At 54.8% G+C, this 54,819-nt stretch carries 63 protein-coding genes and 1 pseudogene (1 of these 64 only partly in view); 46 read left to right on the plus strand and 18 right to left on the minus strand.

The features are described from left to right. The first annotated feature begins 155 nt into the window (after positions 1-155). Genes ACTQ34_RS06975 through ACTQ34_RS06985 form a run of 3 tightly spaced genes read left to right on the plus strand, consistent with a single transcriptional unit; the run spans position 156 to position 3,186 of the window. Positions 156-1,028: a carbohydrate ABC transporter permease gene (locus ACTQ34_RS06975; protein WP_441363145.1), complete on the plus strand. Its 873-nt coding sequence runs from the start codon at positions 156-158 to the stop codon at positions 1,026-1,028. Continuing rightward, entirely contained in the window at positions 1,028-1,849 is an 822-nt protein-coding gene (locus ACTQ34_RS06980) for a carbohydrate ABC transporter permease (protein WP_441363146.1), read from the plus strand. The genes ACTQ34_RS06975 and ACTQ34_RS06980 overlap by 1 nt, the downstream gene beginning before the upstream one ends. 14 nt (positions 1,850-1,863) lie before the next feature. Further along, on the plus strand, positions 1,864-3,186 hold the full coding sequence (locus ACTQ34_RS06985) for an alpha-L-fucosidase (protein WP_441363147.1): 1,323 nt from the start codon (positions 1,864-1,866) through the stop codon (positions 3,184-3,186). Between the two features lie 249 nt (positions 3,187-3,435). Here the strand turns inward: ACTQ34_RS06985 and ACTQ34_RS06990 are convergent, their stop codons facing one another. Next, positions 3,436-3,948, minus strand: coding sequence for a cyclophilin-like fold protein (locus ACTQ34_RS06990; RefSeq protein ID WP_441363148.1), 513 nt, complete (start codon positions 3,946-3,948; stop codon positions 3,436-3,438). Positions 3,949-3,988: 40 nt separating this feature from the next. Further along, the gene (locus ACTQ34_RS06995; RefSeq protein ID WP_441363149.1) at positions 3,989-4,960 is read right to left on the minus strand and encodes an alpha/beta hydrolase; all 972 of its coding nucleotides are present in this window, start codon (positions 4,958-4,960) and stop codon (positions 3,989-3,991) included. Positions 4,961-5,071: 111 nt separating this feature from the next. On the opposite strand from ACTQ34_RS06995, the gene ACTQ34_RS07000 reads away from it, so the two are divergent. From ACTQ34_RS07000 to ACTQ34_RS07015, 4 genes are all read left to right on the plus strand, one after another. Then, positions 5,072-5,521: a MerR family transcriptional regulator gene (locus ACTQ34_RS07000; RefSeq protein WP_441363150.1), complete on the plus strand. Its 450-nt coding sequence runs from the start codon at positions 5,072-5,074 to the stop codon at positions 5,519-5,521. Positions 5,522-5,628: 107 nt separating this feature from the next. After that, positions 5,629-6,069, plus strand: a complete 441-nt coding sequence (locus tag ACTQ34_RS07005) for a MarR family winged helix-turn-helix transcriptional regulator (RefSeq protein ID WP_441363151.1) — start codon at positions 5,629-5,631, stop codon at positions 6,067-6,069. A 118-nt stretch (positions 6,070-6,187) separates the two neighbouring features. Continuing rightward, a complete protein-coding gene (locus ACTQ34_RS07010; RefSeq protein ID WP_441363152.1) occupies positions 6,188-7,570 on the plus strand; it encodes an MATE family efflux transporter in 1,383 nt (460 codons plus the stop codon). A 49-nt stretch (positions 7,571-7,619) separates the two neighbouring features. Then, positions 7,620-8,198 carry an AAA family ATPase gene (locus ACTQ34_RS07015; RefSeq protein WP_441363153.1) on the plus strand — a complete coding sequence of 193 codons (579 nt, stop codon included), beginning with the start codon at positions 7,620-7,622 and terminating at the stop codon, positions 8,196-8,198. On the opposite strand, the gene ACTQ34_RS07020 is transcribed toward ACTQ34_RS07015, so the two are convergent. Further along, positions 8,192-9,373: an MFS transporter gene (locus ACTQ34_RS07020; protein WP_441363154.1), complete on the minus strand. Its 1,182-nt coding sequence runs from the start codon at positions 9,371-9,373 to the stop codon at positions 8,192-8,194. The two genes, ACTQ34_RS07015 and ACTQ34_RS07020, sit on opposite strands and share 7 nt — an antisense overlap. 147 nt (positions 9,374-9,520) lie before the next feature. On the opposite strand from ACTQ34_RS07020, the gene ACTQ34_RS07025 reads away from it, so the two are divergent. Further along, positions 9,521-9,955 carry a MarR family winged helix-turn-helix transcriptional regulator gene (locus ACTQ34_RS07025; RefSeq protein ID WP_441363155.1) on the plus strand — a complete coding sequence of 145 codons (435 nt, stop codon included), beginning with the start codon at positions 9,521-9,523 and terminating at the stop codon, positions 9,953-9,955. Between the two features lie 65 nt (positions 9,956-10,020). Here ACTQ34_RS07025 and ACTQ34_RS07030 read toward each other — a convergent pair whose 3' ends face one another. From ACTQ34_RS07030 to ACTQ34_RS07045, 4 genes are all read right to left on the minus strand, one after another. Next, positions 10,021-10,767 (minus strand): amino acid ABC transporter ATP-binding protein, encoded by a 747-nt coding sequence (locus ACTQ34_RS07030; protein WP_441363156.1) that lies wholly within the window; start codon positions 10,765-10,767, stop codon positions 10,021-10,023. After that, positions 10,754-11,431, minus strand: coding sequence for an amino acid ABC transporter permease (locus ACTQ34_RS07035; protein WP_302664953.1), 678 nt, complete (start codon positions 11,429-11,431; stop codon positions 10,754-10,756). Before ACTQ34_RS07035 ends, ACTQ34_RS07030 begins: the two co-directional genes overlap by 14 nt. 80 nt (positions 11,432-11,511) lie before the next feature. Then, the gene (locus ACTQ34_RS07040) at positions 11,512-12,315 is read right to left on the minus strand and encodes a transporter substrate-binding domain-containing protein (protein ID WP_441363157.1); all 804 of its coding nucleotides are present in this window, start codon (positions 12,313-12,315) and stop codon (positions 11,512-11,514) included. Between the two features lie 198 nt (positions 12,316-12,513). Further along, on the minus strand, positions 12,514-13,104 hold the full coding sequence (locus tag ACTQ34_RS07045) for an AAA family ATPase (protein WP_441363158.1): 591 nt from the start codon (positions 13,102-13,104) through the stop codon (positions 12,514-12,516). A gap of 186 nt (positions 13,105-13,290) precedes the next feature. Here ACTQ34_RS07045 and ACTQ34_RS07050 point away from each other — a divergent pair, with 186 nt between their 5' ends. The 4 genes from ACTQ34_RS07050 (at position 13,291) to ACTQ34_RS07065 (ending at position 17,444) form a co-directional block, all read left to right on the plus strand. Continuing rightward, complete coding sequence (locus ACTQ34_RS07050; RefSeq protein ID WP_441363159.1) at positions 13,291-13,965, plus strand: response regulator transcription factor; 675 nt, start codon at positions 13,291-13,293, stop codon at positions 13,963-13,965. Further along, complete coding sequence (locus ACTQ34_RS07055) at positions 13,962-15,338, plus strand: sensor histidine kinase (protein WP_441363160.1); 1,377 nt, start codon at positions 13,962-13,964, stop codon at positions 15,336-15,338. Before ACTQ34_RS07050 ends, ACTQ34_RS07055 begins: the two co-directional genes overlap by 4 nt. 90 nt (positions 15,339-15,428) lie before the next feature. Next, positions 15,429-16,265 (plus strand): PepSY domain-containing protein, encoded by an 837-nt coding sequence (locus ACTQ34_RS07060; RefSeq protein ID WP_441363161.1) that lies wholly within the window; start codon positions 15,429-15,431, stop codon positions 16,263-16,265. Positions 16,266-16,298: 33 nt separating this feature from the next. Continuing rightward, positions 16,299-17,444: a stalk domain-containing protein gene (locus ACTQ34_RS07065; protein WP_441363162.1), complete on the plus strand. Its 1,146-nt coding sequence runs from the start codon at positions 16,299-16,301 to the stop codon at positions 17,442-17,444. Positions 17,445-17,499: 55 nt separating this feature from the next. Here ACTQ34_RS07065 and ACTQ34_RS07070 read toward each other — a convergent pair whose 3' ends face one another. Together ACTQ34_RS07070 and serC are read right to left on the minus strand one after the other, a co-directional pair. Continuing rightward, complete coding sequence (locus ACTQ34_RS07070) at positions 17,500-18,651, minus strand: 3-phosphoglycerate dehydrogenase family protein (protein WP_441363163.1); 1,152 nt, start codon at positions 18,649-18,651, stop codon at positions 17,500-17,502. Positions 18,652-18,848: 197 nt separating this feature from the next. Further along, positions 18,849-19,940, minus strand: coding sequence for a 3-phosphoserine/phosphohydroxythreonine transaminase (gene serC / locus ACTQ34_RS07075; protein WP_297275842.1), 1,092 nt, complete (start codon positions 19,938-19,940; stop codon positions 18,849-18,851). Between the two features lie 289 nt (positions 19,941-20,229). Here serC and ACTQ34_RS07080 point away from each other — a divergent pair, with 289 nt between their 5' ends. From ACTQ34_RS07080 to ACTQ34_RS07105, 6 genes and pseudogenes are all read left to right on the plus strand, one after another. Further along, entirely contained in the window at positions 20,230-21,669 is a 1,440-nt protein-coding gene (locus tag ACTQ34_RS07080) for an aminotransferase class I/II-fold pyridoxal phosphate-dependent enzyme (RefSeq protein WP_441363164.1), read from the plus strand. Between the two features lie 25 nt (positions 21,670-21,694). Then, positions 21,695-22,018, plus strand: coding sequence for a cyclic-di-AMP receptor (locus ACTQ34_RS07085; RefSeq protein ID WP_441363165.1), 324 nt, complete (start codon positions 21,695-21,697; stop codon positions 22,016-22,018). Continuing rightward, a complete protein-coding gene (locus ACTQ34_RS07090) occupies positions 22,015-22,893 on the plus strand; it encodes a hypothetical protein (RefSeq protein WP_441363166.1) in 879 nt (292 codons plus the stop codon). The genes ACTQ34_RS07085 and ACTQ34_RS07090 overlap by 4 nt, the downstream gene beginning before the upstream one ends. Positions 22,894-22,910: 17 nt before the next feature. Continuing rightward, positions 22,911-23,717 (plus strand): annotated as a pseudogene (locus ACTQ34_RS07095) (PSP1 domain-containing protein); the annotation flags it as partial. Positions 23,718-24,216: 499 nt separating this feature from the next. Further along, positions 24,217-26,484, plus strand: a complete 2,268-nt coding sequence (locus ACTQ34_RS07100; RefSeq protein ID WP_441363167.1) for an S-layer homology domain-containing protein — start codon at positions 24,217-24,219, stop codon at positions 26,482-26,484. 156 nt (positions 26,485-26,640) lie between these two features. Then, on the plus strand, positions 26,641-29,220 hold the full coding sequence (locus ACTQ34_RS07105) for a X2-like carbohydrate binding domain-containing protein (protein WP_441363168.1): 2,580 nt from the start codon (positions 26,641-26,643) through the stop codon (positions 29,218-29,220). Positions 29,221-29,286: 66 nt separating this feature from the next. Here ACTQ34_RS07105 and ACTQ34_RS07110 read toward each other — a convergent pair whose 3' ends face one another. Beyond that, entirely contained in the window at positions 29,287-29,685 is a 399-nt protein-coding gene (locus ACTQ34_RS07110) for a CBS domain-containing protein (protein ID WP_441363169.1), read from the minus strand. A gap of 252 nt (positions 29,686-29,937) precedes the next feature. On the opposite strand from ACTQ34_RS07110, the gene ACTQ34_RS07115 reads away from it, so the two are divergent. The 10 genes from ACTQ34_RS07115 to ACTQ34_RS07160 all read left to right on the plus strand — a co-directional run bounded on the left by ACTQ34_RS07115 (position 29,938) and on the right by ACTQ34_RS07160 (position 38,619). Further along, entirely contained in the window at positions 29,938-30,951 is a 1,014-nt protein-coding gene (locus ACTQ34_RS07115) for an ABC transporter substrate-binding protein (protein ID WP_441363170.1), read from the plus strand. 114 nt (positions 30,952-31,065) lie between these two features. Beyond that, on the plus strand, positions 31,066-32,022 hold the full coding sequence (locus tag ACTQ34_RS07120; protein WP_441363171.1) for an ABC transporter permease: 957 nt from the start codon (positions 31,066-31,068) through the stop codon (positions 32,020-32,022). After that, positions 32,015-32,794 (plus strand): ABC transporter ATP-binding protein, encoded by a 780-nt coding sequence (locus ACTQ34_RS07125; protein WP_441363172.1) that lies wholly within the window; start codon positions 32,015-32,017, stop codon positions 32,792-32,794. Before ACTQ34_RS07120 ends, ACTQ34_RS07125 begins: the two co-directional genes overlap by 8 nt. A 354-nt stretch (positions 32,795-33,148) precedes the next feature. Next, positions 33,149-33,712 (plus strand): DUF3793 family protein, encoded by a 564-nt coding sequence (locus ACTQ34_RS07130; RefSeq protein ID WP_441363173.1) that lies wholly within the window; start codon positions 33,149-33,151, stop codon positions 33,710-33,712. A gap of 48 nt (positions 33,713-33,760) precedes the next feature. Then, complete coding sequence (locus ACTQ34_RS07135; protein ID WP_441363174.1) at positions 33,761-34,192, plus strand: flavodoxin; 432 nt, start codon at positions 33,761-33,763, stop codon at positions 34,190-34,192. A gap of 535 nt (positions 34,193-34,727) precedes the next feature. Further along, the gene (locus tag ACTQ34_RS07140; RefSeq protein ID WP_373165342.1) at positions 34,728-34,937 is read left to right on the plus strand and encodes a FeoA family protein; all 210 of its coding nucleotides are present in this window, start codon (positions 34,728-34,730) and stop codon (positions 34,935-34,937) included. 13 nt (positions 34,938-34,950) lie between these two features. Further along, complete coding sequence (locus ACTQ34_RS07145) at positions 34,951-35,172, plus strand: FeoA family protein (protein WP_441363175.1); 222 nt, start codon at positions 34,951-34,953, stop codon at positions 35,170-35,172. A gap of 75 nt (positions 35,173-35,247) precedes the next feature. Further along, positions 35,248-37,437 (plus strand): ferrous iron transport protein B, encoded by a 2,190-nt coding sequence (gene feoB, locus ACTQ34_RS07150; protein ID WP_441363176.1) that lies wholly within the window; start codon positions 35,248-35,250, stop codon positions 37,435-37,437. Positions 37,438-37,496: 59 nt separating this feature from the next. After that, positions 37,497-37,667, plus strand: coding sequence for a FeoB-associated Cys-rich membrane protein (locus ACTQ34_RS07155; protein ID WP_441363177.1), 171 nt, complete (start codon positions 37,497-37,499; stop codon positions 37,665-37,667). Between the two features lie 109 nt (positions 37,668-37,776). Further along, a complete protein-coding gene (locus ACTQ34_RS07160) occupies positions 37,777-38,619 on the plus strand; it encodes a LysM peptidoglycan-binding domain-containing protein (RefSeq protein WP_441363178.1) in 843 nt (280 codons plus the stop codon). Between the two features lie 39 nt (positions 38,620-38,658). On the opposite strand, the gene ACTQ34_RS07165 is transcribed toward ACTQ34_RS07160, so the two are convergent. The 7 genes from ACTQ34_RS07165 to ACTQ34_RS07195 form a co-directional block, all read right to left on the minus strand. Beyond that, positions 38,659-40,209, minus strand: a complete 1,551-nt coding sequence (locus ACTQ34_RS07165) for a recombinase family protein (RefSeq protein WP_441363179.1) — start codon at positions 40,207-40,209, stop codon at positions 38,659-38,661. 125 nt (positions 40,210-40,334) lie between these two features. Further along, positions 40,335-40,565, minus strand: coding sequence for a hypothetical protein (locus tag ACTQ34_RS07170; RefSeq protein WP_441363180.1), 231 nt, complete (start codon positions 40,563-40,565; stop codon positions 40,335-40,337). 29 nt (positions 40,566-40,594) lie between these two features. Next, positions 40,595-40,993 (minus strand): helix-turn-helix domain-containing protein, encoded by a 399-nt coding sequence (locus ACTQ34_RS07175; protein ID WP_441363181.1) that lies wholly within the window; start codon positions 40,991-40,993, stop codon positions 40,595-40,597. Further along, complete coding sequence (locus ACTQ34_RS07180) at positions 40,990-41,391, minus strand: hypothetical protein (RefSeq protein ID WP_441363182.1); 402 nt, start codon at positions 41,389-41,391, stop codon at positions 40,990-40,992. The genes ACTQ34_RS07175 and ACTQ34_RS07180 overlap by 4 nt, the downstream gene beginning before the upstream one ends. A gap of 308 nt (positions 41,392-41,699) precedes the next feature. Then, entirely contained in the window at positions 41,700-42,245 is a 546-nt protein-coding gene (locus ACTQ34_RS07185) for a hypothetical protein (RefSeq protein ID WP_441363183.1), read from the minus strand. 45 nt (positions 42,246-42,290) lie between these two features. Next, entirely contained in the window at positions 42,291-42,929 is a 639-nt protein-coding gene (locus ACTQ34_RS07190; RefSeq protein ID WP_441363184.1) for a hypothetical protein, read from the minus strand. A 203-nt stretch (positions 42,930-43,132) separates the two neighbouring features. Continuing rightward, complete coding sequence (locus ACTQ34_RS07195; protein WP_441363185.1) at positions 43,133-43,489, minus strand: helix-turn-helix domain-containing protein; 357 nt, start codon at positions 43,487-43,489, stop codon at positions 43,133-43,135. A gap of 160 nt (positions 43,490-43,649) precedes the next feature. Here ACTQ34_RS07195 and ACTQ34_RS07200 point away from each other — a divergent pair, with 160 nt between their 5' ends. Continuing rightward, positions 43,650-43,886, plus strand: coding sequence for a helix-turn-helix transcriptional regulator (locus ACTQ34_RS07200; protein ID WP_441363186.1), 237 nt, complete (start codon positions 43,650-43,652; stop codon positions 43,884-43,886). 38 nt (positions 43,887-43,924) lie between these two features. Continuing rightward, positions 43,925-44,140 (plus strand): hypothetical protein, encoded by a 216-nt coding sequence (locus ACTQ34_RS07205; RefSeq protein ID WP_441363187.1) that lies wholly within the window; start codon positions 43,925-43,927, stop codon positions 44,138-44,140. 142 nt (positions 44,141-44,282) lie between these two features. On the opposite strand, the gene ACTQ34_RS07210 is transcribed toward ACTQ34_RS07205, so the two are convergent. Further along, positions 44,283-44,666 carry a DUF2513 domain-containing protein gene (locus ACTQ34_RS07210; RefSeq protein WP_441363188.1) on the minus strand — a complete coding sequence of 128 codons (384 nt, stop codon included), beginning with the start codon at positions 44,664-44,666 and terminating at the stop codon, positions 44,283-44,285. Between the two features lie 68 nt (positions 44,667-44,734). Here ACTQ34_RS07210 and ACTQ34_RS07215 point away from each other — a divergent pair, with 68 nt between their 5' ends. From ACTQ34_RS07215 to ACTQ34_RS07290, 16 genes are all read left to right on the plus strand, one after another. After that, complete coding sequence (locus ACTQ34_RS07215; protein WP_302666184.1) at positions 44,735-44,941, plus strand: helix-turn-helix domain-containing protein; 207 nt, start codon at positions 44,735-44,737, stop codon at positions 44,939-44,941. A 35-nt stretch (positions 44,942-44,976) separates the two neighbouring features. Beyond that, positions 44,977-45,204, plus strand: a complete 228-nt coding sequence (locus ACTQ34_RS07220; protein WP_441363189.1) for a hypothetical protein — start codon at positions 44,977-44,979, stop codon at positions 45,202-45,204. A gap of 46 nt (positions 45,205-45,250) precedes the next feature. After that, complete coding sequence (locus ACTQ34_RS07225) at positions 45,251-45,586, plus strand: hypothetical protein (RefSeq protein ID WP_441363190.1); 336 nt, start codon at positions 45,251-45,253, stop codon at positions 45,584-45,586. Continuing rightward, positions 45,561-45,770 (plus strand): hypothetical protein, encoded by a 210-nt coding sequence (locus tag ACTQ34_RS07230; RefSeq protein WP_441363191.1) that lies wholly within the window; start codon positions 45,561-45,563, stop codon positions 45,768-45,770. Before ACTQ34_RS07225 ends, ACTQ34_RS07230 begins: the two co-directional genes overlap by 26 nt. Before the next feature lie 43 nt (positions 45,771-45,813). Next, complete coding sequence (locus ACTQ34_RS07235) at positions 45,814-46,266, plus strand: helix-turn-helix transcriptional regulator (RefSeq protein WP_441363192.1); 453 nt, start codon at positions 45,814-45,816, stop codon at positions 46,264-46,266. Positions 46,267-46,306: 40 nt separating this feature from the next. After that, positions 46,307-46,537, plus strand: a complete 231-nt coding sequence (locus ACTQ34_RS07240) for a hypothetical protein (RefSeq protein ID WP_441363193.1) — start codon at positions 46,307-46,309, stop codon at positions 46,535-46,537. Between the two features lie 82 nt (positions 46,538-46,619). Beyond that, complete coding sequence (locus tag ACTQ34_RS07245; protein WP_441363194.1) at positions 46,620-46,811, plus strand: hypothetical protein; 192 nt, start codon at positions 46,620-46,622, stop codon at positions 46,809-46,811. A 190-nt stretch (positions 46,812-47,001) separates the two neighbouring features. After that, positions 47,002-47,319 (plus strand): hypothetical protein, encoded by a 318-nt coding sequence (locus ACTQ34_RS07250; protein ID WP_441363195.1) that lies wholly within the window; start codon positions 47,002-47,004, stop codon positions 47,317-47,319. Beyond that, the gene (locus ACTQ34_RS07255) at positions 47,316-48,176 is read left to right on the plus strand and encodes a hypothetical protein (protein ID WP_441363196.1); all 861 of its coding nucleotides are present in this window, start codon (positions 47,316-47,318) and stop codon (positions 48,174-48,176) included. The genes ACTQ34_RS07250 and ACTQ34_RS07255 overlap by 4 nt, the downstream gene beginning before the upstream one ends. Further along, entirely contained in the window at positions 48,170-49,441 is a 1,272-nt protein-coding gene (locus ACTQ34_RS07260; protein WP_441363197.1) for a replicative DNA helicase, read from the plus strand. The genes ACTQ34_RS07255 and ACTQ34_RS07260 overlap by 7 nt, the downstream gene beginning before the upstream one ends. A gap of 18 nt (positions 49,442-49,459) precedes the next feature. Then, positions 49,460-49,678, plus strand: coding sequence for a hypothetical protein (locus tag ACTQ34_RS07265; RefSeq protein WP_441363198.1), 219 nt, complete (start codon positions 49,460-49,462; stop codon positions 49,676-49,678). Next, positions 49,648-50,475 carry a ParA family protein gene (locus tag ACTQ34_RS07270; protein WP_441363199.1) on the plus strand — a complete coding sequence of 276 codons (828 nt, stop codon included), beginning with the start codon at positions 49,648-49,650 and terminating at the stop codon, positions 50,473-50,475. Before ACTQ34_RS07265 ends, ACTQ34_RS07270 begins: the two co-directional genes overlap by 31 nt. Next, positions 50,459-51,883, plus strand: coding sequence for a ParB N-terminal domain-containing protein (locus tag ACTQ34_RS07275; protein ID WP_441363200.1), 1,425 nt, complete (start codon positions 50,459-50,461; stop codon positions 51,881-51,883). Before ACTQ34_RS07270 ends, ACTQ34_RS07275 begins: the two co-directional genes overlap by 17 nt. A gap of 31 nt (positions 51,884-51,914) precedes the next feature. Next, positions 51,915-52,334: a phage portal protein gene (locus ACTQ34_RS07280; RefSeq protein WP_441363212.1), complete on the plus strand. Its 420-nt coding sequence runs from the start codon at positions 51,915-51,917 to the stop codon at positions 52,332-52,334. After that, positions 52,335-52,658 carry a hypothetical protein gene (locus ACTQ34_RS07285; protein ID WP_441363201.1) on the plus strand — a complete coding sequence of 108 codons (324 nt, stop codon included), beginning with the start codon at positions 52,335-52,337 and terminating at the stop codon, positions 52,656-52,658. 65 nt (positions 52,659-52,723) lie between these two features. Continuing rightward, a protein-coding gene (locus ACTQ34_RS07290) for a tape measure protein (protein WP_441363202.1) crosses the window boundary here: on the plus strand, positions 52,724-54,819 show its 5' portion. Its footprint extends 67 nt past the window's final position; 2,096 of the gene's 2,163 nt are visible here — the first part of the coding sequence; it begins with the start codon at positions 52,724-52,726; its stop codon lies off the right edge, out of view.

Raw genomic sequence — 54,819 nt, forward strand, 5'->3', positions numbered from 1 at the left:
TTGGTTGTGGAAGGAGAAGTCTTCTCCATTCATGTTTGTACTTTTTTGGCCTTTATACGCCAGAAACCCGGCTTATGCCTGACGCATAGGCCGGGTTTCTCGACAGACTGATGCGAGGGCTTTTGCCCTCGCATTCTTGAAAGAGGCGAAAAATCATGAATCTCAAAAAGGTATATCCTTCGTATATGCTGATTTTGCCACTGGCGATTTTTTTAGTATTCTTTGTACTGCCATCTACAGTGGGTTACCTGTATGCGTTTACAGACTGGAACCAATATACCACTGATTTGAATTTTGTTGGTATTCAAAACTTTGTTGAAGTGTTTGAAAACCGATCTTTGTCCTTAGCATTTGTCAACACAATGATTTTTGCTGCCGTTAAGACAATCGGCGTTACAATTCTGGGTTTTGTGTTCGCGCTTGCGCTTAACAGAAAGCTGAAAACAACAAACATTCTGCGCACTATATATTTCATTCCTGCAATCTTTTCTGCTTTGGTAGTCGGTCTGATTTTCTCGGCCCTGTTTGATTATCATACGGGCGTTGTGAATCAGGCGCTGATTGCGGTTGGTTTGGAAAACTGGACACAGCAGTGGCTGGGCTTGCGCATTCCGGCATTGGTAACGATCAATCTTGCGGAGATTTGGCGCAATCTGGGGTACGCCATGGTTATTACCTTGGCGGGCCTTCAGTCGATTTCCAGTGACTATATGGAAGCGGCAATGGTAGACGGTGCGACCGGTTGGGTTCGATTCAAATCCATCATTCTGCCGTTGATCATGCCGTCGGTTAATGTTAACATCCTATACTCTTTGATTTACGGCCTGAAAATGTTCGATCTGGTCTATGTTCTGACGCAGGGCGGACCGGGTCATGATACGGAAACCTTTGGCACATTGATTATGAATGAAATGGCAAAAGGACGGTATGGTCAGTCGGTTGCAATTAACTTTGTATTCACCATTTTGCTGGTCATTGCGGCGATTGCGTATCAGAAATTCAGTTCCAGATGGGAGGAGGTTGACTAATGCACGAGAAGAAAAGTGTAAATATCCTGTTGGAGATTTTATTGTGGCTGTTTAGCCTGCTCATCATTTATCCTCTTGGAATGGTGCTGATGACATCGTTTAAGAGCTATGGTGAATCCAACATTCTGTCAATCAGGCCCCCCACGGAATGGCTCATTTCCAACTATGAGGAAGTTTGGACGAAGGGAAAAATCCTGCAGTCGTTTCTAAACAGCACATATATTACGGTGTTTTCCGTTATTTTAATCCTGCTGTGCTCCTCCATGTTGAGCTATATTGTAGTGCGCCGGCGCAATCGGTTCAACCGTTTTGTGTCCAAGTTCCTGACATTCGGTATTATTGCTCCTTTTGCTGCATTGCCGACCATTGAAATGCTCAAAATGATGGGGATATATGGAACGCGGACTTCGCTGGTTTTGATCTATGCGGCAATCTATCTGCCGTTTACTTCGATGCTGTTTTCCAGTTTCATTGTTGGTATCCCCAGAGAACTGGATGAGGCTGCTATCATTGACGGCTGTACCGGCTTTCCGCTGTTCGCACGCATTATCATGCCGCTGCTTAAGCCGGTCACGGCAACAACCGGTATTTTGAACTTTATGTGGGTGTGGAATGACTTCCAATATCCGATGTACTTGCTCAATACCTCGGCAAAATATACGTTGCCCTTGTCGATTTACAGCTTTTTCGGCACATTTAACCGCAGCTGGAATCTGGTTTGCGCCGATATGGTTATGGTTTCGCTGCCGGTCATTCTGTTATATTTGTTCGCTCAGAAATACATTATTGCCGGTATGACGGCAGGTGCAGTTAAAGGTTAATAGGAGGAGACACCATGGAAAAGCAGTATTTTGCCACATGGGAATCAGTTCGAAGCCATACCGTCCCGGATTGGTATGATGATTGCAAACTCGGTATTTTTGTTCATTGGGGCGCATATTCCGTTCCTGCGTGGGCGCCGCCGACTTGCCAGTTGGGCGAAATTGACGGGGACGAAAACTGGTTTTGCAACAATCCGTATGCAGAGTGGTATTATAATTCGATCAATGTGCGCAAGGGACAGACTTGGGAGCATCACAAAAAAGTATGGGGAGAGGACTTCCCATATGAAAACTTTGCCCATATGTGGAAAGCGGAGAAGTGGGATCCTGCGGAATGGGCCGCTTTGTTCCGCGAAGCAGGAGCTGGATATGTGGTGCTGACAACCAAGCATCATGATGGTCTTTGCCTGTTCCCGAGCAAATACACGGATTATTCCACAGTTGCCATTGGACCGCAGCGCGATATCATGGGAGAATTGACGCGAGCGGTTCGGGAGCAGGGAATGAAGATGGGTGCCTACTATTCCGGCATCATTGATTGGCGATTTGCCAATGATCCGATTTTCCATGATTCCCAGAATTTCACCAATGCCTGCCCTACATATGAATATGCAGACTATGCATACAAGCAGGTAATGGAACTGATTGACCGGTATCATCCCAGCGTGCTCTGGAATGACATCGGCTGGCCGAAACGCGGCGAGGAAATGCTGCCCAACTTGCTGGCACACTATTATAATGTAGTGCCGGAGGGCGTGATTGATGACCGCTGGAACGGTTTGATTCGGGATTTTGCATCGCGTGAATATAAATTTGGCGAAGTCACCCGCGAAGAAAAATGGGAAATGAACCGCGGTATTGGCCTTTCGTTTGGCTACAATACCGAAGAGGATGAAAGACATCTGCTGTCCAAGGCGGAATTGGTGAGCCTGTTGGTGAGCACAGTGGCCAATGGCGGCAATCTGCTGATTAACGTCGGCCCGATGGCCAACGGTGTTATCCCGCCCGAACAGGTAGAGCGCCTGCGTGCGCTGGGCGCATGGCTGCGCGTCAACGGTGAAGCAATTTACGGTACGCGATGCGCGGACCGTCTCTCTGAGACCACGGAAAGCGGAATTGACCTCCATTATACGGCAAAGGATGATATGATGTATGTCATGATGGATCATCTGCCGGCAGGCGAAAGCAAGGTCATGCTGAAGGGTCTGCATGGGACGCTGCAAGCCATAGATCCCACCGTGAAGTTTGCTTGCACGGATGAGTCGGATGGTTTATGCGTCACGATTCAGGAGTATCATCCGGATTGCTATGCACTGGCATTTCGTTTGGCGCGGTAAGTCTGTATTGACTGCGCAAACGCAGTAATATGGCCGATTTTACAGCGGCCGGAGCAACTGAACTGGTAGGGGCGGTTGCTTGATACGTATTTTAGATACTCTCTTTTCTTCTTCTCTCTTTTTAATTACAGGAGTGACGGGTCCTTAAGGATTCCGTCACTCTTGTATTTTTTTCTGCAAATTAGCAAGATGATTTGCAAATGAAACGGAAATAAAAAGCCATGGGCAGTTTTGGCTGCCCATGGCTTTTTATTTTGTCAGGGAAAGCGTAACCGTAATGCTATCCGCGCGCAAAAGCGCGTCTGCCGCCGCATCAAAGTCGGTCATATGCCCGAGCTTGGTATAGCTCCATGTATTCGAGCCATAGAAAAGCACGATGGAATTGCTGTTATACAGAACGATATCCCCCGGCTCGGTTGTCATTTGGGCATCGTCCGCTGTGAGGGCCTGGGGCAGTGTGCCGACCTGCTCAAACCCGCCGTAGGCTCGGGTTTGTATGGTCAGTTCCCCGTCCGCCAGCAGCGCTTTTAAATCCTCTACCGCGCGGTTTTCCTCCCACTGGACAGGAATTTCCGTGCCGTTAATGTTGAGGATGATGGTCTGGTCGGACGCACTCTCCCCTTCCGCCGCCTCTTCCGGCGGCTGCACGTCCGATGGGTCGGAAACAGACGGCGCAGCAGGCGTGTCCGAAGCGGCGGGCGGCGTTTCGCATCCGGTCATGCCCATGCAGACGAGCAGGGTCAGCATCAGTTTGGAAAGCATATGGTACGCACCTCCTGTATTATGCGAATGTTTCAAGGGATTACTTGAGGTATTCGTTAAAAAACGCGGCCATTTTGTCAAAAGGAATGACATCCAGATTGTCATACAAATCGGTGTGCACGGCACCGGGAATCAGCATCAGTTCCTTATTGTCGCCGGTCAGCTTGGCATAGGCGTCGCGGCTGAAATAGCAGGAATGTGCCTTATCGCCGTGAATTACCAGCACTGCGCTGCGGATTTCCTGACTGTATTGCAGAATCGGCATGTTGAGGAAGGACAGCGATGAGGTGACGTTCCATCCGTCGTTGGAGTTGAGAGAGCGGGGATGATAGCCGCACTCAGTCTTATAATAAGCGTAGTAGTCCTTGACAAAATCGGGCGCATCCGCGGGCAGCGGGTCAACCACGCCGCCGGCGCGGGCATAGGTACCGTTTTTGTAGTCAGCCGTGCGCTGCGCACAGAGCGCTTTGCGCTTTTCAAAGCGGTCTTGTTCACTGTCCTCCGCATCGAAATATCCCTTTGCCGTGACACGGGTCATGTCGTACATGGTGGAAGCGACCGTCGCTTTGATGCGTGTATCAATTGCCGCCGCGTTGAGCGCCATGCCGCCCCAGCCGCAAATGCCGATGATGCCGATGCGAGCGGGGTCTACATTCTCCTGCACGGAGAGGAAATCGACTGCCGCCTGAAAATCTTCGGTGTTGATATCCGGCGAGGCGACATTGCGCGGGAATCCGCCGCTTTCACCCGTGAAAGACGGGTCAAAGGCGATGGTCAGAAAGCCTTTTTCCGCCATTTTCTGCGCGTACAGACCGGAAGCCTGTTCTTTCACCGCCCCAAACGGGCCGCTGACGGCAAGCGCAGGAAGCAGACCGTCTACGCCGCGCGGCGCGTACAGGTCAGCTGCCAGTGTGACACCGTATCGATTGTGAAAGGTGACTTTCTTGTGATCTACCTGTTCGTTTCGCGGGAAGGTTTTGTCCCATTCCGTACCCAATTGCAGATTTTCCATGTTCGCTGCTCCTTTTCCTTTGACGGGGTTGATATTCTGTGATAGGATAATTGTAATACCTAAACTTAACTTTAGATCAAGATGTTTTTTTGCGAAAGGTGTGGAAAAGGAATGCACACAATCGGCGAGGTATCCAGAATGTTTGATATTCCGGTTTCGACGCTGCGGTATTACGATAAAGAGGGATTATTTCCCGGGATGCGCCGGGATTCCGGCATCCGAAAGTTCAGCGAGCAGGAAATCGATGCGCTGCGCGTGATTGACTGCCTGAAAAAATCCGGTTTGGAAATCAAGGATATCAAACGGTTTATGCAATGGTGTGTGGAGGGCAGCAGCACCTATCCGGAGCGGCTGGCGCTGTTCCGCCGGCAAAAGCAGTGCGTCGAGGAGGAGCTGAGCCGTTTGCAGCAGGTGATGGCGATGCTGCGGTTCAAGTGCTGGTATTATGAACAGGCGATACAGGACGGAAACGAGGAGCGGCTGCGCACATTAACGCCGGAGGAAATGCCGGAGGACATCCGGAAAGCCTATGAGCAATCCCATCCGACCTTGGGCGAGTAATGCGCAGCAGGCAGTCGGATGCCTCGGTCTCTTTAGTGCACCGTCTTGACAAATACGGGAAAACGGCCTATTATGTAATTAGTTACTTATTGAAATGAGGGGAAGCCATGCCGGGTATGATGCCGTTCGGATTGAAAATTGCTATCATCAATCGAGCCTTTCACAAACGGTTGGATGAAAAAGCCGGCGCCATGGGGCTGACATCCGTGCAGCTGCGGGTGTTGGGTTCGGTCAGCCGTCTGGAGGCGGCCGGACAAAGCGAAATCCATCAGAACGATTTGGAGCGCATTGAGCATGTGACGCATCCTGCCATGACCAAGCTGCTGCAGCGGCTGGAAAGCAAGGGGTTTATCCGGTGTGTTCCTAGCGAAATCGACCGGAGGTATAAAAAAATCACCTGTACGGAGCAGTCAAGCGGCATCCATCGGGTGATTTTGGCGCAGGATGAAGAGGTCCTGTCCGAGCTGTGCAAAAACTTTACGCAGGAGCAGAAGCAAACCTTGCAGCAAATGGCGGATATGCTTTTGAAAAATATTGAAGCGGAATAAATCTTCCGGTTGAGGAAAATACAATTCCCCGGGCAGTGTGCCGAGGAAATCGCTCCGGTGCGCTGCCTGCTCTTATGCCCAAATAGGTAACTAGTTACTTAATAAGGAGAGAACAAGAATGGAAAAAATCGTTTCAACAAGCAAAAGTCCTTTTGCAACCGAACCGGTCGGCCGGTTGATTTTGAAATTTGCGATTCCTTGCGTCATTTCCCTGCTGGTCAACTCGCTGTACAACATTGTCGACCAGATTTTTATCGGCTGGGGCGTCGGATATCTGGGCAACGGCGCGACCAACGTCGTATTCCCTATTACAATCATCGCCCTCGCGCTTTCGCTGATGATTGGTGACGGCGGCGCAGCATTTCTCAGCCTGAAGCTGGGTGAAGGCGATATCGACAGCGCCAAAAAAGGCGTGGGCAACGCCATTATTATGGTGGCGGCGGTCAGTATCGTCCTGATGGCTGTTTTTCTCATTTTTATCAATCCGATTTTGAACTTGTTCGGCGCAACCGATGCCCTGCGCACCTATGCGCTGCAATATGGTTATATTATTGGTATCGGCTTGCCGTTTATGATGATTCCGGCCGCACTCAACTCCATGATTCGCGCGGACGGAAGCCCGAAATATGCCATGTTCTCCATGATTCTCGGCGCTGTCATCAATACGGTTTTCGACCCCATTTTTATCTTTGTGTTTCATATGGGCGTTCGTGGCGCTGCTATCGCCACTGTTATGGGACAGGTGGCAACCTTTATCATGTCTGCCATCTATATTTTCCATTTTAAGACCTTCCGCTTCGACTCTTCTGCTTTCCGGCTCAAGCGCAAGATTTGCGGCAAGGTGCTGAGTCTTGGTATCAGCAGTTTTATCACACAGATTGCCATTACATTCGTTATGGCTTTGTCCAACAATCTGCTGGTTGCGTACGGTGCGCAGTCCATTTACGGTTCGGAAATCCCGCTGACGGCGATGGGCATTGTGATGAAGGTCAACCAGATTTTGATTTCCATTCTGGTCGGTATCTCTACCGGCGCGCAGCCAATCATTGGTTACAACTACGGCTCGAAAAATTTCCTGCGCGTGCGCAAAGCGTTTGATATTGCAGTAGTTGCATCCGAAATCGTGGCCATTATTGCCTTTTTGATTTTCCAGTTTGCGCCGATGAGCGTGGTTTCACTGTTTGGTTCGGAGGAAGGGCTGTATAATGAGTTTGCCGTGCTGTCGTTCCGTATTTTCCTGCTGTTCTGCCCGCTGACCGGCTTCCAGACCGTCATGGCGATTTACCTGCAGGCCATCGGCAAGCCGGTAAAATCCGCTATTCTTTCGTTGTCTCGTCAGATCATTTTCTTTGTGCCGACAGCAATCATTCTGCCGATGTTCCTCGGCGTGGTCGGTGTTCTGTGGACCGGTCCGGTGGCAGACGGTCTGGCGTTCCTGTTCTCGTTGATTCTGCTCATCTATGAAAGAAAGCAGTTAAAAGAGAACCGGACAGCGGCATAAATTAGGAGAGCAATCAAACATATAGGTTCAGTGGAAGGAGACATCAGATATGAAAAACCGAGTTATTACCATCAGTCGTGAGTTTGGCAGCGGCGGCCGCACGATTGGCAAAAAGGTAGCGGAGGAGCTGGGGATTCCCTGCTATGATAGCGAGCTGCTCCAGAAAATTGCAGAGCAAAGCGGGTTCAGCGAAAACTACATCAAGGACGCCGGCGAATACTCGCCCGGCGGATACCTGTCCTCCGCGTTTTCTCATCGGTCAACCGGCCTGAATAACGCGGATTATCTTTGGACGATTCAGTATAACATCATCACTGAGCTGGCGGAAAAAGGGCCGTGCGTCATCGTCGGCCGCTGTGCGGACTATATTCTGCGGGATAAAGCGGATTGCCTGCGGGTGTTCATCCATGCAGATATGAAATTCCGTGCCGAGCGCATCGTCAAGGTATACGGTGAGCGCGAAGCCTCTCCGGAGCAGCGCCTCAAGGACAAGGATAAGCGCCGCGCGATTTATCATCGGTTTTATACCAATATGAAATGGGGACACGCGCAAAATTATGATATTACCCTCAACAGCGGAACGCTGGGGATTGATGCCTGCGTGTCCATCATCAAAGGGCTTTACTGATGATGGTGCAGATGGTGTCGCAGTCTGTGATAATATCCATCCACATGGATGATATAGATGATGCCGCCAATGACATAGGCGATAGCAGTCAGGGCAAAGCCGGTCGGCAGGCCGATGGTTTCCTGCAAGCAGCCCATCAGCAGTGAGCCGATGCCGATGCCGACGTCATAGGACAGCATGTAGGTGGCGTTGGCAACGCCGCGCTTGGGGGCGGGGGTGGTTCCGGTTACAAAGGACTGGAACAGTGGCTGCAAAATACCGTAGCCAAGTCCGAAGAAATAGCCCGCGACCAGCATATGCACGCCGGTGGACAAAAACAGATAACTCGCCATCGTGCAAATCAGAATTACCAGGCTGATATAGACCAAAACGCGGTGCTTGGCGGCGTCAATCATCTTTTGCGTGGATAATTTAGAGGTCAGCATACCGGCAACAAGGCAAATATAGAAGTAAGGGAGAAAGGGCGTTAAGCCCTTTTCCTGTGCCAAAATGGAGGAATAGGCAATCACTGCACCGTAGGGAATCATCAAAAACATCATGTTGAACATGAACGGAAGTGCAGAAATGTGGATGGTATCCTTAAACGCAAACTTTTTTCGTTCTACCTTGGGATAGCGGATGCGGCAGCAGGCAACGCAAATCAGAGCGACTACGGTGATGCCGAAAATCGTCAGGAAGGAGGCTTTGCTGCTCATGTTGTTCTGTACCTGAATGCCGACATAGGGGCCGACCGCCATGCCGATGGATACCGTAAAAGCAAAGCGGCTGATGCCCTCGGTGATTTTGGTGACGGGCAGCACATCGCTTGCCAGCGTCATGGTGGCCGAGCCGCAGACCGAGTATACCGCGCCCATGTACAGGCGAATGACAATCAGTGCGCCGAATAGCGGGAACGCGATAAAGCTGGGGAAGGACAGACAGAATAGCGCCAGAAACAGCAGATAGACGTGATAACGGTTAAAGTTGTCCAGCAAATAGCCCGCAACCGGACGAAACAGAATGGTCGCCACGGACATGGCGGTCAGCACGATACCGATTTTCGAGCCGGTAATGCCGATTTCCTGACAATAGATGGGGATAATGGGGATAGATGCATAAAACGCTGCCAGTACCAGCAGGTTGGTGATAAAAAGAAGGATAAATTTTCGGTTCCAGATTTTTTCTGTTTGTTCCATGTGTGTAAAGCTCCTTTATGGGTGTCAATATATAGTGGCAATTGCCACTATATTAGCATAGCACGAGGAAAACACCGCGTCAATATCTGGTTGCAATTGCCACTAAAATGGCTTATAATAGCAACCAGCAGAAGGGAGGCTTGTGCTATGCCTTACATCATGGACAGCCCGTTCAAAGCCATATCTATTTTATACCGAAAATCGCATATTTGGCTCAATAATGGCTGTGTCCCCCACCATTTGACGGCGGCGCAGGCTGTAGTCATTCTGATTGTCTGCGATTTTGACGGCTTGACGCAGGATGAAATCACCAAGCGGCTGTCATTGGACAAAAGTGTGATTGCCAAAACGGTTACAAAGCTGGAGGAAACCGGCTTTCTCATCCGTTCCACCAACGCAAAGGACAAACGCACCTATGATATCCACCCCACGGAAAAAGCGTGGGAGGTGTATCCGTTCATCAAAGAGCAGATTGAAGCGTGCTTCGGGCAAATTACGCAGCACATGACAGACGACGAACGCAAGGAATTCCAGCGGTTGCTGCTCATGGCCGCGGAAGCGTCCCTCGCGCTGGAGGATTGAGCGCATATGAACCAAAAATAAAAGCGGAAGCCGTCGGGCTTCCGCTTTTTATTTTCAAGTACCGTTTATAGAACCTTGCTCAGGAAATCAATCGTGCGGGGCTCTTTCGGATGGTTGATGACCTCATCCGGCGTGCCTTCCTCGACGATGTAGCCGCCCTCCATGAAGATGACGCGGCTGGCGACCTCGCGTGCAAAGCCAATCTCGTGCGTGACGACGACCATCGTCATGCCCTCCTTGGCCAGATTTTGCATAACCTGCAGCACTTCGCCAACCATTTCCGGGTCGAGCGCGGAGGTCGGCTCGTCAAACAGCATGATGTCCGGATTCATTGCCAACGCACGGGCGATGGCAACGCGCTGCTTCTGGCCGCCGGACAGCTGCGCGGGATAGGCTTCCGCCTTATCCGCCAGACCGACGCGCTTGAGCAGCCGCATAGCGGTTTCACGCGCCTCTTCCTTGGTGGCCTTTTTCAGCTCGGTCGGCGCGAGCATCATGTTGCCCATGACGTCCAGATTGTTGAACAGATTGAACAGCTGGAACACCATGCCGACGTTTTCGCGCACCTTGTTGATGTCGGTATGCTTGTCGGTGATATCGTAGCCATCGACAATGACTGTGCCGCCGGTGATCTCCTCTAGGCGGTTGAGGCAGCGCAGGAAAGTGGACTTGCCGCTGCCGGACGGCCCGAGGATGACGACAACCTCGCCCTCGTGAATATCAATGGAGACATCCTTGAGCACTTCCAGATCCCCAAAGTTCTTTTTCAGATGGGAAACGTGAATTTTAGCCTGCTTGTTATTCTCTGCCACGGTTGATCCTCCTTTCCATGACCTTTGCGAAACGGGACAGGATGGTGATGACAACCAGATACATAATGCCGACAATGAACCATACTTCAAACGGACGCATGGTGTTTGCCTGCACGTTTTTTGCCGTGTTGACCAGCTCCGGGAAACCGATAACCGAAAGAATCGAGGTATCCTTGAGCGTGATAATGAACTGGTTGATGATCGACGGAATCATCGTGCGGATAGCCTGCGGCAGCACAACCTTGCGCATGGATTTCCAATATGGCAGGCCAAGGCTGCGGGCAGCCTCCATCTGGCCCTTATCCACGCTCTGGATACCGGCGCGGATGATTTCCGACATATATGCGCCGCAGTTGAGCGCCAGCGCGATGGTACCGGCCTGCAAAGCCGACAGGGTGAAACGAGTGCCCACCATAAAGGTATTGATAAGCTGCGGTATGCCGAAGTAGATAAAAAAGGCAAGCACGATCATGGGCAAGCCGCGAATCACATCGACAAAAATTGTGGAGATGATATTGCACACGCGGCTTCTGAGCACGCTCAACAGACCGAAAATCAAGCCCAAAATACAGGCAAAAAACAGGCCGCATAAAGCCAGCAGCAGCGTCTGCCCCATTGCTTCCAGCAGCAGCGACCCATAGGTGGAAATAATTTTGGCAAGCATGGGTCAGAACTCCTTTCAATCAAGCAGGGGGCGCCGGAACCAACCAGTGCCCCCTGAAAATTCAGGTTAATCCGCTATGATCAGCCCAGATACTTGGCGATGATCTCGTCGTACTTGCCGTTTTCCTTGATGTTGGCAAGACCGGCGTTGAACATGTCGATCAGTTCCTGATTGTCCGGATTGAAGATTGCGAAGCCGTAAGGCTGGCCTTCGTTTGCGGTATCCTCGAGGATCTTGAGCGCCAGATCGCCGTCCTTGATGGAAGCCGTCATAACCGGGGTGTCCTCAAAGCAAGCCACCGTCTGACCGCCGAGAACCGCCTGATACATCGTGGGCGAATCCTCAAAGTAGGTGATGTTGAAGCCGTACTGATCCTTCAGGCTCTCGGCGTAAGCCGCGCCCTGCGTGCCGGTCTTAACGGCAACCGTCTTGCCGGACAGGTCTTCAAAGCCGGTGATGTCGGAATCTGCTGCAACGGTCATGGTCTGGGTGGTCTGATAGTAGCCGTCCGAAAAGATCCAGCCGCTTTCCTTACGCTCATCGGTGATGGAAGCACCAGCGATCAGGCCGTCCGCCTGACCTGCCTGACAAGCAGCCAGCGCCGCATCCCAGCCGAGGCTCTGGATTTCATACTGGAAGCCCTGATCTTCTGCGATCGCCTTGACCAGATCGACGTCGATGCCGACGAAGTTGCCGGAGGCGTCGGTGTATTCAAAGGGCTTGAACACGGTGTCGGATGCAATGACCCAAACCTTTTCATCGCCCGAAGCGCCGTTAGACGAGTCGTTTGCCGCGTTGCTGTCGCCACCGGACGAATTGCCGCCGCAAGCCGCCAGACCCAGCGCCAGAGTGGCCGCCATCAGCAGAGAAAGTACTTTTTTCACTTGTGATTCTCCTTTTCTTTTTTCTTGCCCTCCGCATCCGCATGGCGTTTCTCCCCGCGCATGCAGTGCATCAGTCATAGTGAAAGAATAGGCGATGGAAGTATGCACATAACCACCATCGCCTATTATGCCAAAGCTATTATAGCGTAAAATAACGCTATAGTCAAGCACAGAGCCTGTTTTTGACAAAAAGGCCGGTTAAACCCGTTCCGCCGCCCGCAAAATCTCCTCCAGTGCAAAGTCGATGCCCAGCAGGCTGGTGCACAGGGTCAAATCGTAGTTTGTCGCGTCGGCATAGTGGCGGCCGGTATAATGCGTGCAGTATGCACTGCGCGCCTTGTCCACCGCCTTGATGTTGGCGCGGAGTTTTTCCGGTTCGGTATCCTCCATCATGCCGCGCATGCGTTCAAAGCGCCATTCAAAATCCGCATGGACGAATACCCGCAGACAGTGGTCAAATTCCCGCAGAATGAAGTCCGCGTTGCGGCCGACGATGACACAGCTCTCGTGGTCTGCGATTTCTCGGATGGCCTTGACCTGCGCCTCCCACAGCTTGTCGCTTAAGGGACGGTTGTAGAAGTCGAACAGGCTTTGCGTCAGGCCAAAGCTGGTCGGCACGCGCTCATCCCACTTGCGTACCTGTGCAGGGGTCAGACCTGCGGATGCCTTAGCGGTGCAAAGGATCAGATCCTTATTGTATAGCGGGATGCCCAGTGCGTCAGCCGTGCGCCGACCCAGCTCGCCGCCGCCCGCGCCGAACTGCCGGCTGATGGTAATGATCTTTCTCATGGGGTTTCCTCCTGATTGCCCTATCGGCAGAGCCGGATGGCATATTGTCGGTTGCATCCTGCGTCTGCCCTGTCGGTATTATCCTTATTATAGCCGACCGGCCGAACAAACGCAAGCGTCAGGCGCAATACTCCCCTTGCCGAATGGTATGATATGGGACTATAATAAAAAAGAGGAGGGGGTTTTATGCGAATTCTGGTAGCGGAAGACGAGCGCGATCTCAACCGGCTGATCTGCCGGACGCTCGAGCGCGCGGGATACAGTGTGGACGCCTGCTTTGACGGAGATGCCGCACTGGATTATCTGCTGGGAGCGGAATACGACTGTTTGCTTTTGGATATTATGATGCCCAAAAAGGACGGACGAGAGGTGCTGCGCACGGTACGCGCGCAGGGCAGCGCTGTGCCGGTGATTTTCCTGACTGCGCGCGACAGTGTGCAGGACCGCATTGAGGGACTGGATCTCGGTGCGGACGATTATCTGGTCAAGCCCTTTGATTTCGACGAGCTGCTCGCCCGCATCCGCGCGGCGACGCGCAAATACGGCACGCAAAAGACCAGCGTGCTCACGCTGGCCGATCTAACCGTGGATACCGGCAGCCATACGGTCACGCGCGGCGGCAAGGAGATCCGCCTGTCTGCCAAGGAATATGCCATTCTGCAATATATGATGCAGCATCAGGGCACGGTCATTTCCCGCGCCCGACTGGAAGATCATATTTGGAATTATGATTATACGGGCGGATCGAATGTAGTTGACGTGTATATCACTTATCTGCGCAAAAAGATCGACAACGGCTTTGACAAAAAGCTGCTGCATACGGTCCGCGGCGCGGGCTGGATTTTAAAGGAGGAGCCGTGAAGCGATTTTCCGTCAAGCAGAAGCTGACCCTGTGGATTACGCTGCTTATGCTGCTGCTCACCACGTCGGTGCTGGTGTTCATGGTTGTGGTAAGCAGCTCGGTCGTCACCGAGAACGCTTATGAACAACTGACCAGCACCGTGCGCGGGAATCTGAGCGGTATTTCCAAGGAAAACGGCAGTCTGACATTCAGCGAGGATTTTTCTTTCACAAAAAACGGCGTGTATACCGTGGTTTACAGCAGCAGCGGCGCACTGCTGGCTGGACAGCTGCCGCTGTCTTTCCCGGATACGCTGCCGTTTGAAAACGGCGCAATCCGCGCGGCGGAAGGGAACAACGGGAATTATTATGTGCTGGATTTCTGGCTGCCGTTCAGCTGGGAGGATGGCGCGTGGGTGCGCGGCATGATCCAGACGCCGGACGTAGCCGACGTGTTGGACGATATGACCGGTATTGCGCTGCTGATTCTGCCCCTGATGGTGGTGGTCAGCGGTCTGGGCGCTTATCTGCTGGCGCGTTCGACCTTCCGCCCCATCGACAGCATCATCCGTGCGGCGGAAAACATCGGAGAGGGCCGCGATTTGTCCCGCCGCATCGGTCTGCCCCCGGGACGAGACGAGATCAGCCGGCTGGGACAGGCCTTTGACAACATGTTTGTTCGTCTGGAGGCGTCTTTCGAGTCGGAAAAGCAGTTCACTTCGGATGCCTCCCACGAGCTGCGCACGCCGACCGCGGTCATTCTCGCCCAATGTGAGGACGCACGGCGGCATGCCGAAACGCCCGAGCAATATGCGCAGGCCATCGAGGTAATTGAACGGCAGGCGGGCAAAATGTCCGACCTTATCGCGCAGCTGTTGCAGATGACCCGTCTGGAGCAGGGCACACAGCGCGCGTCCTTTGAATGGGCCGACCTGAGCGGCTTGGTGGAGGTCGTTTGCACGGAGCAGCCCTCCTTCCCCAAGAATATCACGCTGCAAACCGATATTCAGCCGGAGGTGGAGGCCCGATTTGACGTGACCTTGATGAGCCGTTTGCTGCAGAACCTGATTGGCAATGCCGTGCGGTACGGCAGGCAGGACGGGCATGTCTGGGTTTCTCTGCGGCAGGAGCAGGCGGATGTCGTGCTCGCGGTGCGGGATGACGGCATCGGCATCGCCCGGGAGCAGCAGGAGAAAATCTGGCAGCGGTTCTATCAGGTGGAGCCGTCGCGCAGCGGACAGGCCGGCACCGGGCTGGGCCTGACCATGGTGCGTCAGATTGCCGCGCTGCACGGCGGTGCCGTAACGCTGGACAGCGCGCCTGGAGTGGGCAGCTGCTTTACCCTCCGCTTCCCTGCCGGTCAGCAGGAAGAAAGCGGCGGAAACGAGGCGTAAAAAAATTTTTCGAAAAATTTACTCTTTTAATATTTTTTTAATGTTGGGCTGGTATTCTGTATATGAACTCAAACGAAAGGTGTGAGCAGGATGAAAAAACAGTTTCTGATGTTTACCGCCGCGGCAATGCTGACCGTCGCGTTGGCAGGCTGCAGCCAGCCCACCCACAAAAGCAGTGCACAGATGGGATATATCGGTGAGGACGCGGCCAAGACCATGGCAGTCACCGCCGCGCAGGTAGATACCAATCAGGCAACCTTTTCCGGTGTTTCACTGGGTACAAAGGACGGCATTGCATATTATGAGGTGGATTTCACGGCGGGCAACACGGATTACCGCTATGCGATTGACGCCATGACCGGTGCGGTGATTGAATCGAACAGTGCCGCATCGCAGACGACCGGTACGAATGGTACCGCTGCCGCAGGTGCTTCGAATGGCACAACCGCTGCGGCGCAGACGGGTGAGGTCGACGAGGCCCGCGCTAAGCAGATTGCGCTGGACCATGCGGGCGTGAGCGAGAGCGACACGTCGTTCCTGATGGCCAAGCAGGATTATGAGAATGGCGTGCTGGTTTACGAAGTCGAGTTTTATGTTGCTGCAACCGGTTCGGAATATGATTATGAAATCGACGCCACAACCGGTGAGATTCGCAGTTTCGACTATGATGCGGAAAACTACAACGCAGCAAAGCAGAACACGGCTTCCGCTTCGGGTGAAACCCTGAGCGAGGCGGATATTCGTAAGATTGCACTGGCCAAGGTGCCGGGCGCGACCGAGAACGACATCCGCATGAATCTGGACCGCGACGACGGCAAGCTAAGATACGAGGGCAAGATTATTTACGAGGGTATGGAGTACGATTTTGAAATCGACGCATACAGCGGCGCCATTCAAGAATGGGACGCGGAATCTGTATTCGATTAACCATAAAATGAGGACAATAAGGAGGAAAATGACATGAAAAAACTGGTTTGTACAATGGCACTGGCCGCACTGCTGTGCGGCGCGGCAGGCGCGGCGAATGGCTCTTACTCGGTAACGGCGGAGCTGAGCCCGGATATCACGGTCAAGATTGACGGCGTGGAGCGCGTTTTCTATAACGTGCAGGGTCAGGAAGTGCATCCGATTAGCTACGCGGGCACGACCTATGTGCCGATTCGTTCGATTGGCGAACTGATGGACAAAAACGTCAACTGGGACGGCACAACCAACACCGCTACCATCGCTGGCGCGCGCGTCACGGCGGATGCAACCGGCACGCCGGACCGTAATGCGGTGACGCAGGACATTACGATGGACATTGAGCCGGGCATCACGATCGTGATCGACGGCACGGCACGCACGTTCTATAATGTAAACGGCCAGAAGGTTGATCCTGCGCTGTATAACGGCTCGATCTACCTGCCGATCCGCGCGATTGGCGAGATTATGGGCAAGACCGTATCGTGGGACGGCGCAACCCAGACCGTATCGATTTCCGGCAGCACGGCAGGCGGTCAGGTGACCGATTTTGATACGAACAACTCTTCGGGCGGCAACACGGGGAATACCGGTAATGTCGGCGGCAATACGGGCAACACCGGCAACGTTGGCGGCAACACCGGCACGACCACCGGTTCGGTAACGCTGGAGCAGGCCAAGCAGACCGCGCTCAATCATGCGGGCAAGACTGCATCTCAGGTGACCTTTGTTAAGGCACGGTCCGACTGGGAGAACGGCAGAACGGTCTATGAAATCGAGTTTATCTATCGCTCCGGCACGGGCTACCTGGAATATGACTACGAAATCGACGCTTCTACGGGCAAAATCCTGAGCTACGACTATGACGCAGAAGGATATGCTCCTTCGACCGGCGGCACGACCGGCACGGGCAGCATTGGCGGCCAGACGGCATCCATCTCCGCAGATCGCGCCAAGCAGATTGCGCTGGCGAAGGTTCCGGGCGCAAGCACGGCCAATATCTATGAATTTAAGCTGGACTATGATGACGGACGCCTCGAGTACGAAGGCAAAATCATCTACAACACCATGGAGTATGAATTCAGCGTCGATGCTACGACCGGCAATATTATCGGTTGGGATGTAGAATCCATCTATGACTGAGTGCAATAAAAAAGCCTTCCGCTGCGGCGGAAGGCTTTTTTCTTATAAAGAGGAATCAGATTGCACGAACCGAAATCATACCGCCGATTGCGCGCAGCGCGTCGAGGTTGGCTTCGGTGGGCTGCTCGGCAAGGTCGACGATGGTGTATGCATAGTCGCCCTTGGAGCGGTTGCCCATGTTTTCAATGTTGCACTTGACCGCGGCGGTGATGGATGCGATCATATTCGGGATGTTCTTGTGGATCATGCAGACGCGGTAGCCGCCCTCATAGGGAACCTTAAGGTTCGGGAAGTTAACCGAGTTGCGGATGGTGCCGGTTTCGAGGTAATCCGAAATCTCCTTGACCGCCATCTTCGCGCAGTTGTCTTCGCTCTCGGGCGTGGATGCGCCGAGGTGCGGCAGCGTGACCGCGTTTTCCTGTGCGAGAATTTCATCGGATGCAAAGTCGGATACATACGCCGCAACCTTGCCGCTCTCGAGTGCCTTTGCCATGGCAGCCACATCGACCAGCTCGCCGCGGGCGAGGTTGATGATGCGCACGCCGTCCTTCATCTTGGCAATGGACTCCTCGCAGATGGTGTTCTTGGTGTCCGGCGTCAGCGGTACATGGATGGTGATGTAATCGCAGTTGGCGAAAATCTGATCCAGTTCGGTGACGTGCTTGACAGAACGGGACAGCGCCAGCGCGCCGTCAACCGACAAATACGGGTCGTAGCCCCAGACTTCCATGTCCAGACCAACCGCCGCGTTGGCAACCTTGACGCCGATGGCGCCCAGACCGATGACGCCCAGACGCTTGCCGGAGATTTCCGGGCCGGCATAGGTGGCCTTGCCCTTTTCCGCAGCCGGACCGATGTCCGGCGTGCCGGCGAGGCTCTTTACCCAGTTTGCGCCCTGTACAATCTTACGGGAAGCGAGCATCAGCGCGCAGACAACCAGCTCTTTGACGGCGTTGGCGTTTGCACCCGGGGTGTTGAATACGACGATGCCTTCCTGTGCGCAGCGGTCGAGCGGGATGTTGTTCACGCCCGCGCCCGCGCGCGCGATGCACTTGAGGTTCTTGGGGAATTCGACGTCGTGCAGCTTGGCCGAACGGACGAGGACGGCATCATAATCCGTAAAGTCCTCCGAGCAGGTGTACTTGGTGGCGTCGAGGTTTTCCAGACCCACCTTGGAAATCTTGTTATACAGTTTTACCTGATACATGGGAATACACTCCTCTTATCTTCTTATGTTGCGCTCTTTGGAAGCGAAGCGATATAAAATAACAAATTTCCAAGGACAGGTGCCTTGGAAATTTGACCCCGACTCAGCGGTCTTGGGCTGCGGCCGGGGGTATCAAAAATCAGTTTTCCGGAACTGATTTTTGGATATAGGGGGTACTGGGTACCTCCTATAGGCGTTTACGCGTTTTCTGCTGCGAACTTCTTCATAAAGTCGATTAAGTACTCTACGCCTTCAATCGGCATCGCGTTGTAGATAGAAGCGCGCATACCGCCGACCGAACGGTGGCCCTTGAGGTTGGACATGCCGGCCGCTGCGGATTCCTTGGCAAACTTCGCGTCCAGCTCGTCGTTTCCGGTGCGGAAGGTGACGTTCATGTGGCTGCGGGATGCCTTTTCGGCAACCGCCTTGTAGAAGTTCTGGCTGTCGAGGTAGTCGTACAGCATGCTTGCGCGCTTCTCGGCGCGCTCCTGCATGACCTTCACGCCGCCCATCTGCTCAACCCACTCGAGCACGAGGCCCAGCACATAGATGCCGTACGTGGGGGGCGTGTTGTACATGGAGTCCTTGTCGGCCATGGTTTTCCAGTCCAGCATGACCGGATACTTCTCAAGCGGATAGTTGCCCAGCAGGTCCTCGCGCACGATAACAACCGTCACGCCTGCGGGGCCCATGTTCTTCTGTGCGCCCGCATAGATGACGCCGTACTTGGAAACGTCAACCGGCTTGGACAGGATGTTCGAGGACATATCGGCCACCAGCGGCACACCCGCCGGGGTCTCGGGGTCGTACTGATACTCGGTGCCGTAAATGGTGTTGTTGGCGCAGATGTAGAAGTAATCCGCGTCCGGACGGATATCCAGCTCTGCCTGCGTGGGCACGCGGTCAAAGTTGCCCTCCTTGGAGGAGAACGCCACATGGATGTCGCCGAACTTCACAGCTTCCTTGTAGGCGTTGTTGGCAAAGTTGCCGGTGATGGCGTAGTCCGCCTTGCCGGTTTTCATCAGGTTCATCGGGATCGCTGCGAACTGGGTCGTCGCGCCGCCCTGCAGAAACAGGACCTTGTAGTTCTCCGGAATGGAGAGCACACGGCGCAGCGCCGCCTCGGTCTCCTTGATGATGCCGTCATATACCTTAGATCGGTGACTCATCTCCATGACGGACATGCCTGAGCCCTTGTAGTTCAGCATTTCGGATGCACAGCGCTCGAGCACGGGAACCGGAAGCATAGAGGGACCAGCGGAGAAATTGTAGATACGATTGTCAGCCATAGTGATAGTAACCTGCCTTTCAATAAATCAGCGTGCTGTTCCGTATAGGAATGCAATATCCATTATAATATAAGGAATAGGGATTTACTACGGGAAATTAAACCAAAATTCCGCCGGAAAAAGACGAATGTCTGCACATTATGGACAGATGCTGCAGTATTACCGAAAACGGTATCCGATTGCAAGGACTTGGACGGATATGGTATACTAAGGCAGAAATCAGAAAGGAATGCCGCAGGTTTTTGCACAGGCCTGTGCAAAAATTTGCGATGCGAAAGGAGAGGTCGCCATGTTCCGGCGCCGCCAGCCCAGCCAGCGCACCCAGCTCAGCCACCGACAGATAAACCGCCTGCTGCCATTTACCAACGCGCCGCTGTTTCACGCTTTGCAGCTGCTCGCAACCGGTGATTCCGCGCGTTTTCACATGCCCGGCCACAAGGGAGAGCCGCTGTTCAACAGCTATGCCGAGGTGTTTGCCATCGATTTTACCGAAACCTACGGCACGGGCAATCTGTATCTGGGCGACGGCCCGATTCGTGATGCGGAGGTAGCCGCGGCGCGGTATTTCGGCGCGTCCGACTGTTTTTTCCTGACCGGAGGCTCGACGCAGGGCATTTTGTCCGTGCTGGCTACTGCGGTCGGGCGCGGCGGCGCGGTGCTGCTCGACCGCGAATGTCACAAATCGGTGTGCCATGCCTGCGCGCTGCTCGACATCACGCCCTATTTTATCTCTGCACCGGTTGTGGAGCCGTTTGGGATTTCGGGCGCACTCGCGCCCGCGGATGCGGAGCAGCAGCTGATTGCCCATCCCGACATTCGCGCCGTGCTTCTCACCTCCCCCACGTATTACGGTGTGTGCCGCGCGATCCCGGCGTTTGTCGATCTGTGCCGCGCCTACGAAAAAATGCTGTTGGTGGATGCGGCGCACGGCGCGCACTTTCCTGCCGTCGGTCTGCCGACGCCGGTCGCCGAGGGCGCGGATTTGGCGGTGCTGTCCATTCACAAGACGCTGCCCTGTCTGGGACAGGGTGCGGTGGTTCTGAGCGGTCCGAGTGTGGATAAGCGCGCTTTGCGCGAAAATACCGCCCTGTTCGGCACGTCTAGCCCCTCCTACCCCATCATGGCGTCCATCGACCTTGCCCGCGCCTATACCGAGGGGCCGGGCCGCGCCGCCTACCGCCGCGCCGCCGAAACCTGCGGCGAGCTGCGCGAGTACGTGCTGCGGCGCACAGGATTTACGGCGCTGACCATGGAGGACTATCCCGTGCTCGACCCCTGCCGCCTGACCGTGTGCACCGCGGGCACGGATGTGACCGGGCATCAGCTGGCCGATATGCTGTGGAGCGAGTACGGCGTGGCCTGTGAGATGGCGGATGACCGCAACGTGGTGTGTATTCTGACCTGTGCGGATTCGGGTACGGCGGTGTACCGGCTGCGGCGCGGCCTGCGCCATATTTCGCGCCGCCGCCATGAGACGCTGCTGCCCGCGCCTGCCGCGCCCTTCCCGCCTGCCGAGCGGGTGATGTCCGTGCGGGACGCATGGTTTGCCAAGACCGGACGCGTCGAACTTGCCGCCGCCGAGGGACTGGTGTGTGCCCGGCCGGTCACGCCCTATCCGCCCGGCGTGCCGCTGCTGTGGCCGGGAGAGAAAATTACCCGTGCGCACATTGAACTTATCCGCGAAAGATGGTACAATGAAATCAGCGAGATCACGGTTGTGATCAGCTGATTTACCTCAAAGGAGGAGTTTTTCTATGAAAATGGTACTTGCGATCATCAATTATGATGATGCTCAGGACGTAATCAATAATCTGATGAAAGCCGGCTTCCAGATTACCAAGCTGGCGACCACCGGCGGCTTCCTCAAGGCCGGAAATGTCACCATTCTGATCGGTCTGGATGAGTCCAAGCTGGACGAATGCTTCGACATCATTCGCGAGCATTCCTCCTCGCGCAAGCAGATCATCCCCACCACCGCCGAGCTGGGCATGGGCTTTTTCCCGTCCACACCGGTGCAGGTCGAGGTCGGCGGCGCGACCGTGTTCGTTTTGAACATCGAGCGCTTTGAAAAGCTGTGATTTCGTTTGACGCGCTGCCGGGCAACGCGGCCTTGAAAAGCGCGCTGAAACATGCGCTGGCCGACCGTTTTCCGCAGGCCGTGCTGCTCTCGGGGGACGATTCTGCGGCGCTGGCGGCCTGGTCGGACGTGCTGGCGGCAGGTATCCTGTGCGAAAGCGAGGGACCGCGCCCGTGCGGGACGTGTTTGTCCTGCCGCAAGGTCAGCGAGGGCGTGCATCCCGACCTGACTGTTATCGACGAGGGCGAAAGCGAACTGAAAGTCGACCTTGCGCGCCGGCTGAAGGCGGAAGACGCCATCATTCCCAACGACGGCGCGCGCCGCGTGACCGTCATCCGTCACGCGCAGAATTTAAACCCCATGGCGCAGAACGCGCTGCTCAAGGAGCTGGAAGAGCCACCGGCTTACGCCTTTTTCGTGCTGACCGCCGAGCAGCCCGACACGCTGTTGCAGACCGTGCGTTCGCGCTGCACCAAGTTTACGCTGGTCCCGCAGGAGGAAGCGACTGGGGACGGCGAAGCCGCCGCGCTCCTTGCTCCCTATCTGGAGGCGCTGGCCCAACGCCGCGAGGATCGTATGATGCTGGCGGCGCTTGCACTGGAAAAGACACCGCGCCGTGCGCTGCTGGGCATTATCGGCGTGCTGCAAAGCGCGCTGCGGGACGCGATTTTTGCCGGAAAAGGGCTGCCGCAGCCGCCGGTTGCAGCGGCGCTGCGCGGACAGACGCAGGCGCTGGCAAGCGCGGCAAGCGCGGCGCGCCTGCTCGAGCTATACGATTTTCTGAGCGTGCTGACCGACCGCGTCTCCCGCAATGCAGCGGCGGCGGCGGTGACAAACGCGCTGACAAGCGATGCATACCGCATCTGCTTTTTATAATGTAGGAGGATCAGTTTTTGACAACGATTATTGGAGTCCGTTTCAAAGCGGGCGGAAAAATGTATTATTTTGACCCGCAGGACACACCGGTGACCGCGGGCGAGGACGTGATCGTGGAAACGACGCGCGGGCTGGAATACGGTCAGTGCGTACAGGGCAACACAGAGATGCCCGACCAGACGGTTGTCCAGCCGCTCAAGCGCATGGTGCGCGTGGCGACTGACGCGGATAAAAAGACGCTTGCGCGCAACAAAAAGCGCGCGGATGAGGCGTTTATTATCTGCAAGCGCAAAATCGAAGAGCGCGGGCTGGAAATGAATCTGGTCACGGCGGAATGCACGTTCGACATGAATAAAATGCTGTTTTACTTCACCGCGGACGGCCGCGTGGATTTCCGTGAGCTGGTCAAGGATTTGGCCAGTGTGTTCCGCACGCGCATCGAGCTGCGCCAGATTGGCGTGCGCGATGAGGCGAAGATGATAGGCGGTCTGGGCACCTGCGGACGTGAGTTGTGCTGCTGCTCGTACCTGGAGGACTTCCATCCGGTTTCGATCAACATGGCGAAGGACCAGAACCTGTCGCTCAACCCGGCGAAGATTTCGGGCGTGTGCGGCCGTTTGATGTGCTGTCTGAAATACGAGCATGAGGCCTATGCCGAGCTGCAAAAGGTGACCCCCAAGCAGGGCAGCGTTGTCGATACGCCCGAAGGACGCGGCAAGGTCATCACGACCCAGATGCTGCGCGGCACCTGCAAGGTACAGCTCGATGACAGCCCTGAGCATTCGCTGACCGAATTCCAGTGCACGGACTGCTGCGTGGTCAAGGGCGCGTGCCGCAACCGGCAGAACGCCGCCGCCATGGCGGAGGAGCGCCGCCGCATGGAGCAGGAGGCTGCCAAGCAGCAAAAGCAGCAGAACGCCGCCGAGGATTTGTCGGATGAGGTGCAGGGAGAGCAGTCCGATGAAGGCATGGCGCCTGCAGAAGGAGCGCCGCGCCGTCGCCGTCGCCGCGGAGGACGCCGCCGTCATAAGCCGCAGAATGCGGAAAATGCCGGAAATGCGGAGAACACCCCTGGGCAGGAGCATGCGCCGGGCGCACAGGAATAATCCCAAATTTTGTGCGACAGGGAAAATATGAAAAACGACCGTCCCCTTTTGTCAGGGGACGGTTTTTTGCGCGTGCGACAGAGCGGACGGCGCTGCAATAAAAATGTAATATTGCACGCGCTTATGTCACAAATGTTACACTTTTTCGCCTGCTATTGAGCGGCATGCAGGAAAAGGCTATAATTTATATATCAATCACCCAAGGATGGAAAAAATTATGCTCAAGAAAACCATTTCCGCCCTGTTTGCGGCGTTTCTTATGATAATAGGTGCTTCGGCAGCCGGCACAATCTTCCCGGCACAGCGTACGGATATCGACGGTGTAACCCGATACGGTTATCTGGATGAAGAGGGACGTACCATGCTGTCGTTTTCTTATACGCAGGCCGGGGAATTTGACGCATGCGGTCTGGCGGCGGTTGAGGATGACAAGTGGCGGACCGCGGTAATTGACCGCGAGGGTCACTTGGTCGTGGATTATACCGACGCGCCGGTATCGGTCGAATTTTCGGATGACGCGATTGCCTATCGCTATGCCGACCACAGTGTGTACTATACGCTGGAAGGAGAAAAAATCGGTTCTTATGCGGGAGCGGTGGGCTTTTTTGAGGATGGACTGTTGCTTTGCAAAAGTCCGGCGTCCGATCTGTATACCTATGTGACGCAGGACGGAAGCGCCGCGTTTGCGGGTGAATTTAAGGATGCGGGCGCCTTTTCCGGTGGCCGCGCACTGGTTTGCACAACGGATGGGCAGTATCTGGCCATCGACACCGAGGGACAGACGCTATACACGTTGGAAAGTGGCATTGAGCCGCGCTATATGACCATCTTCGGCGAGGATACTATCGTTTTGTCCAACGGCATGGCCAAGGCGTTGTATTCGCTTTCCCAGAGCGATTATCTGACCGTGTTCAAATACAGTGAGATCAGCGAATTTGATGATGGCGTGGCAATGGTCCGCGAGGGCAACCGGTGGGGGATGATCAATACATCCGGCAAGCTGTTGACCGAGCCGACTTATTATTACCTTTCTTATATGGGCGAGGGGTTGTATGCCGCCCGCAGCGCGGACGGATCGGCTGCTGCGGTGGATGCTAACGGTAACGTGGCCTATCGCGTGAGCAGTTATGTCGGCGGCTTCAGCCAGCTGCGCTACGGCCTGTCCTGGCACGGTACGGCGGACGGCAGCCTGATTTTCTTTAAAAAGAACGGCGGCTACTTCACCAGCCTGAAAAACGCCGAAAATCCGACGCTTTTGAGCGAAAATGTTGTGCGTGTGACGCAGGACGGTACGCTTAAATACATCAATCTATCTACCGGAAACACACTGCTGGAGCAGCCGAAATCGTTCGAACTGGGCAGCGGCCTCACGGTAAAGACCGTGCACTACGAAAAATTCATGGGCTATCAGGCGGATGGAACCGAGCACGGCTGGAATGTGGATTTTCCGGAGCTGAGCGGCCTATCCGACACAAAGGTGCAGAAAACCATCAACGAAGCAATTCGCGCGTTTTTCCTCAAGGGGCCATCGGTCACTGCGGAGTATGAAGCGCTGGAGGGCAGCTACGGCGCATCGGTCGAAGGCTCGGTGCTGGTGGTTTGGGCCAATTGTATCAGCGGAAAGGGCGCGGGTGCATCGGTATGGAACGAGAGCTTAGCTTTTGATTTGCGCACGGGAGAACAGTATCAAATCAGCGATTTGCTCGTCAGCGGCTATCTGGATACCGTCCAGCAGCTGCTGCCCGAGGAGCATGAGATGTATCTGTACAGCTTTCCGCGCATGAGCACGGAGGGCGTGACCTACTTTTATAATGAATATGCAAGCGAGACATGCCGCGCCTATACCGAAAGCTACCTGCTGACCTTCGCGGAGCTGGGCGACGCAGTGGATACCAAGAGCGCGTGCTATCTGGCGCTCAATACGCCGCTGGTCAAACCGGCAACCACTGTGGCGGGCTTTTCTGACGTAAAGACCAATCATTGGGCGGCGGAGTATATCCGTCAGGTTGCCCAAGAGAAGCTGATGCAGGGAGCGGATGGCAAATTCCGTCCGGACGAGCAAATCACGCAGGCAGAGGTCTGCGCCACGATTGCGCGCAGTCTGTCGCTGGAAACGGACGGCGAAAGTATGGATGGCATTGACGAAAATGCGTGGTATGCCGAAGAGGTCAGCGCAGTCTGGTCCGCGGGTCTGCTCGAGGGGCTGGAGGAGGATTTTCAGCCAACCAGCATGATGACGCGCGCGGATGCAGCGCAGCTGTTTGCTAACGTGCTGGTGCAGCAAGGAAGCATGCTGCCGAACGACCAGACAGTCGATGAGACGCTTGCCTCGTTCAAGGACGCGGCAGAGATTCCGGAAAATCGCCGTGCCGCGGTTGTGCTGTGCATGCAGAAGGGGCTTATCAAGGGCTATACCGACGGTACTTTTCAGCCGTCGCGCGGCTTTACCCGCGCAGAGTTTGCCAAGCTCCTGACCATGATTTAAGCGGATTCATCGGTATGAGAAACGGGGGGCGGATGTCGTCCGAAAGCAAAGACGTGTCAGATGATGGCAAATCTGGCTGTTTCCCGTAAAATAACAGTACACAAATGACGAAAATGATGGTAAAATAGGAATAATGAAACCAAAGAGGTGATAGCTGTGAAAAGATTTTTATCCGCCGTGCTGGCGGTTGCCCTGCTTTTGTGCACGCTGCCGGCGGCGTTTGCTGCTTCCGACATCGAAAACCATTGGGCAAAACCGTACCTGCTGGAGATGAATGAAATTGGGGTTATTAACCCGTCTTCAGAAGGCGAATACACGCCCGATCAGGCGATTCGGCGCTGGGAGTTCATGCGCTATATCAACCGCGCTTTCGGATTTACGGAAAAAGCCTCGATAAATTTTTCCGACGTCAGCAGCAACTCTCTCTATTATGAGACGGTGCAGATTGCGGTCAAGTATGGCTACATCAACGGCGTCGGCAATGATAAGATGGACCCGGACGGCACGCTGACTCGTGAGCAGGCGGCGACCATTCTCGGCCGTCTGCACAAGTATACGCCGAGCGCCGACCTGTCCAAGCTCAACAGCTTTTCGGACAAGGAGAAGCTGAGCAATTACAGCAAGTCCTATGTGGCTGAGGCGGTTGCGCTGGGCTATATCAACGGATATACCGACGGCACCTTTAAGCCGCAGGGCAATATCACCCGCGGCGAAATTGCCAAGATTCTGTATTATTTCGTCGGTTCTTCGCTCAACACCTCGGGAAAAGCCTATACCGGGGAGAATCTGAACACCGATACCAAGAATGTGACCATTTCCGCGCCTTGTTCGCTGTCCGATGCAACGATTGAAGGCAACCTGTTCATCACGGAGGGCGTGCTCTCCGGCAGCGTCAACCTGACCAATGTCACGGTCAATGGCGATATTATTGTCAGCAGCGGCAATGTGACGCTGGACGGTACTTCCGCGCTGCATATGACGGTGTCCAATTCGCTCGGACTGACGCCGCAGATTACCTGCACGGGAAACAGCAACGTCGGTGAGACCGATGTGCAGACCTCCGCGGCGCTGACCGAATCCAATCTTGCGGCATCGGCCGGCGGCTTTGCCGACCTTGCAATCACCGGCAGCAACCTGTCGCTGACGTTGGACGCCACCGTGTGGGATGTGACCACCTCGGGTAAGACCTCGATTCTGACCACGGGCAGCACGTCTATCGGTGAGCTGACGGCAAACGGTGAAACAACTGTCACCGGCGGCGGTTCGATTCAGTCTGCGGTGATTACCGCATCCGGCTGCGAATTGATTATGAAGCCCGATACCTATTCTCTGGGCGGCGGCGTGACCGCAGTTATCGCCGGTCAGTCGGTTTCCGCATCGACGGGTGTTTCTATCTCCCCGTCCAACCTGTCGATTGATATCAACAATCCGAATGGGATTGCGTTTTCCTATGATTTCACCTTCAATGCGGACAAAAATGACCTGATCCGTATGTCCGTGGACGGTCAGGCGCTGGTACTGGGCACAGACTATAACTTGCAGACCGATAAAAACGGCATCCGCATATATAAGACCTATTTGAAAACGCTCAGCGCCGGTGTACATACCGCCGAGTTGGTGTTTGCGGATAGTTCCCGGGCTTCGCTTGGTATTCTGGTCGGCGATTCCGCTCTCAGCGCGGTAAGCCCGTCCCAGATTACCTTTGACAAGTATAAAGAGTCTCCCAATTATTCCAATGTAACGGCAACGGTTGTCCTGCCTGCGGGTACGCTGTTGGATTCCATTAAACTTGGCAGCACGATGCTGGAGCGCGGTGTGGATTATCTCTATGATTCCGCTACCGGCGTCGTTACCTTCCTGCGGGAAGAGTTGGAGAAAAAGAGCACGGGTACCTATACCATTACCTTTGTACCCAATAAAGGAACGACATTCTCCTGCACGCTGAATGTAGTGGATACCGCGCCGGTCAACGGCATCTCTCCGGTGGAGTTGGATTTTGATTCCAACGTCAATTCGGCAGGATATCAGGATTTGACGGTAACGCTCAGTCCTGCGGATGGCGCAAAACTGCAGAAAATTACGGCAAACGGAAAAACGCTGGAAGAGGATTGGCAGTATAAGCTCGACGGCAACCAGGTTACGATCAGCAAGTCTGCAATAGCCGACCTGGGGGCCAATGGTGCGTCTTATGCCAGCTTGACCTTTGTGATGTCCAACGGACGGAATCCGATGCTGCGGGTCAACTATGTGACAACCTATGCATTGACGGCAATGGTAGTGGATGACCTCGGTCTGCCGATTGAGGGTGCGACCGTTGCATTTGTGCCGGAAAGCAATTCGGAAGGCAGCGCGACACAAAACGCTTCCACTGACGCATACGGCAGAGCGACGGTTTATGTCAAGAGCGGCACCTATAAGATTACCGCAACCCACGCACGCTTTACGGAGGCAGTTTCTACGACCACAACCGTCTCCGGTGGCACCCGCTCAGTCAGACTGACGGGTGAAATTCTGGAAACGGCGCAGATTGTTGTGACCAATGTATACGGTGCGCCGCTTCCCGGCGCGGTGGTTACCATCGGCGGCCAGAGCATCACCACCGGTGCGGACGGCACGGCTTCGTTCAGCCTCAAGCGCGGCAGCTATATGGCGCAGATTGCTTGCACGGGGTATACCACACAGACGATTGCCCTGTCAGTCAACGGAACAGTGCGCGAGCGCGTACAGCTGAAATAACGTCTTTTTCGCAAAAACAAGCCGTCCGGCATATGCCGGACGGCTTTTGCTATACCATAAAGCAGTTTACTTCTTTTTGCAGGAATCGCGCAGGAACTGGATGACGTCGCGCCGCGTAATAATGCCGCAGAACATCCCGCGTCCATCGGTTACGGGGACGAAATTCTGTGCGGAGACCAGCTCAATCATGTTCTCCATGCGCGCGTCAATGCCGACCGAGCTGTGCCGGATGCGCCGTGGCACCTCCCCGACGGTCATGTGGTCGAGCTGCTCGGAGGTGTGGCTCAGCACCAGACGCAAAAAATCACCCTCGGTGATGGTGCCGGTGTAGCGTCCCTTGGGGTCGATAACTGGAATAGCGGTAAAACCGCTCTGCATCATATCGTCGAGTGCCTGCCGCACGGGGCAATCCGCGGATAAGTATGAAACCTCTGCCTTGGGCTTGAGGAAAAAAGAGATGTTCATCGTATGTCCTCCTTGTGGATTCTGTCTCTATTTTACGATGCCGGTACGGAATGGTCAACTGATTCTGGTTAATGCTAACAATTTGTTAACAATTTAAAATGCGTTTCTTGTTTGTTTTGACGGCAAAAGGAGTATTCTACGAAAAAAGTAAGCAATGGACTTGACGAAAACTCTTTTAACTGCTAAACTGTAAAAGCGGAAAGGGTTTCACCTTTCCTTCACACGTATTTTACGCAGAAAAGGGGTTTTCACATGAAGAAGAGATTACTCGCCGCGTTGATGGCCGGCGCAATGGCCCTGACCATGACCGCTTGCGGCGGCACCAACAACGATACCGCAAACACGGATACGAACGACACAGCCGAAGGCGGCACTGCCGGCAGCTACAAGGTTGGTATTGTACAGCTGGTACAGCACGAGGCGCTCGATGCCGCGACGCAGGGCTTCCAGGATAAGCTGAAGGAGATGGTGGAGGCGGACGGCGGCTCGGTTGAGTTCGACCTGCAAAACGCTTCCGGTGACTCGGCCAACTGCGCAACCATTGTCAACGGCTTTGTTTCTTCCGGTGTGGACCTGATTATGGCGAATGCTACGGCTGCTTTGCAGGCGGCTCAGGCGGCAACAGCGGATATCCCGATTCTTGGCACCTCGGTTTCGGACTACGGCACTGCGCTGGGTGTGACCGACTGGACGGGCAAGACCGGCACCAATATCTCGGGCACGACCGACCTTGCGCCGCTTGACGGTCAGGCGGAGATGCTGCAGGAGCTGTTCCCGGATGCGAAGAATGTTGGCCTGCTGTACTGCTCGGGCGAGCCGAACTCTGCGTACCAGATTAACACCATCAAGCCGATTCTGGAAGGCATGGGCTACACCTGCACCGAGTACGCATTCACCGACTCTAACGACGTTGCCTCGGTTGCGCAGAACGCTGCGTCTGCCAGCGATGTAATCTACATCCCGACCGACAACACCGCTGCTTCCTGCACGGAAGCGATTGCAAATGTCGTTCTGCCGGCCAAGGTTCCGGTTGTTGCGGGCGAGCAGGGCATCTGCTCAGGCTGCGGCGTGGCAACCCTGTCGATCGATTACTATGAGCTGGGCCAGATTACCGGCGAAATGGCGTACGACATTCTGGTGAACGGCACCAATCCGGGCGATATGGAAGTCCAGCCCGCGCCGAACTTCACCAAGATGTACAATGCAGCCAACTGCGAGGCGCTTGGCATCACCGTGCCGGATGATTACACCGCTATCGAAGGCTAAGCAACATCAAACAGACAAAAAAAGCGGAAAGGGCTTTCCTTTTCCGCTTTTTTTTGCTATACTAATGAATGTGCTTTCGCACTTTATCAGATGATATTATTGGGGGCATTGAAAGTGGATTTTTTCTCCAACCTGCTGGCCGCGCTGCCCGGCGCGGTGGCACAGGGCCTGATTTGGGGCCTGATGGCGATCGGTGTGTACATCACCTTCAAGGTGCTCGACCTGGCTGATTTGACCGTAGACGGCACGATGGCCACGGGCGGCGCGGTATGCATCGTGCTGATGACGAACGGTGTCAACGTCTGGGTGGCGCTGCTGTGCGCGTTCCTGGCGGGCATGCTTGCGGGCTTGATTACCGGTGTGCTGCATACCTTCATGGGGATTCCGGCCATCCTCGCCGGTATTTTGACGCAGCTTGCGCTGTTTTCTATCAATCTGCGCATCATGGGCAAAAAGGCAAATATGGCCATCAATCCGGATAATTTTGACCTGCTGGTATCGCTGCGCAACGTCAAAAAGGTGACGCTCGAAAACCCGATTTTTGTCGCAGCAGTGTTCGGTATTGTCGTCATTGCGGTGCTGTACTGGTTCTTTGGTACCTCGCTCGGCTGCTCGATTCGTGCAACCGGCGCAAACCCGAACATGAGCCGCGCACAGGGCATCAATGTTGACTTTAACAAGGTGCTCGGCCTGATGATTTCCAACGGCATCGTCGCGCTGTCGAGCGCGCTGTACTGCCAGTATCAGGGCTTCGCCGACGTAAACGCGGGCCGCGGCGCCATTGTTATCGGTCTGGCGGCGGTCATCATCGGTGAAGTGCTGTTCAGCCGTATTTTCCGCAACTTTGCGCTCAAGCTGCTGTCGGTCGCACTGGGCGCAGTCATTTACTACATTGTTATCCAGCTCGTGCTCACGCTCGGTCTGGACACCAACGACCTCAAGCTGATTACCGCGGCGGTCGTGGCCATCTTCCTTGCCATCCCCTACTGGAAAGGCAAGTATTTCAAGGGCGCAGGCAAAGCAATCGCCAAGGCAAGCGCTGATGCAAAGGGAGGCGAGGATAATGCTTGAACTGAAGGGCATTTATAAGACGTTTAACGCAGGTACAGTCAACGAAAAGCGTGCGATTGACGGCCTCGACCTGACGCTGGAAAACGGCGATTTCGTCACGGTTATTGGCGGCAACGGTGCGGGCAAGTCCACCACGCTCAACCTGATTGCGGGCGTGTATCCGGTGGACGCCGGACTGATTCGACTCAACGGCTTCAATTTAACCGGTCTGCCCGAACACAAGCGCGCGCGCTTTCTCGGCCGTGTGTTTCAAGACCCGATGATGGGCACGGCGGCTACCATGGGTATTGAGGAAAATCTCGCGCTCGCTTATCGCCGCGGCAAGCGGCGCGGCCTGAGCTACGGCATCACCAACGAGGAGCGCAAGATTTACCGGGAAAAGCTCGCAACGCTCGGCCTTGGTCTGGAGGACCGCATGACCAGCAAGGTCGGTCTGCTGTCCGGCGGTCAGCGACAGGCGCTGACACTGCTGATGGCGACGCTGCAAAAGCCCGACCTGCTGCTGCTGGACGAGCATACCGCCGCGCTCGACCCCAAGACGGCCGACAAGGTGTTGCAGTTGACCGAGGAGATTGTTGCGCGCGATAACCTGACCACACTCATGGTCACACACAATATGAAAAACGCCATCCAGTACGGCAATCGCCTGATTATGATGGACGCGGGCCGCGTGGTGGTGGATATCCGCGGCGAGGAGAAGAAAAACCTCACCGTGCGCGAGCTGCTCGAGAAGTTCAACATCGAAAACGATCGCATGCTGCTCAGCGAATAACGGCACGTACAGGCGAGTTATCTTAACAGCAAAAGGCTGCTGAAAAACACGGTTTTTCAGCAGCCTTTTTCATTTGGCAACGGCGCAGAAAAAATTTCAAAAAAACGCTTGACATACCGGTTAGCATATGCTAACTTATATACAGGTTAGCCAAGGCTTACTGATAGGCAGACCGACTGGAACCATCCACGCGGAACGGGACGGATCCGGTAACACATACAAAACTTCCTCTGCATTTTGCGCATGATTCGAACAGAGATGACCGGTAGATAGGCGCGGCCGTATGGCTAACCGCAGCTGCGCCTGCCGGTCAGGAAACAGGCGGAGCGAAGGACACGGGAGGAGCATTTGCGCATGAATCATCAGCTCGATTACCTGCTGGCGGCCTATTGTTCGCCGACACTCGCCGGAATCAAGCCCGCGAGTCTGGTCTCCTTCGACCGCATGCAGTATCCCAATCTGCCGCAGCAGCTACTTATCTATCAGGCGGCATTTGCCCGGCGCGGCATTCGATTTGAGGTCCTGTGTGCCTGCCGCGGACGTTTTCTGCTGCTGGTGTATCACAAAAAGCAGTTGGAACAGCGCATGGCGGAGGCGCGGGTGCAACGGGTGCTGACAAAGTTCGGCTATCCAGCCGGTGCGCCGCTGGAAACTCTGCTGGACGGCCTGCGGCGGCGGATTGCCGCACAGCCGGGATTTCCGCACGAAATCGGGCTGTTTCTGGGCTATCCGATTGAGGATGTCATGGGTTTTATCCGCAACGAAGGCCGTGGCTGCAAGCTGTGCGGCTATTGGAAGGTATACGGCGACGCAGAGGCCGCAACCCGTTTGTTTGACCGCTTATCGCGGGTGTGCCATGCAGTGAAAACACGTGTGGAACAGGGAGAAACCCTGCTCGAAGTGTTCGCTGCGGCATAAAGCGTTATTTTTTTATCAGTATTATCTACATTAGGAGGTTTGAACCATATGAGCAAGGCAGCAGTAATTTTCTGGAGCCAGACCGGCAACACCGAGCAGATGGCAGGCGCTATTGCGGAAGGCATCCGCGCGGGAGGTCTGGAGTGCGATTTGATGAACGTAGCGGAGGTGAGCGCTGCTGACGCTGCGAAGTACGATAAGCTGGCGCTCGGCTGCCCGGCAATGGGCGCTGAGGTGCTGGAAGAGGCGGAATTCGACCCGTTTTTCACCGAGCTGGAGAGCAAGCTGGGCGGTCGCAAGGTGGCGCTGTTTGGCTCGTACGGCTGGGGTGACGGTCAGTGGATGCGCGACTGGGTACAGCGCGCAAACGATGCGAATGCCAACGTCTATACCGACGAAGGCCTGATGGCGCATGAGACGCCGGACGAGGCGATGCTCGACCAGTGCCGTGAGTTCGGCAAGGGCTTTGCCGCCTATTAAACTCGACCTTATCCTGCGCGCATCGCGCGCCATTCGATAGATTTTCTGCAAATTATGCAGAAAATTATAAAAAGTGTGCGCTTCGCCACACTTTTTAGACAAGTGCGGAGAAAAGTTTCGCGTGTCGGAACTTTTCGAAGCGGTGAACGCATCCGCGTGCAACGCGGTGCGTTCTCTCGATGGAAACCGTTGGTTTCCATCGAAGAAATAGGTCATACCCGCCGCGACGGCGACGGTTATGATACAAATATCCTTTCTTGTCCCGGGGGAAACCCCAAGGGGATACCGCACGGTATCCTGCAACATGAGCCCGCGGCTGTCCGGAACAACAGCCGTGGGCTTCCTCCTTGTCTGACAGAAATGGAGAAATTAGCAGTTGCTAACTGTAGGGTGTTGGTTAGTTTTGACAAACTTCAAAGTCACTGCTTGACAATTGCAGTTAGCAGTGGTAAACTGCAAATGAAATGAGAGTTAGAAGTTGCTAACTCGCGTCTTTAGAAGTATGAACCGCGTTCGAAAGGAGAGGAGCGTTATCATGCCGCTGACTTTGGCAGATACCGGCGTACCGACCACCATCAAGGCGATACGGGGAAAGGACCAGACCAGACGGTTCCTGCAAAACCTCGGCTTTGTCGAGGGAGCGTCGGTTTCGGTCGTTTCTTCGCTTGCGGGTAATCTTATCGTATCAGTGAAAGATACGCGCGTTGCAATCTCGCAGCAGATGGCCTCGCGCATTATGGTGTAAAGGGGGAAAAGCAATGGGCAATCTGAAAAACACACCCTGTGGCAAAACCGTGACCGTGCGCCGGGTTGAAGGCGAAGGCGCAACCCGTCGCCGTATCATGGATATGGGCATCACGCGTGGGGCGGAAGTATTTGTGCGCAAGGTCGCACCGCTGGGCGACCCGATTGAAGTCACCGTGTGCGGATATGAGCTTTCGCTGCGCAAGGCGGACGCGGAAAAAGTTCTGGTGGAGTAAACCGATTCGCGTGGAGCGAACCAAATTTTTTTACATATGAGTTAGCGAAGGCTAATTCAAGAAAGGGGCAACAACATGTCGATTCGTTTGGCGCTTGCCGGCAACCCGAACTGCGGCAAGACCACGATGTTCAACGACCTGACCGGTTCGACGCAATATGTCGGCAACTGGCCGGGCGTTACCGTGGAAAAAAAAGAGGGCCGCTACAAGGCGGATAAGCAAGTTTCCATCACCGACCTGCCGGGCATTTACTCGCTTTCCCCGTATACGCTCGAGGAGGTTATCACCCGCGATTATCTGGTGAATGAAAAGCCGGACGTTATCCTCAATCTGGTGGATGCGGCTAACATCGAGCGCAATCTGTATCTGACCACACAGCTGCTGGAAATGGGTATTCCGGTGGTTGTGGCGCTCAATATGATGGATATTGTAGAAAAGCGCGGCGATGTGATTGACACGGCAAAGCTGTCCGCGAAGCTGGGCGTGCCCGTGGTCGAAACGACCGCGCTCAAGGGCAAGGGCACCAAGGAGATGGTCGAGGCGGCAAAGCATGCCGTGACAGACGGCGTAAAGCCGGCTGCACCTGCGTTTTCCGATACCATCGAGCAGGCAATCGGCCGGATTTCAGCGCTCATCGCGGACGTGACCGAGGAGGACCAGCGCCGCTGGTTCGCGGTCAAGCTGTTTGAGCGCGACGAAAAGGTGCTTTCGCGTTTCCGTTTCGGAAAAGATACGCTGGAAAAGCTGGAGGCCATCATCACCGCGGTTGAGGACGAGCTGGACGACGATGCAGAATCCATCATCACGGACGCGCGTTATCAGTACATCGCGGAAGTTGTGAAGCCCTGCGTAAAAAAGCAGAAAAGCGGCATGACGGTATCCGACAAGATTGACCGCATCGTGACCAACCGCATTCTGGCGCTGCCGATTTTCGCGCTGGTGATGTTCGTTGTGTACTATGTTTCGGTCACCACGGTCGGCAAAGCGCTGACCGACTGGGCCAACAAAGGCGTGTTCGGCGAGGGCTGGGAGCTGTTCGGCGCATGGATTCCGGGCATCCCGACCATTCTGGGCGGCGCGCTGAGCGGTCTTGGTATCGCGGACTGGCTGTACAGCCTGATTATGGACGGCATTGTGGCCGGTGTCGGCGCGGTGCTGGGCTTTGTGCCGCAGATTCTGGTGCTGTTCCTGTTCCTCGCCATTCTGGAGGACTGCGGCTATATGGCGCGCGTGGCCTTCATCATGGACCGCATTTTCCGCAAGTTCGGTCTGTCGGGCAAGAGCTTTATCCCGATGCTGATTGGAACGGGCTGCGGCGTACCGGGCATCATGGCCTCGCGCACGATTGAGCAGGAGCGCGACCGCCGTATGACCATCATGACCACGACCTTTATTCCGTGCAGCGCCAAGCTGCCGATTATCGCGCTGATTGCGGGCGCGATTTTCGACAACGCGGGGTGGGTGGCCTTCTCGGCCTATTTCATCGGCGTGATGGCGATTATTCTGTCCGGTATTATGCTTAAGAAGTTTCAGATGTTCGCGGGCGAGCCGGCGCCGTTTGTGATGGAGCTGCCGAGCTATCACACCCCAACCGCGCGCAACGTACTCCGGTCGATGGGAGAACGCGGCTGGTCGTTCATTAAGAAGGCCGGCACCGTCATTCTGCTCAGCACGGTGGTACTGTGGTTTTTGCAGACGTATGGTTGGGAAAACGGCGCGTTCGGTGCGGTTTCCGACATCAACAACAGTGCGCTTGCCGTCATCGGCAGTGCGATTGCGCCGCTGTTTGCGCCGCTCGGCTGGGGCAGCTGGCAGAATGCGGTCGCGTCAGTCACCGGCCTGATTGCCAAGGAAAATGTAGTCGCCACCTTCGGTCAGATTTATGGCTTTGCTGAGGTGGCGGAGGACGGCGCGGAGATTTGGGGCCTGCTTGCGGCTTCCTTCACCACGGTCAGCGCGTTCTCGTTCATGTGCTTTAACTTGCTGTGCGCGCCGTGCTTCGCGGCGATGGGCGCCATCAAGCGCGAGATGAACAACGCCAAGTGGACGGCGTTTGCCATCGGCTATATGTGTGCGTTTGCGTACTGCGTGGCGCTGATGGTTTATCAGTTTGGCGGTCTGCTCACCGGTGAGGTCACATTCGGCCTCGGTACGGTCGCGGCGATTCTGGTGCTTGCGCTGATGCTTTATCTGCTGTTCCGCAAGCCGGCAAAGACAGCCGACACAGCGGACCTGCGCCGCATGAGCGTGCAGGCAAACAGCTGATTTGGGGCTTGCCCGCAGAGAAATTCTGTTTTACAATGAATACAAAGGAGGCGAAACAGATGTCAACCTTGATAGTGGGCCTGTTGGTGGCGCTGCTGGTATTTTTCGCCGCGCGGTCGGTGGTACGTCAGTCTAAGACGGGCGGCTGCAGTGGCTGCGGCGGAGGCTGTGCAGGATGCAGCGGCAGCTGCGGCTGTCATGTCGCTACGTCTCCCAAAGAGCACGACTAACAGTGATAAGCCGTCCGGCGTTTGATGCGTCGGGCGGCTTTTTGCATGCCTGTGGGCGGTCACGGAAGGATGGCGCGCGGCATAGACTGGGGGGAAAGGTGGTTTTTCTATGGTGATTCATGTTGTTCAGCCGGGGGATTCTCTGTACCGTATCGCCCAGACGTATCAGGCGCCGCTGCAGCTGCTGATTCAGCAGAACGAGCTGCATGAGCCGTACCGGTTGACGCCCGGACAGACGATTGTCGTGCCGCAGCCCGTGCAGATGCATACCGTTCGACAGGGGGAGACGCTTTCCGGCATTGCCGCGCAGCACAACACGACCGTGCTCAAACTGCTGCAAAACAACCCGCAGCTGGGCGGCGGCGACCGCATCTGGCTGGGGCAGACGCTGGTGGTTTCCTATGGGCCGAAGCTGGGGACCTTTGCCGTCAACGGTTATGCATACCCAAACATAGACCAGCGGATTTTACGTAAAACGCTGCCCTATTTGACGTACTTATCGGTGTTTTCCTATGGATTCGACAGTCTGGGGCGTATTCTGCCGCAAAATGCGGAAGTAATCACGCGCATGGCGCGGCAATACGGGGTGCTGCCGCTGCTGGTGCTGACAACGCTCGGCGAGGATGGACAGTTTTCGGGCGAGCGGGCGCAGCAGCTGCTGCGCGACCCGGTCGCGCGCGGCGCGCTGATTGAGAATCTGGCGCAGACCATTGCGGCGCAGGGTTTTGCGGGCGTGGACATCGACTTTGAATACATCCCGCCCGAGGATGCGGCTGCCTACGCTGACTTTGTCCGCGCGGTGCGCACGCGGCTGGAGCCGTCCGGGTTGACGGTCATGGTGGCACTTGCGCCCAAGACCTCGGCCGACCAGCCGGGACTGCTGTATGAGTCGCACGATTATGCCGCGCTTGGCGCAGCGGCAGACGATGTGCTACTCATGACTTATGAATAAGTTATTTTATGATACATATAATTGATCGGCTAAGGTTTGCTATTCAAACCGCCGTTCAATCTGGATATAGATGGTTGCGTCGCCAGCACTGCGCTCGGCGGCGTTTTTTTCGTATGTGATGCGGCTGACCACGCTTTTCAGCAGGTCGTTTCGCTCCCGCGCGGTCGCGGCGTTGGGATAGGCTTCGATCACATGCTCCAGACGCGGCCGCATGGCAGGCGCGCCGCGGCGCTCTTGGTCGATCGTCAGCGCCCGGGCGCTGGCCTTGGCAAGTGAGCGATCCAGCTCAGCGAGTTGGCTGTCCAGCTGACGGCGGCGGGAAACGAAATACTCAGGCGTGTAGACTTCCTGCTCGACCAGCTCGGCGGCACGGTCAAGCTGTGCGCGCAGCTTACGCTGGGCGGCGTGGATCGCGCGGATCTCTTCGTGCGCCTGCGCGGCGCGTGCGTCCAGTTCGCGTTCGACTGTATTCTGATGGTCGATGTCCACCTCGTACTCGGCCAGCCACAGCCGCAGCGCGTGCAGCACCGCGTCCTCCACGTCGGCGCAAAATGAGCTGACATTGTTGCAGTCTGCCCAGCGGCAGTCCAGCCGACCGGTGCAGGGTAGGGCAGCGGCCGGTGCGCCGTAGGTCATCACATGACCGCATTTGGCGCAGTACAGCAGGCCGACAAACGGGTTTTTGAGTTCGTGGTTTTTCTTGAGCGGCAAGCCGGGTGTATTGTCCAGCAGGCGCTGCACGGTATCGAAGGTTTCGTCACTGACGAGCGCTTCGTGTAGGCCGCGTGCCTTGACATAGTCATCCACATACCGGCGCGGCTTGGTTAGCACGCCGTCGCGCACGGTGGGCTGCGCGGCCTTGCGTCCCCATGTCACATAGCCCGCGTACAGGCAGTTGCGCAGCACGTTACGCACCGACTGGGCGCTCCACGCGACACCGGCAGAGGTGCGCTCACCGCGTGCATTGAGACGGCAGGCAATGACATAGCAGCCGACGCCTTGCAGGCGCAAATCGAAGATCTCACGCACGATTGCGGCCTGCGGTGGGTTTGGCTCAAGCGTGTAGCCTTTGCCGTCCCGTACCTTGACACGGAAATAGCCATAGGGGTCAGTCTTGCCCATGTATTTGCCCTCTTTGACCGAGGCGATGCGCCCCGCGATCATGCGGCGCTTGATGGTCTTATACTCGCGGCGCGACATGAACAGGCCGAACTCGAAGTATTCCTCGTCGAACTCGTTGGCTGGGTCGTAGGTTTTGGCCGGGGTGATGATGCGTGTGCCCGAGTATTTGAACGCCTGCGCGACGATGCCCTGATCGATGCTGTCGCCGCGGGCGAGACGCTCGATCTCCATGACCAGCACGCCGTCCCACAGACCGGCCTCGACCTCGGTCAGCAACCGCTGCATCTGCGGCCGGGCGGCGATGGTTTCGCCCGAGACAATCTCCTCATAGATCCCGCCGATCTCCAGCCCCATGCGGCGCGCAAGTGCGAGCAGCGCGGCACGATGCCGGGCAAGGGTTTCGCCCTCGCCGCGGGCTTCGGCTTCGGCGTCCGCGCGCGATTTTCGGAGGTATATCAGATATGCCATAAAATCACCTTTTTTCAGTATATGGGGCTGGAAAATGGATAAAAACAGAACGTTTGTTCGGTTTATGCGGGTATAAAAATGCAGACCACAACAAAACAGTGTTCGGTTGTGGTCTGCGGGGTGGATCATTTTGACTCAATCTGCTCGGGAAGTTCTGAATCAAGCATTTCAAGTAACTTTTCAGCAAATTCGCGAGCAGAACGACTGCTCATCACCAAGTCTGCTACTGAAGTTACATTTGATTCAGGAAGTTGCTCAACTTCCGTGAAAATAGGTGCTTCCTGTAAAAAAGATAGAACGACTTCATCGCGGTAATTGTTCATAGTAAGAAAGAAACGGTTTACATAGGTATTCATATAGAGAGATCCTTTCTATAGAGAAGTAATTAATTACTTCGAACAAAGGGAAGAAAATCAATTACATTCGTGTTTGAGACAGGGGAAGAATACGAACCATTTATCACAGAAAGATATGGTTTTGAATATTCTTGTTCCAGTACTGGTTCTTTTCCAAATAAAATTTTTAGTGGAATAGAGAGTTTATGCGCAATTTTAATTAGATGTCGCACGGAGAAGTTGCATTCACCACTTTCCATTTTGGAAACTCGTCCCTGACTGATACCAAGTAGTTTGGCAAAATCCTTTTGGGACATACCTTTTTTGATACGTTCAGCGGATAGTTTGCCAGCAATGTCTGCAAGAACGATGTCGGCTTCCAATTCGTCTGCAGGAATGTCTACGGTTAGTTCAGATAGAATATCAGCCCAATCATTTGACGCTTTCATTGTGACTCCTCCTTTTCAAGCTCATATAAACGTTCATATGCAATCAGTACAGCCTTTTTGTAATCGGATGCATCGCGCTCCCAGAAAGCATGTAAAAAAGTAAGGCGCTCATCAGCGCCAGTATATGCATATAGAATACGGATGTTAAAGTCTTTTCCATTCACGTGGAGACTAAACAAAGTCTCATCAAATGGTTCAAATTTAGATTTAGGACGTCGTTCTGCTTGTGCGCGACCAAGTGCTTTATATTCAGCCATCAACTGCACAAATGTTTTTATAAATTGGTTTTCAAAGCCGCTTTTGGCAATAAGACCAACAATATCATCTTTTAGGTTTGGATGATATAGATAATTGAAAAATAATTTTTGCAATGCTTCGAGCAGAGCATTTTTGTTCATAAGCATTCCCATCCTGCTAATATTATATGCAAAATAAATAATAATTTCAACCGCGAAATATAGTACAGTCAATTGCTGAACACTATATATAGAAAAAATATTATATATATATAATATTTAAAGTGGAAATGGATTTGCAAAATTAGCCAATCAAGTATAATGTTGTTGGAGGACTGTGTGAAACACTCCATTTTGCCCGTTCCGGTGTGCCACCACTGGGGCGGGCGCTTTTTTTGTGTCCAAATTGAACACCGATAATTTGTGAAAAACTGCTGCAAAACAGTGTTTGGTTGTGGTCCGCGGTACAATTATTTGGCTATGACATTCAGCATCGTAAACTTATTCTGTGTTGTATAAGAATAGGAAGCTGTGTCGCTTTCAGCGGTCATATTGGTATCCGCATAAGCATCACCCATGGAGAGCAGACCGAGTTGAGAGGCAATGTCTTCAGCTTTTGCGTTGTCTTGCTCTGCTGTGAGAATTAGGATTGCCATATATCCGCTGATTAAATCAATGCTGTTATCCCATGTATTTACTTCACTCCAGTTAACTGAAAGTGAAAGTTGGTAGCATAGCTCAGTGTTTTTGTTTTCATAGAGTAGAGCATAAACACCGTCGCAAACAGGATAACTGTAGCATAAGATTGTTCCAAAGGTTTCGCTTTCCTCTTCAGATACTGTAGGCTCGACTGCAAAAGCGTTGTATGTGCCGCCGCCTTCAAGCGAGGTTCCCATTGCATCTGCACAACGTTCAGCACTTGCTCCAAATGTAGGATAATCGGAAGTTTTCGAAGAGGTGCAGGCGCATAGTGTGAACGAAAGAAGTAGAATGGATAAAATGATGGATTTTTTCATTTCTATCCCCCGTTTTTTGGTGTCCAAATTGATCACCGGTTAGAATTATGAATTAACGTATTCCATATAATCGGTGGACATGATATTGAACATGATCTGCCCGCTGTATACCGAATAAGACCAACTGGATGCAGTTCCGCTTGAAACATTGTTTGTCCCGTCTGCAAGGTTTAGCACGTCCAAATCACTATCGAGCTTTTGGCGAATGGCCTCACTTGGTTCATAAGCATTTATCAATGCCCCCAATAAAGCACCGTGTTGTTTCGCAAGTTCAGTTGTATCTAACGAGTCAAGGGTAACGGAATAGCAAATTTGATATACTTCGTCTGTCTCGGGAATACAGAAATACATAATATATCCTTTGCCGGGGCCAGCATAGCCATATGTGACATTAGCAGGCATAATTTCAGTAGCTTCCTGATCCATTTTAGTATATTCATCAGTTAGCAGCCCTTCTGCCGATGTGCCTGCAATGCTTTGTTGAAGTGCTGCTACAGCTTCGTCAAGCGTATAGCCAAATGCGATGGAAGTACCACTATTCTCGTTTGTATCTTCCGTAACAGCATTGTCAGGAGTGGTTGCAATTGAATCATCGGATGCAGATGTATCATTCGTACCACTGTTACTACAGCCACAAAGGAGAATTGCAAGCACGCAAGTGAAGGCTAAAACCCTTTTTACCATTTTTGTTCCCCCATTTACGGTGTCCAAATTGAACACCGGTATTTTGTACATGATATGCAATATATTGATTTTCTCTTGCCAAAATTCAAGATGTGGTGTATCATGAAAAATGCAAACACTTGTTCGGTTTTTGGGAGGGCGACAGATGAAAGAATATGACGAACTCATGGTATTGGCTGCGCAGTCCGAACTGCCGTCCGCCTTTATTTCTTCTCTTCTGGCGTTTGCGCAGTCGCTGCAAGGCCGCGGCCAAACGCAAGCACCCGCTGTCGATCTTCGGGTGATAGGCTCTCCATAACGGCACGCAGTTCTTGTGCTTCTGGTGATGCGCTCACTTCTTCGGGAGTGGGCGCTTTTCTAATGTTTGTTCTCCCCATGAGATAGTCTAAAGAGACATCAAAATATGAGGCAAACTTGAATTTTAAATCATCACTTACGGTACGTGCTCCTGATTCATATTGAGAAAGCGCACTATTACTGATATGCAATGCTTGTGCCAATTCAAGTTGGGTTAATCCGTGTTCACTTCGCAGCGAGGAAATACGCTCTCCAGTGGTCAAAGCACACACCTCCAATTCTCAATATGTAAAAAGTATAGCATCAGATTTGCATATTGAAAATAAAGATTTGCAAAATGTGAAAATACATATTGACTTTTGCGGAATGTGAAATTATAATATGAGCATGAACTGTTTTGCAAATCGTGAAAGGAGGTGCAAAATGCAATCGCTGGATAAATTGCGGATAGAAAAAGGATATACACAAGAAAGTCTTGCTAAATTGCTTGATATTGCTACACCAACTTACTGCCAGTATGAAAAGGGTCAGCGGTTAGTACCTAAAAATATCGCGGATGCAATTTCTAAGATTCTTGAATTCCCACGTGATGAAATTTTTTTGCCTGTAAAATTTGCAATTCGTGAAAATATCGACGAGCCGGAAAAGGAGGCGGGGTAGCCACCAGCGTGAAGTAAACGAAATGGAGGTGAGCGCGGATGCAAGACTTTAGAAAAATCATCGTCGAGGATGGAAAGATCGTCAACATTGACGATAAGCTGTTTCAAGATTATGAAATGGAACGGGCTGCCGCGATTCTCAAAGCGTTGGATGGCCTGAAAATTGTAACAGCTCAGTTGCTGCTCGATCACGTTAAAGAGGCATTGCTGCAAATGGAGGTGAGAGGGGATGAGCAAATCGGTGAAATACCATGATGAAATCGTTTTGAGATTTGACCAAGGGCATCTGCGCGAAGTTCTGATTGATGGAATGCCTCAAAAGGATGTGAAGTCCTTTTCAATAGAGGCATCTATTAAGAAAGTCGCTTCCTACGTCGTGGAGCATTCAACTGTGTATTTAGATCCCCAGAAAGTCGCTGACGATTTTGGTAGCGAGATTGGCGAGGACTTGCATTGAAACCGTACCCAATGGCTTGATCTTTTCTTTCACACTTGCCCAGACCTGATCTGAGCGAAGGTTGTTGAGCAATTCATATCCCGGCCATGTAATAGCTTCGACGATAATATCAGAGCCGCCGCAAAAATCTATCTTGTCGCCTTCGATGTAGTCGGCTTGATAGAGTGTGTATAGCGCATTATATACTTCCTTTTCATCGAAATTAGGAACTTCTTTGCAAACATGTTCTGTTGTGATGCGTCGGTGCAAATGGTTTTCATTGATGTCAGTCAACTTTTCAAGAGCCAAAAGTACATCTCTTACGCAATCCATATCCAGTCGCATAATAGTCACATCCTTTCCCCTAAATTCTACCATAAGGGAAAGAAAAATACCAGAAAGGGGTGAAAACGATGAAATCTATCCAGACCAAACGCGAAGCAATCGGTGCGACCCAGCAGGCCATGGCCGATGCGCTGGGCGTAGATCGCAGCACAGTTACCAAATGGGAAGCAGAGGGCACATATCCGCGGCCGCGCTTCTTTCCGAAGATCGCGGCCTTCCTCGGCTGCACCATCGATGAGCTGTACGCGGACGAGCCGGAGAAGGAGGCGGGGTAGCCGCCAGCGTGAAGTAAACGAAAGGAGAATCATAAATGCGCAGAATTGCGAGGCTGGAAGATCGTGTTCGTTTTTTGGAAGAGAGAAATCTCTGGACGCCTTCAGGCAAGCTTTCGTATTATATCAAACCTCGGTTATCGTATGACAAGAAGCAACAACTTATCGATGACTTACACCAATTTGCCACCGATGCGATAAAGAATCGCGAGCCGCAGTCTCTGGCGGTATTGCCTGATATTCTCAAATATCTGCTGGATGCATAATCAAAAGTGTAAATTTATCTCTACCGAAAAGAAAGGACAATGAATCATGGGAGCAATGAAAAATTATATGATTGGCGTTTGCGATGCGCACCCGAAGGAAATGTACGATCTGTATGATCTGCTGTGCGACGGTGAACACACAGAGGAAGCCGTTGCGATGGAATTGGTCGAAAGAAATGGTGGGGACACTTATCCCTCGCAAGATGTGTTTGAGATTATGCAGGGGATAGCTGATATTCTTGAGGATGTACCTGATGAAGAAGCTCTTGTTATGTTGGAAGTGGTTTCTTGGATCTCGGATAACCCAGCCTTTATGGAAGAAGAGCTGTCTTACTGGAGAGGAAGGTTGATGCGGCATGAAGCTCGAGCTGTCGCATGCTGAGCGAAACGCGCTGCTGGATACGGCAGGCCGTGACCGTGTCGCGCTAATCGCGCAGTCGTTGCTGGAGCAGGCGAAAAGCGCAGGATTTACCCACCTTCAAACGATTGCTGTGGTGGACTATATCCGGCGGCTTTTGGAGTCCGGGCCGTCATTCGGCGGGTTTGAGCCGCAAAGCAAGAATTGATCTGCTATGCCCGCATTATACCACCATGAAAGGAGGGGACACCATGAACACAGAGTATCAAAATGCGTGGAAAACTGCCCGCGAAAGGGCAGGTCTGACGCAGGAAGCGGCCGCGGAGCTGGTAGATGTGTCGGCAAAGTCGATCGGCTACTATGAATCCGGTGCGCGGCACATGACGCCGCAGGTCGCCGCACAGCTGGCCGACGCCTATCATGCGCCGTGGCTGCGCAACCTGTACTGCACGGAATGTCCGATCGGCTGTCACCGCAGTCTACCCACCGAGCCGACCGATTTGAGGGAGGCCGCGATCGGCGCGCAGTGTGATTTCCGAGCAGCGGAAATCGGGAAACGCTTGGATCGGATGATGGAGATTGTAAGAGATGGACGGGTGGACGAAATAGAAATGCCGGAATTTATGGCAATCTGCGACCGGTTCCGCGAGATGCAATATACGCTGGCGAAGTTTGAACTGCTCGTCGAAATGCTGTGTAAGTGACCAAGCCCGACCGAATACAATACCCAGAGGAGGTGCGCTTATGGCAAACAAAACACGCAGGCTGGTCATGGAGCAGGAATTCACGCTGAAAAGCGGCCGCAAAGCCGTCTGTCAGATCTACGATACCGAGGATACCGTGCCGAAGTCCAACGTCGAAGAGCACAAGAAGTGCGTCAATCACATGAAGGAGGTCGCCGCGAATATCTTCATGCGCGCGGAAATGGCAAAACAGCAAAAGGAAAGCGCCCAGTGCGGCGGCAACCGCGACTGAGCGCATACAAAAATAGACTACTTACAGGATACCGGAAAAGCCCGGCGCTGTCAAGAGGCCGCGCCGGGGGAAGGAGAGAAAGATGAGACAGGTAAGCGTGAAAATCACAATCCCGGACGATCTGTATCCGGGCGTGCAGGCTGTGGCGAAGAAATTGGGTATTCCGTTTGATACGACGGTACAGTTGCTCATGAGCGGCTGCTCTGTTCCGTTGCGGGAACAGATCGCGGAGGCGTTGATAATCCTGGCGGAGAGCAAGGAGGATCAGGAATGATCTATGTCGTGATCGCCTTGCTCGGGGTGGGCTGCGCTTACCTCGGCCTCGGTATGCTGGTGGACAGGCTCACCCAGCCGATGGAACGGAGGGGGCGGCGGTGAGTATCGAAAATATGCCGCGTACTGTCCATATTCCAACACCACCGAAACCAAGCAGAAAAAGGGCTGAGCGCTGGGAGCCAGCGCAGTTGGCAAAGTTGCTTGAGCTATATGCTGCTGGTGTGCGTGATTATGCTGTGCTCGCGGATGCGGTTGGTACGACCGAGAAGCGGGTTCGGAACAAAATCGAGAATTTGATACGAACTGGAGATTTGCCGCACCGTAGGAGAAGTAATGCTGCCCCATTGGTGCTTACTGCGTCCACGTCTAAAACACCTCGGAATGCTCAATCACCCGCGCTGGATATCAGTGCGGCGCTGGCTGAGCTGGAGCATTTGCTTACCTGCGGCGCGGAAATAGCCCATGCGCTGCGCGTGCTGGCAGAGAAGGGAGGCGGCAATGCGTGAACTTTATCCTGAACACCGAACTGAGCCGCTGGCTAAGGGATGAGAAAATCGGCGGCGACCGTGAGGCGATCTTCCTCTATGCGCTCTGGACGTGGTGCGAGAAAAACGCAGCCAACGAGCACAACTATCACGAGGGACGGTACTGGTCGTACAACAGCCTGCGCGGCCTGACGCGCATTTTTCCATGGACGAAGCGGGAACTCGAAAACACGGTCAATCGACTGCGCGACGCCGGTCTGATCCTGACCGCCAAGCTCTCCAAAGACCCCAAGGACACAACGCTGTCTTACACGGTTATCTCGGAAAAAATAGGCGTTTCCCCGTTCAGGGAAACGGTGTCCCCCACGGGGGAAACGGTGTCCCCCACCGGGGACGCATCCCCATCCCCCAGCGGTGAAACGGTGTCCCCGCACGGGGACAACCTGTCCCCCACGGGGGAAACATTAGATGAACAATATAAGACACATATAGTAATACAGGCAAATAAGAATAAGCAAGACGCAAATAAGGACGGGCAGCAGGAAAATAAGCTGACGCCGCGGCAGGCCATGGAGCTGTACAACCAGCTCTGCGTTGATCTGCCGCCTTGCATCCGGCTGACCGACAAGCGGCAGCGCAGTGTGCGCGCGCTGTTCAAGAAGGGCATCACGCCTGAGCAGCTGGAAAGCTCATTCCGCATCGCGCAGTCGAGCGAGTTCTGCCGGGGCAAAAACAAGACAGGCTGGCGGGCCGACTTCGACTGGCTGCTGGACGAGAACAACATTGTCAAGGTGCTCGAGGGCAAGTACAGCGGCAGCGCCACGCCGCCCAAACCGTCTGCACCGACCAAAGAGGAACGGAGGTATGAGCATTGGTAAAAGCGACACTCGATGCAGAATACAGCGTGATCGGCTGTCTGCTGGTTGACCCGTCGATTGCGGGCGAATTGCTGTACCGCACGCGGCCGGAGGACTTCACCGTTCCCGAGCTGCGCACGGTGTACAATGCCGCGGTCAAGCTGTTTGGCGCGGGGCGGCCGGTGGACGCGGTCACGATCCGCGGCCTGTGCGGTGCGGAGTATAACGACCTGCTGATGCAGTGCATGGACATCACACCGACTTCGTTTGGCTGGCGCACTTACATATCCGCCATGCAGGAGCAGACGCGCGTCACCCGGCTGCGGACGCTCGCCGGTGCGCTTGCCGAGGTGCGCACAAGCGACAAGGCGCGCGATCTGCTCGGACAGGCAGGCGAGATTTTAAGTGAAAAGAACCGCACACAGGTCGTGACCATGCAGCAGGCACTTATGCAGTTTTTCAGCGAGCAGGGCGAAAAGCGCCGGTTCATCAGCTGGGGCTTTAATAAACTCGACCATCGGCTGTTTTCCGACTACGGCGATTTCATCATCGTTGCCGGACGTCCATCCGCAGGCAAGACCGCGCTCGCGCTGCAAATGGCAATGCACATGGGGCGGCAGGACAAGGTTGGCTTTTACAGCCTTGAGACCAGTACCGCCAAGCTGACCAACCGATTGGTTGCGAACCGCTGTATCATTGACTTCGGCCATATCAACCGCCGCGAAATGACGCCTGAGGAGTGGGAGCGCGCGGCCAAGTGGAAAAAGGATGTCACGGAAAGCCAGCTAGAGCTGATTCCCGCGTCCGGCTGGGGCGTACAGGATATTCTGGCGACCGCGCTGGCGCGGCAGCACCGGGTGGTGTTTATCGACTATCTGCAGCTCATTCGCGCCGCCGGTCGAAACCGCACCGAACAGGTGACCAACATTTCGCTTGCGCTGCACGAGATGGCGCAGGCACACGGCATTCTGGTCGTGGCGCTCAGTCAGCTCAACCGCGCCAGCACGGATCGCGCGGACGCGACGCCTACGCTGGCCGATCTGCGCGAGTCCGGCCAAATCGAGCAGGATGCGGACGCGGTGCTTGCACTGTACATCGACCCGGACGAGGACGCGCCCATGGACGACCGCAAGCTGCGAGTGCTCAAGAACAAAGAGGGACGGCTGGGCGATTTCTCACTCGCGTTCGACGGCTCGACACAGAGCTTTGCGGAATATATGGACGGGCAGCTTGCCGCCGCCCGGCAGATTAAGAAAATGGAGAAGAAAACCGACGCATCCGCGTGATGAAATGGAGGAAGTGCAATGTTAAAAGCAGAAGTAAACGGAACACATGTTACCGTGGAGATGCACGGTTCTGGCCTGACGCCGTATGCAGATGTTATGCGCCTGCTGCTATCCGTGTATGACGGTTTGGAAAAAACGATGATTGGTGCAGGAGATGCCCTGCTGGCTTATATTTCTGACTCTATGGCAAATGGTGAATTTCTGAAATGCGCCAGAAAAGGAGATGCGAAAATATGAAAACCATCTCTATCGTCAACCTTAAAGGCGGTGTCGGCAAAACGGTGACTGCGGTCAACCTTGCGGCGATTCTCGCCACCGAGTACAATGCGCGCGTGTTGCTGATCGACGCTGACCATCAGGGCAACGCCTCGCGGTTTTACCGCATCCCGGCCGAGCCGGGTACGCTGGCCGATCTGTTTGAGGGCATGTGCCTGTGTTATTCCGACCTTGTCCAGCACACGATCTACCGCGGACTGGACGTCATCCCGGCGGACATGTCGCTCGCGGCGCTCGACCTTGACGGCAGCCTGCCGGACGATGTGCAAGGGGGCACGCCGCGCGACCGTGCGCTGCGCGTGCTCACCGACCTGCGTGACGCGGTCATCGAGGACGACGCCTATGATTATCTCATCATCGATTGTCCGCCCGCGTTTTCGGTCGCGTCCATCAGCGCGGTGGCGGCGTCGAGCGATATCGTCATTCCGGTCAAGCCCGGTGCGTTCGAGATCGACGGCATGGCCGAGCTGCTGCGCCAGATCGATGGCATTCGGCGCGTCAACGGCGCGGTGCAGGTGGGCGTGCTGCTGACCATGTGGCACAACGCGGATGTGGTCCGCCAGGGCGAGGACTGGCTGCGGGCAAACTGCCCTGTGCCGGTGTTCCAGACCCGCATCCGCCGCACGGACAAGGTGGACGAAAGTACCTTTGCGCGCGAGCCGGTCTGCCAGTGGTCGCCGACCTCGGCCGCTGCACGCGACTACCGCGCGTGGGTGCGCGAGTATCTGGGAGGTGGCACAGATGGCGCGCAAGGTTAATGTCGGCGCGATGGTCGCGCACGATGTGTTCAAATTGGACACATCGCCGATGCAGGTTGTTCAGATTCCGCTGGAGCAGCTAATTGTCAACGAACACAACTTTTTCACGGTCGAGGACGTGCAAGAGCTTGCAGACGATATTACGCTGAACGGGTTGTACAGCCCGCTGACCGTGTGCGCAGCAGGGGAGGGCAAGTATCGCATCGTCGCCGGACACCGCCGCCGCAAGGCGCTCGAGCTGCTGGGACGCAAGGACGCGCCCTGCATCGTCAAGACCTATGACGGCGAGGACAGCGAGATGGTCGCGCTGATTCAGTCCAACCTGACCAGCCGCGAGCTGACCTACTACGAGAAAATGCAGGCGGTAGTGCTGCTGGAGAAGGCGCTGCGCAGCATGAAGGAGCGGGGCGTAGAGCTGCCCGGCCGTCTGCGCGACCACCTCGCCGAGCAAGTAAGCGAGAGCGCGTCTGCCGTCCACCGCATGCAGTACATCCACAAGAATCTGTCGCCTGCACTGCTGGACGCGCTGCGACGCGAGCAGATCGGCGAGTCGGTCGCGGACGAGCTGGCGCATAGCCCGAAGAAGGTGCAAGAGGAGTTCGAGCAGCGCTTGGCGCGGGGGGAGACCGTCCGCACACAGGACGTTAAGGCCGCGCGGGATAAGCCGACCGTGTCGGACGGCGTGGTGGATGCGTTTCTGCTGCGGCATATCGCCAAAGGACACGAAGCCGCGCTTTATCGTGTACTGCACGACAGGCAGCGCATGGCGGCGATTCAACTGATACCGGAAATTAAAAGCGCGCTGCATTTCTACGGATATCAGGGGTTTACGTCGGAAGGCGTATGGTTTGACCTCAATGGCAGCGGGCTGGAGGTGAAAAAGCCGTTTCAGGGCAAGCTGTCGTGGTCGCAGATCGTGCAGCGGCTGCGCGGCATGGTGGAGAGCGGCAAGATTGCGCCGCCAGCGGACGAACCCGCGCCCGAGGCGCAGGCGCTGCGCCAGCTGGACGAGCAGATGCAGCAGGCGGTCGCGGAACTGCCGCAGGTGAACGGCAACGGCCATGTGTGTGTGACCGGGCTGAACCCGTATGGTGTGTGCGGTTCGGCACAGTGCTGCGGTCAGCCGTATGCGTGTTGCATGGCTTGTCCAGAGCCGTGCAACATCCACTGCGGATATCTGCCAAAGCCGCAGCCCGCACCGGTTTGGCACCCGTACCCGGACGAGAAACCGGAAGAGGGGCAGACGGTGCTGACGCTGAGCCGTAACAATTACAACCGGGGCAATTATGCCGCCTATGTCTATCGCGCGGGCGGCTGGTACTTGCCTGAGTTCCCGGATGATGGCTTAATGACGGTAGATGTGAGATGGTGGTCGGCCGAGCTGCCGCCAGAGGAGGGGAGCAAATGAACCTGTCTGACTGTACAAAGGCCGATTTGCTATTGAAAGCCGAGGCTTTTCGGTTGCAGAGGTGGCGCGCTTCACCGGTATCCCGGAGTTCATGTTACAAAGCGGAAAGCAGAGCTATAACTCGAACGAGCAGCAGCAGCTCGTGTTCGTGACAAACGCACTTGTGCCACATGTGACTATGTGGGAGCAGGAGTGGGCGTACAAGCTGTTTACGGACAAGGAGCTGCGGGACGGTTGCTATATGCGCTTCAACGTATCCGCGCTCATGCGCGGCGACGACGCGACGCGCAGCAAATTCTATCAGACGATGGTGTACAGCGGCATTTACAACCTCGACGAGTGCCGCGCGCTGGAGGAGATGAACCCCATGCCGGACGGGCTGGGGCAGAACTTCTTTATCACGAAAAATCTGGACACCGTCGGCCATATCGTGCGCGGGGAGGTGAAATGAGTGAGGACACAGATGAACGGCTATGTCGTGCCGGACGATGATGCGGAAACCTACCGCTTTTTCGGTTTTGGTGTGGTGTCGCCGCGGGATGTGCGGCAGGCCATCGCGGACAACCCCGCGGGCGAGACGCTGACACTTGAGGTAAACTCAGGCGGCGGCAACATGTTCGCCGGGTATGAGATTTACACCATCCTCAAGGCGGCAACTATCCCGACCGAGGTGGAAATCCAGTCGCTGGCGGGGTCGGCCATGTCGGTCGCCGCAATCGGCGCGGACGTGGTACGGGCGTCGCCGGTGGCGCAGTTTAAAGGAGTGCCTGCCTAAGGCGCTCGAGGGCATCCGCTGGCGGGCGGAGAGCGAAAAACTGCACCGGGAGGAGGCCGCCGCCCATGCCTGACGTTTCGATTGCGCTGAGCGCGAAAGACAAGGTTTCATCCATTCTGAAAAAGGTCGGCCAGATTTCGGGCGAAACCGCCGACGAGATCGACAAGCTGCAGGACAGCCTTGACACACTTTCGAGCGCAAAGGTAGACCTGAAAACCAATCTGGACAAGGTGCGTCAGCAGGTGAGCGAGGCACGCAAGGAGTTCCGTAAGCTGGGCGACTCGGTCAGCGAGCAGAATTACAAGGATAAGCTGTCCGAGCTGGAAAAGCTCGAGCAGCAGTATTATGCGGTGTCCAAGAGCATCCGCATGGTGGAAAACGAGGAAACCTCGCTTGCGGGCACGCGCAGCAAGCTATCCAACCGCGAAGCGGGCGGCAGCTCCGGCTCGATGCTGGGCACGGTTGGTTCGGCGCTGGCGACTGCGGGCTTCGGCGATATGCTGAGCAATAGCCTGTCGGGTGCGGCGGGTGCATTCTTTAGTTCGTACTACGGCACGACCGACGGCGCGGCGATTGAATCTTTCCTCGGCAGCGCGATTTCGGGCGCGACCATGGGCGCGTCTGCGGGCATGATGGTCGCAGGGCCGACTGGTGCTGCTATCGGTGCGGCAGCTGGTACGCTGATCGGCGCGGTGTCCGGCGGCATCGAAGCCGCGACGCAGAAGTTCACCGAAAAGGACGAGGCGTTTAAGGCGTATGTGCAGGAGGCGACCGAGGGCGTGCTCGAGGAGCAGGCTGCGGCGCTGACGAGCGGCAGCGAGATTGCCGGCTCGCGTGAACAGACCAAGATGGCCTTTGCCAAGGCGCTGGGCGGCGACGAGGCGGCGGATGCCTATCTTGAACAGGTGCGCGAGATGGCCACGCGCACCAATTATACCTACGACGAGATCACAGCCTACACTAAGCAGTTGCTCAACTCCTATGCGCCGGACGAGATTCTGTCCGTGCTGGGCGATCTGTCGGACGCGACGGCTGGTCTAAATCTGAACGGTTCGGATGTGTCGCTCTGGGTGTCCGGTCTCAACCGCATGCGCATCACAGATAAGGCTACGCTCGAGTATCTCAACTATTTCTCAGAGCGCGGCTTGAATGTCTATGAAGCGTTGAGCCAAGCGCTCGGCGTACAGGAGAGCGCAGTGCAGGATCTGATTTCGGACGGCAAGGTCAGCGGCACGCAGGCGGCCGATGCAATTCTGGACTACATTGGTGAGCAGTACGGCGGCCTGTCCGACCGGCTGGCATCCAGCTATGAGGGTCTGATGGGCAACATCGAGGACGCAAACGCAGATTTGCAGGCCGCGATGGGCGAGGGCTACAACGAAGCGCGCAAAGCAGGTCTGCAGGAGCAGCTGGACTGGATGAATGGCGAGATGGGCGCATCTATGCAGCAGGCTTATGAGCAAATCGGCGCGTTTCAAGCAAGCCTTGAAAACACCCGTGAGCAGATGGTGCGCGATGCGATGGACGCCGTGATGACCGGTGTGATGCCGGAGGATGGCTTTGAGGCACAGCTCGCTCGTCTGCAGGAAATGGCTGAGGAATATGCGTCTGCTGCATCGATTGCGGCGGCGCAGCCCGCTGACTCTACGGCGGCGCAGCAGGCACAGGCCGACATGGGCCGCTTGCTGGCAGAAGCGCAGGTCATGGCACAAAACGAGTATAACGCCAGTGAAGGTGCGCAAATCTTGCTTGAGAGCCAACTGACGCTGGCACAGCAGGTGGCCGCCGACACCTCGGCTGACGCGACATATTACAACGCGGGCTTGCGTTTAGGGCAACAGTACACCAAGGGTATTTCAGCGGCGATTGCCAGCTATCGACCGCAGACAATCACTATTCCGGTAGTTACAGGCTCTATCGGTACTTCCGCTGGTGTTGCAACCGGCACATTCGTCGGTAAGACCACCGGCTCTCACCTGACTGGCGCGACCTCGCCCTATCGTGCCATCGGCGAAAACCGCGTGCCGCGCGACAACACGCTCTATCTGCTCCACGAGGGCGAGCGCGTGCTGACCGCGCGCGAAGCGCGGGCGCAGGACCAGGGCGGCACGGGCGGCGTCAACATCTACATGGGCGGCAACTACACCGTCCGGCAGGACAG

Source organism: Agathobaculum sp. LCP25S3_E8, from assembly GCF_052117165.1.
GTDB lineage: Bacteria > Bacillota > Clostridia > Oscillospirales > Butyricicoccaceae > Agathobaculum.

What these genes read in the sequence shown, in the direction of transcription:
- ACTQ34_RS06975 (WP_441363145.1), top strand. Translation starts at nt 156, where the DNA reads ATGAATCTCAAAAAGGTATATCCTTCGTATATGCTGATTTTGCCACTG.
- ACTQ34_RS06980 (WP_441363146.1), top strand. Translation starts at nt 1,028, where the DNA reads ATGCACGAGAAGAAAAGTGTAAATATCCTGTTGGAGATTTTATTGTGG.
- ACTQ34_RS06985 (WP_441363147.1), top strand. Translation starts at nt 1,864, where the DNA reads ATGGAAAAGCAGTATTTTGCCACATGGGAATCAGTTCGAAGCCATACC.
- ACTQ34_RS06990 (WP_441363148.1), bottom strand. Translation starts at nt 3,948, where the DNA reads ATGCTTTCCAAACTGATGCTGACCCTGCTCGTCTGCATGGGCATGACC.
- ACTQ34_RS06995 (WP_441363149.1), bottom strand. Translation starts at nt 4,960, where the DNA reads ATGGAAAATCTGCAATTGGGTACGGAATGGGACAAAACCTTCCCGCGA.
- ACTQ34_RS07000 (WP_441363150.1), top strand. Translation starts at nt 5,072, where the DNA reads ATGCACACAATCGGCGAGGTATCCAGAATGTTTGATATTCCGGTTTCG.
- ACTQ34_RS07005 (WP_441363151.1), top strand. Translation starts at nt 5,629, where the DNA reads ATGCCGGGTATGATGCCGTTCGGATTGAAAATTGCTATCATCAATCGA.
- ACTQ34_RS07010 (WP_441363152.1), top strand. Translation starts at nt 6,188, where the DNA reads ATGGAAAAAATCGTTTCAACAAGCAAAAGTCCTTTTGCAACCGAACCG.
- ACTQ34_RS07015 (WP_441363153.1), top strand. Translation starts at nt 7,620, where the DNA reads ATGAAAAACCGAGTTATTACCATCAGTCGTGAGTTTGGCAGCGGCGGC.
- ACTQ34_RS07020 (WP_441363154.1), bottom strand. Translation starts at nt 9,373, where the DNA reads ATGGAACAAACAGAAAAAATCTGGAACCGAAAATTTATCCTTCTTTTT.
- ACTQ34_RS07025 (WP_441363155.1), top strand. Translation starts at nt 9,521, where the DNA reads ATGCCTTACATCATGGACAGCCCGTTCAAAGCCATATCTATTTTATAC.
- ACTQ34_RS07035 (WP_302664953.1), bottom strand. Translation starts at nt 11,431, where the DNA reads ATGCTTGCCAAAATTATTTCCACCTATGGGTCGCTGCTGCTGGAAGCA.
- ACTQ34_RS07045 (WP_441363158.1), bottom strand. Translation starts at nt 13,104, where the DNA reads ATGAGAAAGATCATTACCATCAGCCGGCAGTTCGGCGCGGGCGGCGGC.
- ACTQ34_RS07050 (WP_441363159.1), top strand. Translation starts at nt 13,291, where the DNA reads ATGCGAATTCTGGTAGCGGAAGACGAGCGCGATCTCAACCGGCTGATC.
- ACTQ34_RS07060 (WP_441363161.1), top strand. Translation starts at nt 15,429, where the DNA reads ATGAAAAAACAGTTTCTGATGTTTACCGCCGCGGCAATGCTGACCGTC.
- ACTQ34_RS07065 (WP_441363162.1), top strand. Translation starts at nt 16,299, where the DNA reads ATGAAAAAACTGGTTTGTACAATGGCACTGGCCGCACTGCTGTGCGGC.
- ACTQ34_RS07070 (WP_441363163.1), bottom strand. Translation starts at nt 18,651, where the DNA reads ATGTATCAGGTAAAACTGTATAACAAGATTTCCAAGGTGGGTCTGGAA.
- serC (WP_297275842.1), bottom strand. Translation starts at nt 19,940, where the DNA reads ATGGCTGACAATCGTATCTACAATTTCTCCGCTGGTCCCTCTATGCTT.
- ACTQ34_RS07080 (WP_441363164.1), top strand. Translation starts at nt 20,230, where the DNA reads ATGTTCCGGCGCCGCCAGCCCAGCCAGCGCACCCAGCTCAGCCACCGA.
- ACTQ34_RS07085 (WP_441363165.1), top strand. Translation starts at nt 21,695, where the DNA reads ATGAAAATGGTACTTGCGATCATCAATTATGATGATGCTCAGGACGTA.
- ACTQ34_RS07100 (WP_441363167.1), top strand. Translation starts at nt 24,217, where the DNA reads ATGCTCAAGAAAACCATTTCCGCCCTGTTTGCGGCGTTTCTTATGATA.
- ACTQ34_RS07110 (WP_441363169.1), bottom strand. Translation starts at nt 29,685, where the DNA reads ATGAACATCTCTTTTTTCCTCAAGCCCAAGGCAGAGGTTTCATACTTA.
- ACTQ34_RS07115 (WP_441363170.1), top strand. Translation starts at nt 29,938, where the DNA reads ATGAAGAAGAGATTACTCGCCGCGTTGATGGCCGGCGCAATGGCCCTG.
- ACTQ34_RS07125 (WP_441363172.1), top strand. Translation starts at nt 32,015, where the DNA reads ATGCTTGAACTGAAGGGCATTTATAAGACGTTTAACGCAGGTACAGTC.
- ACTQ34_RS07130 (WP_441363173.1), top strand. Translation starts at nt 33,149, where the DNA reads ATGAATCATCAGCTCGATTACCTGCTGGCGGCCTATTGTTCGCCGACA.
- ACTQ34_RS07135 (WP_441363174.1), top strand. Translation starts at nt 33,761, where the DNA reads ATGAGCAAGGCAGCAGTAATTTTCTGGAGCCAGACCGGCAACACCGAG.
- ACTQ34_RS07140 (WP_373165342.1), top strand. Translation starts at nt 34,728, where the DNA reads ATGCCGCTGACTTTGGCAGATACCGGCGTACCGACCACCATCAAGGCG.
- ACTQ34_RS07145 (WP_441363175.1), top strand. Translation starts at nt 34,951, where the DNA reads ATGGGCAATCTGAAAAACACACCCTGTGGCAAAACCGTGACCGTGCGC.
- feoB (WP_441363176.1), top strand. Translation starts at nt 35,248, where the DNA reads ATGTCGATTCGTTTGGCGCTTGCCGGCAACCCGAACTGCGGCAAGACC.
- ACTQ34_RS07155 (WP_441363177.1), top strand. Translation starts at nt 37,497, where the DNA reads ATGTCAACCTTGATAGTGGGCCTGTTGGTGGCGCTGCTGGTATTTTTC.
- ACTQ34_RS07160 (WP_441363178.1), top strand. Translation starts at nt 37,777, where the DNA reads ATGGTGATTCATGTTGTTCAGCCGGGGGATTCTCTGTACCGTATCGCC.
- ACTQ34_RS07165 (WP_441363179.1), bottom strand. Translation starts at nt 40,209, where the DNA reads ATGGCATATCTGATATACCTCCGAAAATCGCGCGCGGACGCCGAAGCC.
- ACTQ34_RS07170 (WP_441363180.1), bottom strand. Translation starts at nt 40,565, where the DNA reads ATGAATACCTATGTAAACCGTTTCTTTCTTACTATGAACAATTACCGC.
- ACTQ34_RS07175 (WP_441363181.1), bottom strand. Translation starts at nt 40,993, where the DNA reads ATGAAAGCGTCAAATGATTGGGCTGATATTCTATCTGAACTAACCGTA.
- ACTQ34_RS07180 (WP_441363182.1), bottom strand. Translation starts at nt 41,391, where the DNA reads ATGAACAAAAATGCTCTGCTCGAAGCATTGCAAAAATTATTTTTCAAT.
- ACTQ34_RS07185 (WP_441363183.1), bottom strand. Translation starts at nt 42,245, where the DNA reads ATGAAAAAATCCATCATTTTATCCATTCTACTTCTTTCGTTCACACTA.
- ACTQ34_RS07190 (WP_441363184.1), bottom strand. Translation starts at nt 42,929, where the DNA reads ATGGTAAAAAGGGTTTTAGCCTTCACTTGCGTGCTTGCAATTCTCCTT.
- ACTQ34_RS07200 (WP_441363186.1), top strand. Translation starts at nt 43,650, where the DNA reads ATGCAATCGCTGGATAAATTGCGGATAGAAAAAGGATATACACAAGAA.
- ACTQ34_RS07205 (WP_441363187.1), top strand. Translation starts at nt 43,925, where the DNA reads ATGCAAGACTTTAGAAAAATCATCGTCGAGGATGGAAAGATCGTCAAC.
- ACTQ34_RS07210 (WP_441363188.1), bottom strand. Translation starts at nt 44,666, where the DNA reads ATGCGACTGGATATGGATTGCGTAAGAGATGTACTTTTGGCTCTTGAA.
- ACTQ34_RS07215 (WP_302666184.1), top strand. Translation starts at nt 44,735, where the DNA reads ATGAAATCTATCCAGACCAAACGCGAAGCAATCGGTGCGACCCAGCAG.
- ACTQ34_RS07220 (WP_441363189.1), top strand. Translation starts at nt 44,977, where the DNA reads ATGCGCAGAATTGCGAGGCTGGAAGATCGTGTTCGTTTTTTGGAAGAG.
- ACTQ34_RS07225 (WP_441363190.1), top strand. Translation starts at nt 45,251, where the DNA reads ATGGGAGCAATGAAAAATTATATGATTGGCGTTTGCGATGCGCACCCG.
- ACTQ34_RS07230 (WP_441363191.1), top strand. Translation starts at nt 45,561, where the DNA reads ATGAAGCTCGAGCTGTCGCATGCTGAGCGAAACGCGCTGCTGGATACG.
- ACTQ34_RS07235 (WP_441363192.1), top strand. Translation starts at nt 45,814, where the DNA reads ATGAACACAGAGTATCAAAATGCGTGGAAAACTGCCCGCGAAAGGGCA.
- ACTQ34_RS07240 (WP_441363193.1), top strand. Translation starts at nt 46,307, where the DNA reads ATGGCAAACAAAACACGCAGGCTGGTCATGGAGCAGGAATTCACGCTG.
- ACTQ34_RS07245 (WP_441363194.1), top strand. Translation starts at nt 46,620, where the DNA reads ATGAGACAGGTAAGCGTGAAAATCACAATCCCGGACGATCTGTATCCG.
- ACTQ34_RS07265 (WP_441363198.1), top strand. Translation starts at nt 49,460, where the DNA reads ATGTTAAAAGCAGAAGTAAACGGAACACATGTTACCGTGGAGATGCAC.
- ACTQ34_RS07270 (WP_441363199.1), top strand. Translation starts at nt 49,648, where the DNA reads ATGCGCCAGAAAAGGAGATGCGAAAATATGAAAACCATCTCTATCGTC.
- ACTQ34_RS07275 (WP_441363200.1), top strand. Translation starts at nt 50,459, where the DNA reads ATGGCGCGCAAGGTTAATGTCGGCGCGATGGTCGCGCACGATGTGTTC.